At 46.8% G+C, this 57,671-nt stretch carries 47 protein-coding genes and 3 pseudogenes (1 of these 50 only partly in view); 17 read left to right on the plus strand and 33 right to left on the minus strand.

Annotation, left to right across the window (positions count from 1 at the left end; all coding sequences use genetic code 11):
• Positions 1-37: 37 nt before the first annotated feature.
• From pnp to JCM23214_RS22020, 20 genes and pseudogenes are all read right to left on the minus strand, one after another.
• On the minus strand, positions 38-2,158 hold the full coding sequence (gene pnp, locus JCM23214_RS03200) for a polyribonucleotide nucleotidyltransferase (RefSeq protein WP_025897505.1): 2,121 nt from the start codon (positions 2,156-2,158) through the stop codon (positions 38-40).
• Between the two features lie 207 nt (positions 2,159-2,365).
• Complete coding sequence (gene rpsO / locus JCM23214_RS03205; RefSeq protein ID WP_025897506.1) at positions 2,366-2,635, minus strand: 30S ribosomal protein S15; 270 nt, start codon at positions 2,633-2,635, stop codon at positions 2,366-2,368.
• Between the two features lie 16 nt (positions 2,636-2,651).
• Positions 2,652-3,548 (minus strand): tRNA pseudouridine(55) synthase TruB, encoded by an 897-nt coding sequence (gene truB, locus JCM23214_RS03210; protein WP_025897508.1) that lies wholly within the window; start codon positions 3,546-3,548, stop codon positions 2,652-2,654.
• 5 nt (positions 3,549-3,553) lie between these two features.
• Positions 3,554-3,970 (minus strand): 30S ribosome-binding factor RbfA, encoded by a 417-nt coding sequence (rbfA, locus tag JCM23214_RS03215; RefSeq protein WP_025897510.1) that lies wholly within the window; start codon positions 3,968-3,970, stop codon positions 3,554-3,556.
• Positions 3,971-4,048: 78 nt separating this feature from the next.
• Positions 4,049-6,720 (minus strand): annotated as a pseudogene (gene infB / locus JCM23214_RS26450) (translation initiation factor IF-2).
• Positions 6,721-6,740: 20 nt separating this feature from the next.
• On the minus strand, positions 6,741-7,361 hold the full coding sequence (locus JCM23214_RS03225) for an RNA-binding protein (RefSeq protein WP_025897511.1): 621 nt from the start codon (positions 7,359-7,361) through the stop codon (positions 6,741-6,743).
• Complete coding sequence (nusA, locus tag JCM23214_RS03230) at positions 7,342-8,889, minus strand: transcription termination factor NusA (RefSeq protein WP_025897514.1); 1,548 nt, start codon at positions 8,887-8,889, stop codon at positions 7,342-7,344. Before nusA ends, JCM23214_RS03225 begins: the two co-directional genes overlap by 20 nt.
• Before the next feature lie 27 nt (positions 8,890-8,916).
• A complete protein-coding gene (rimP, locus tag JCM23214_RS03235; protein ID WP_025897516.1) occupies positions 8,917-9,408 on the minus strand; it encodes a ribosome maturation factor RimP in 492 nt (163 codons plus the stop codon).
• Positions 9,409-9,598: 190 nt separating this feature from the next.
• The gene (gene trmB / locus JCM23214_RS03240) at positions 9,599-10,297 is read right to left on the minus strand and encodes a tRNA (guanine(46)-N(7))-methyltransferase TrmB (RefSeq protein WP_025897518.1); all 699 of its coding nucleotides are present in this window, start codon (positions 10,295-10,297) and stop codon (positions 9,599-9,601) included.
• Between the two features lie 11 nt (positions 10,298-10,308).
• Positions 10,309-11,477: pseudogene (gene metK / locus JCM23214_RS18865) on the minus strand (methionine adenosyltransferase).
• A gap of 108 nt (positions 11,478-11,585) precedes the next feature.
• Entirely contained in the window at positions 11,586-11,996 is a 411-nt protein-coding gene (locus JCM23214_RS03250) for a helix-turn-helix domain-containing protein (RefSeq protein WP_025897519.1), read from the minus strand.
• 120 nt (positions 11,997-12,116) lie between these two features.
• Positions 12,117-13,667 (minus strand): apolipoprotein N-acyltransferase, encoded by a 1,551-nt coding sequence (gene lnt / locus JCM23214_RS22015; RefSeq protein ID WP_025897521.1) that lies wholly within the window; start codon positions 13,665-13,667, stop codon positions 12,117-12,119.
• On the minus strand, positions 13,664-14,587 hold the full coding sequence (locus JCM23214_RS03260) for a hemolysin family protein (RefSeq protein WP_025897522.1): 924 nt from the start codon (positions 14,585-14,587) through the stop codon (positions 13,664-13,666). Before JCM23214_RS03260 ends, lnt begins: the two co-directional genes overlap by 4 nt.
• Positions 14,588-14,607: 20 nt before the next feature.
• Positions 14,608-15,177: an rRNA maturation RNase YbeY gene (gene ybeY / locus JCM23214_RS03265; protein ID WP_051548002.1), complete on the minus strand. Its 570-nt coding sequence runs from the start codon at positions 15,175-15,177 to the stop codon at positions 14,608-14,610.
• A gap of 44 nt (positions 15,178-15,221) precedes the next feature.
• Positions 15,222-16,298, minus strand: coding sequence for a PhoH family protein (locus JCM23214_RS03270; protein WP_439646373.1), 1,077 nt, complete (start codon positions 16,296-16,298; stop codon positions 15,222-15,224).
• Entirely contained in the window at positions 16,295-17,656 is a 1,362-nt protein-coding gene (gene miaB / locus JCM23214_RS03275; protein ID WP_025897526.1) for a tRNA (N6-isopentenyl adenosine(37)-C2)-methylthiotransferase MiaB, read from the minus strand. The genes JCM23214_RS03270 and miaB overlap by 4 nt, the downstream gene beginning before the upstream one ends.
• A gap of 114 nt (positions 17,657-17,770) precedes the next feature.
• A complete protein-coding gene (locus JCM23214_RS03280; RefSeq protein ID WP_025897527.1) occupies positions 17,771-18,568 on the minus strand; it encodes a lysophospholipid acyltransferase family protein in 798 nt (265 codons plus the stop codon).
• Between the two features lie 34 nt (positions 18,569-18,602).
• Positions 18,603-19,088, minus strand: a complete 486-nt coding sequence (locus tag JCM23214_RS03285) for a Fur family transcriptional regulator (RefSeq protein WP_025897529.1) — start codon at positions 19,086-19,088, stop codon at positions 18,603-18,605.
• 82 nt (positions 19,089-19,170) lie between these two features.
• Complete coding sequence (locus JCM23214_RS03290) at positions 19,171-19,587, minus strand: Ros/MucR family transcriptional regulator (protein WP_025897530.1); 417 nt, start codon at positions 19,585-19,587, stop codon at positions 19,171-19,173.
• A gap of 213 nt (positions 19,588-19,800) precedes the next feature.
• Positions 19,801-20,964: a bifunctional tRNA (adenosine(37)-N6)-threonylcarbamoyltransferase complex dimerization subunit type 1 TsaB/ribosomal protein alanine acetyltransferase RimI gene (locus JCM23214_RS22020; protein ID WP_051548003.1), complete on the minus strand. Its 1,164-nt coding sequence runs from the start codon at positions 20,962-20,964 to the stop codon at positions 19,801-19,803.
• Between the two features lie 99 nt (positions 20,965-21,063).
• On the opposite strand from JCM23214_RS22020, the gene ddpX reads away from it, so the two are divergent.
• From ddpX to JCM23214_RS03310, 3 genes are read left to right on the plus strand one after another with little or no spacing between them, the layout of a single operon-like run.
• A complete protein-coding gene (gene ddpX, locus JCM23214_RS03300) occupies positions 21,064-21,618 on the plus strand; it encodes a D-alanyl-D-alanine dipeptidase (RefSeq protein ID WP_025897532.1) in 555 nt (184 codons plus the stop codon).
• A gap of 44 nt (positions 21,619-21,662) precedes the next feature.
• The gene (locus JCM23214_RS03305; protein WP_025897533.1) at positions 21,663-22,697 is read left to right on the plus strand and encodes a polysaccharide deacetylase family protein; all 1,035 of its coding nucleotides are present in this window, start codon (positions 21,663-21,665) and stop codon (positions 22,695-22,697) included.
• A gap of 3 nt (positions 22,698-22,700) precedes the next feature.
• Positions 22,701-23,471 carry an HpcH/HpaI aldolase family protein gene (locus JCM23214_RS03310; protein ID WP_025897534.1) on the plus strand — a complete coding sequence of 257 codons (771 nt, stop codon included), beginning with the start codon at positions 22,701-22,703 and terminating at the stop codon, positions 23,469-23,471.
• On the opposite strand, the gene JCM23214_RS18880 is transcribed toward JCM23214_RS03310, so the two are convergent.
• From JCM23214_RS18880 to JCM23214_RS03340, 6 genes are all read right to left on the minus strand, one after another.
• Complete coding sequence (locus tag JCM23214_RS18880) at positions 23,444-24,487, minus strand: glucosaminidase domain-containing protein (RefSeq protein WP_025897535.1); 1,044 nt, start codon at positions 24,485-24,487, stop codon at positions 23,444-23,446. The genes JCM23214_RS03310 and JCM23214_RS18880 overlap by 28 nt on opposite strands.
• 276 nt (positions 24,488-24,763) lie before the next feature.
• Complete coding sequence (locus JCM23214_RS03320) at positions 24,764-25,252, minus strand: universal stress protein (protein WP_025897536.1); 489 nt, start codon at positions 25,250-25,252, stop codon at positions 24,764-24,766.
• A 51-nt stretch (positions 25,253-25,303) separates the two neighbouring features.
• Entirely contained in the window at positions 25,304-26,272 is a 969-nt protein-coding gene (locus tag JCM23214_RS03325) for a DUF2333 family protein (protein WP_199899261.1), read from the minus strand.
• Between the two features lie 88 nt (positions 26,273-26,360).
• Entirely contained in the window at positions 26,361-27,359 is a 999-nt protein-coding gene (gene trpS, locus JCM23214_RS03330) for a tryptophan--tRNA ligase (RefSeq protein WP_025897538.1), read from the minus strand.
• A gap of 120 nt (positions 27,360-27,479) precedes the next feature.
• A complete protein-coding gene (gene murJ, locus JCM23214_RS03335) occupies positions 27,480-29,039 on the minus strand; it encodes a murein biosynthesis integral membrane protein MurJ (protein WP_025897539.1) in 1,560 nt (519 codons plus the stop codon).
• Positions 29,040-29,066: 27 nt separating this feature from the next.
• Positions 29,067-32,045 (minus strand): [protein-PII] uridylyltransferase, encoded by a 2,979-nt coding sequence (locus JCM23214_RS03340; protein ID WP_267879369.1) that lies wholly within the window; start codon positions 32,043-32,045, stop codon positions 29,067-29,069.
• On the opposite strand from JCM23214_RS03340, the gene JCM23214_RS03345 reads away from it, so the two are divergent.
• On the plus strand, positions 31,977-32,603 hold the full coding sequence (locus tag JCM23214_RS03345) for a LysE/ArgO family amino acid transporter (protein WP_037492568.1): 627 nt from the start codon (positions 31,977-31,979) through the stop codon (positions 32,601-32,603). The genes JCM23214_RS03340 and JCM23214_RS03345 overlap by 69 nt on opposite strands.
• A gap of 70 nt (positions 32,604-32,673) precedes the next feature.
• On the opposite strand, the gene JCM23214_RS03350 is transcribed toward JCM23214_RS03345, so the two are convergent.
• Both JCM23214_RS03350 and mutS read right to left on the minus strand, forming a co-directional pair.
• Positions 32,674-33,444, minus strand: a complete 771-nt coding sequence (locus JCM23214_RS03350) for an SDR family NAD(P)-dependent oxidoreductase (RefSeq protein ID WP_025897543.1) — start codon at positions 33,442-33,444, stop codon at positions 32,674-32,676.
• A 69-nt stretch (positions 33,445-33,513) separates the two neighbouring features.
• A pseudogene (mutS, locus tag JCM23214_RS26905) lies at positions 33,514-36,178 on the minus strand (DNA mismatch repair protein MutS).
• A 103-nt stretch (positions 36,179-36,281) separates the two neighbouring features.
• Here mutS and JCM23214_RS26230 point away from each other — a divergent pair.
• Positions 36,282-38,546 carry an NADP-dependent malic enzyme gene (locus JCM23214_RS26230; RefSeq protein WP_025897544.1) on the plus strand — a complete coding sequence of 755 codons (2,265 nt, stop codon included), beginning with the start codon at positions 36,282-36,284 and terminating at the stop codon, positions 38,544-38,546.
• 139 nt (positions 38,547-38,685) lie between these two features.
• Positions 38,686-39,282, plus strand: a complete 597-nt coding sequence (locus JCM23214_RS03365) for a GNAT family N-acetyltransferase (protein WP_025897546.1) — start codon at positions 38,686-38,688, stop codon at positions 39,280-39,282.
• Here the strand turns inward: JCM23214_RS03365 and JCM23214_RS03370 are convergent, their stop codons facing one another.
• From JCM23214_RS03370 to JCM23214_RS03385, 4 genes are read right to left on the minus strand one after another with little or no spacing between them, the layout of a single operon-like run.
• A complete protein-coding gene (locus JCM23214_RS03370; protein WP_025897547.1) occupies positions 39,283-40,794 on the minus strand; it encodes an AMP-binding protein in 1,512 nt (503 codons plus the stop codon).
• A gap of 16 nt (positions 40,795-40,810) precedes the next feature.
• Positions 40,811-42,130, minus strand: coding sequence for an AmpG family muropeptide MFS transporter (locus JCM23214_RS03375; RefSeq protein WP_025897549.1), 1,320 nt, complete (start codon positions 42,128-42,130; stop codon positions 40,811-40,813).
• Between the two features lie 31 nt (positions 42,131-42,161).
• A complete protein-coding gene (locus tag JCM23214_RS03380) occupies positions 42,162-42,632 on the minus strand; it encodes a cyclic nucleotide-binding domain-containing protein (protein WP_025897551.1) in 471 nt (156 codons plus the stop codon).
• Positions 42,633-42,656: 24 nt separating this feature from the next.
• Entirely contained in the window at positions 42,657-45,308 is a 2,652-nt protein-coding gene (locus JCM23214_RS03385) for an ABC transporter transmembrane domain-containing protein (RefSeq protein WP_037492811.1), read from the minus strand.
• Positions 45,309-45,529: 221 nt separating this feature from the next.
• Between JCM23214_RS03385 and JCM23214_RS03390 the strand changes: the two genes are divergently transcribed.
• From JCM23214_RS03390 to JCM23214_RS03440, 11 genes are all read left to right on the plus strand, one after another.
• Positions 45,530-46,783, plus strand: coding sequence for a glycosyltransferase family 4 protein (locus tag JCM23214_RS03390; protein WP_025897553.1), 1,254 nt, complete (start codon positions 45,530-45,532; stop codon positions 46,781-46,783).
• Positions 46,780-47,907 carry a glycosyltransferase family 4 protein gene (locus tag JCM23214_RS03395; RefSeq protein ID WP_025897554.1) on the plus strand — a complete coding sequence of 376 codons (1,128 nt, stop codon included), beginning with the start codon at positions 46,780-46,782 and terminating at the stop codon, positions 47,905-47,907. Before JCM23214_RS03390 ends, JCM23214_RS03395 begins: the two co-directional genes overlap by 4 nt.
• Complete coding sequence (locus JCM23214_RS03400) at positions 47,904-48,488, plus strand: histidine phosphatase family protein (RefSeq protein ID WP_025897555.1); 585 nt, start codon at positions 47,904-47,906, stop codon at positions 48,486-48,488. Before JCM23214_RS03395 ends, JCM23214_RS03400 begins: the two co-directional genes overlap by 4 nt.
• Positions 48,485-49,639 carry a glycosyltransferase family protein gene (locus JCM23214_RS03405; RefSeq protein WP_025897556.1) on the plus strand — a complete coding sequence of 385 codons (1,155 nt, stop codon included), beginning with the start codon at positions 48,485-48,487 and terminating at the stop codon, positions 49,637-49,639. The genes JCM23214_RS03400 and JCM23214_RS03405 overlap by 4 nt, the downstream gene beginning before the upstream one ends.
• Entirely contained in the window at positions 49,639-50,427 is a 789-nt protein-coding gene (locus JCM23214_RS03410) for a polysaccharide deacetylase family protein (RefSeq protein ID WP_025897558.1), read from the plus strand. The genes JCM23214_RS03405 and JCM23214_RS03410 overlap by 1 nt, the downstream gene beginning before the upstream one ends.
• Positions 50,428-50,441: 14 nt before the next feature.
• Positions 50,442-50,771 (plus strand): hypothetical protein, encoded by a 330-nt coding sequence (locus JCM23214_RS03415; RefSeq protein ID WP_025897559.1) that lies wholly within the window; start codon positions 50,442-50,444, stop codon positions 50,769-50,771.
• A 194-nt stretch (positions 50,772-50,965) separates the two neighbouring features.
• Positions 50,966-52,858 carry an ABC transporter ATP-binding protein gene (locus JCM23214_RS03425; RefSeq protein ID WP_025897562.1) on the plus strand — a complete coding sequence of 631 codons (1,893 nt, stop codon included), beginning with the start codon at positions 50,966-50,968 and terminating at the stop codon, positions 52,856-52,858.
• Positions 52,855-53,832, plus strand: coding sequence for an ABC transporter substrate-binding protein (locus tag JCM23214_RS25810; protein ID WP_199899265.1), 978 nt, complete (start codon positions 52,855-52,857; stop codon positions 53,830-53,832). The genes JCM23214_RS03425 and JCM23214_RS25810 overlap by 4 nt, the downstream gene beginning before the upstream one ends.
• A complete protein-coding gene (locus JCM23214_RS25815) occupies positions 53,790-54,773 on the plus strand; it encodes an ABC transporter substrate-binding protein (RefSeq protein WP_199899266.1) in 984 nt (327 codons plus the stop codon). Before JCM23214_RS25810 ends, JCM23214_RS25815 begins: the two co-directional genes overlap by 43 nt.
• A 3-nt stretch (positions 54,774-54,776) precedes the next feature.
• Positions 54,777-55,805, plus strand: a complete 1,029-nt coding sequence (locus tag JCM23214_RS03435; protein WP_025897563.1) for an ABC transporter permease — start codon at positions 54,777-54,779, stop codon at positions 55,803-55,805.
• Positions 55,802-56,986 (plus strand): ABC transporter permease, encoded by a 1,185-nt coding sequence (locus JCM23214_RS03440; protein WP_025897564.1) that lies wholly within the window; start codon positions 55,802-55,804, stop codon positions 56,984-56,986. The genes JCM23214_RS03435 and JCM23214_RS03440 overlap by 4 nt, the downstream gene beginning before the upstream one ends.
• 8 nt (positions 56,987-56,994) lie before the next feature.
• Here the strand turns inward: JCM23214_RS03440 and JCM23214_RS03445 are convergent, their stop codons facing one another.
• Positions 56,995-57,671: the 3' end of an adenylate/guanylate cyclase domain-containing protein gene (locus JCM23214_RS03445; RefSeq protein ID WP_199899267.1), read on the minus strand. Its footprint extends 721 nt past the window's final position; 677 of the gene's 1,398 nt are visible here — the last part of the coding sequence; its start codon lies beyond the right edge, outside the window; the stop codon is at positions 56,995-56,997.

The following is a 57,671-nucleotide window of genomic DNA, read 5'->3' on the forward strand; positions in this document are numbered from 1 at the left end:
AAGTTTAACTGAACCGCCTTTACAGCTAACTATACACTTAGTCTTCGCTATTGTCTTCGGTTGTTGCATCATCCTCGGCTTCGTCAGCCAGAACTGCTTTTATAGACAACCGAACTTTACCGCGGCCATCAATTTCCAACACTTTTACGCGAACCTCGTCGCCTTCATTGACAACATCTGTAACTTTGGCGACCCGTTTTGGAGCAAGTTCAGAAATATGAACAAGTCCGTCCCGGTTGCCGAAGAAGTTTACAAATGCACCAAAATCAACAACTTTAACGACCTTACCTGTATATGTAACGCCAACTTCCGGATCATCAACAATTGATTTGATCCAATTTACGGCAGCGTCAGCAGATTCAGTTGATGTTGCCGCAACTTTGACGGTTCCATCATCCTCGATATCAATTTTGGCACCTGTTGTTTCGCAAATTTCACGAATAACCTTACCACCTGTACCGATAATATCGCGGATTTTGTCTTTGGCAACGTTCAGTTGGGTGATACGAGGCGCGCCATCGCGAACACCGTCACGGGCAGCATCAAGTGCTTTTGCCATCTCTTCCAGAATATGCAAGCGACCTTCGGTGGCCTGAGCCAGAGCCTGACGCATGATTTCCTCTGTGATACCTGCAATCTTGATATCCATTTGAAGAGAAGTAATTCCCTCGCCAGTGCCAGCAACCTTGAAGTCCATATCACCTAGATGATCTTCATCACCCAGAATATCGGACAGAACTGCAAACTGGCCGTCTTCTTCAAGGATCAGACCCATAGCGATACCAGCAACAGGTGCCTCTAGAGGAACACCAGCATCCATTAACGCCAATGAGGTTCCACAAACAGTCGCCATTGAGGAGGAACCGTTTGATTCAGTTACTTCTGATACAACACGTAAAGTATAGGGGAAACTCTCTTTACCCGGCAGTACAGGATGAATTGCACGCCATGCCAGTTTTCCATGTCCAACTTCGCGGCGGCCTGTAAAGCCAACACGCCCAGCTTCACCAACTGAGTAAGGTGGAAAGTTGTAATGAAGCATGAAGTTTTCGCGATATTCGCCTTCAAGGGCATCTACGATTTGTTCATCCTGCCCGGTCCCGAGCGTTGTAACAACCAGCGCCTGAGTTTCACCCCGAGTAAACAGAGCAGAACCATGTGCGCGTGGTAATGCGCCCACTTCAGCAACGATTGGACGAACGGTTTTCGTGTCACGTCCATCAATTCGCTTGCCAGTAGAAATAATATTTCCGCGAACGATTTTCTTTTCGATCTTTTTCAGAATGGCATTCGCTGCTTCAATCTGGTCTTCTTCAAGCGTTTCAAGGACAGCCTGTTTGGCGGCATTAACCTGTTCAACGCGGTCCTGTTTAACCTGTACCTTGTAGGCTTCAGTGAGCGCGTCTTCCGCTGCTGCTTTTACCTTTGCTTCGAGTTCAGCATCGACTTCGGCAGGTTGGTAATCCCACGGTTCTTTCGCACATTCTTCAGCAAGATCGATAATCGCATCGATTACTGGCTGGAATTCACGATGACCATACATCACAGCGCCCAGCATTTGTTCTTCAGATAGTTCAGATGCCTCTGACTCAATCATCAAAACAGCTTCGCTTGTACCTGCAATTACCAGATCAAGATCTGTATCGGCCATCTGCTCTGCGGTTGGGTTGAGGATATATTCACCATCAATCATACCAACACGGGCGGCACCTACTGGACCCATGAAAGGAATACCGGAAATGGTCAGTGCTGCTGAGGCACCGATCAACGAAATCACATCCGGATCATTTTCAAGATCATGCGCAAGAACGGTGCAGATAATCTGTGTTTCATTTTTAAAGCCGCTCACGAAAGAGGGGCGTAGCGGGCGATCGATCAAGCGGGAGACCAGTGTTTCCTTTTCGCTTGGACGTCCTTCACGTTTGAAAAAGCCACCCGGGATTTTACCCGCAGCATACGCTTTTTCCTGATAGTTTACAGTGAGTGGAAAAAAGTCCACTCCAGGCTTTTCAGCCTTCGCAGCAACAGCTGTACACAGAACCTGAGTTCCGCCATAGGTAATCATCACTGCACCATCAGCCTGACGGGCAACTTTACCTGTTTCCATTACGAGCGGACGTCCGCCCCACATCACTTCCTTGCGATGTACTTCAAACATTTTTTTTCCTTCCAAAGCGGTTCAGCCCCATGCGTTCCCGCATTCACCCAGTACCCTATGTACTGAAAATCTATTTCATACCTTCACTTACGGTTTCCGATAAAATACCGGAAATACAAAAACGCCGGTGCATCGGACAAAAACTGCCCAAAGCAGAACCGGCGCTTATAATTTCCGGAACTCTTACGAGATCCGGAAAACTGGTTGTTACTTACGAATTCCAAGACGTTTAATCAGATCCTGATAGCGTTCTTCACTGTTTTTTCTCAAATAGTCGAGCAAACGACGACGTTTGCTGACCAGGCTCAACAAGCCACGACGCGAATGCACGTCTTTTTTGTGGTCTTTGAAATGCTCAGTGAGGTTGGAAATACGTGTTGTAAGAATAGCGATTTGCACTTCTGGTGAACCAGTGTCACCTTCAGTTGTTGCAAATTCCTTGATCAATTCTGCTTTTTTTTCAGCACTAATCGACATCGGTAAACTCCAATAATTAAATATTAAAAACCCGGACCGGGTATAAAATGCCGTTTTCCACTCGAGAAATTGACAAAGGTTTATCCTGATCCATTGCACAGACAATTCCGTCTGCCAAATTTGGTACTGCCACGTCATTGCCGTGCCTCACGCGAATAGCCTGAGTTTCCGAAATGGCCACCGCCGGGATGTCGTCCAGCGCGGTCGTCAGTGGAAGCAAGTCCTCAAATTCCGCCGGACACTGCCACAGCTTTTCCAACTTATCCAGTGAAATCGCATCTTTTTCTAAAAAAGGACCTACTTTTGTGCGGCGAAGTTGCGACAAGTGCGCAACGGTTCCTAAATAGACCGCCAAATCGCGGGCAAGTGCCCTGATATAGGTTCCTTTTGAACAGGTAACCGAAAATTGCGCATGATCAGAATCGATGATGTTGGTGAGATTCAACTCATAAATCTCAACCTGGCGTTCAGGCATTTGGACATCCGAACCGCTTCGGGCCAGCTTGTATGCACGTTCGCCATTAATTTTGATTGCTGAATATGCTGGAGGAATTTGGGTAATCGAGCCTGTAAATGCTTGTAAGGCTTCCAATATCTCGGATTCCGAAGGGCATTTTTCGGCAGTTTCTTCAATCTCGCCTTCGATATCGTCGGTATTGGTTTTGGCTCCCCAGCGCGCTGTAAAGGAGTACTGTTTTCGATCATCCACTATAAAGGGAACCGTTTTGGTTGCTTCACCAAGTGCAATTGGCAGAACGCCGGTTGCGAATGGATCAAGTGTTCCTGCATGCCCCGCTTTTTGGGCCTTTGTTATCCATTTGACTTTATTGACTACAGCCGCCGACGTCATGCCGGCGGGCTTGTCAATATTGAGCCAGCCGTGAATGGGTATTCCTTTTTTGCGACGTGCCATAATCTTTAGGAGTCAGAGTCAGTTTCTGACTCTTGATCTTGGTTCCGTTCGGAGCTGGTTTTTCGAATGAGACTGTCTATATGATCCCCATATTCGAAAGAAGCGTCTATTTTGAAAGCCAATCTTGGAGTAAATTTCATAGATAGCTGTCGACCCATTTCCGACTGAATAAATCCGGCGGACCGATTTAGGCCTTTAATAACAGCTTCTTCATTCATGCCCCCAAGAGGGACAACATAAACCGTTGCATTGCGCATGTCCGGACTGGGCTGAACTTCGGTTACGGTCACGGGGGTGGAGCTCACATCCGGATCGTGAATATTTCCCTCAGCCAGTACTTCGGAAATTATGTGCCGAAGCTGTTCACCAACACGCAGTTGGCGCTTGCTCGCTGTTTTGGCGGATCGTTTCTGGTTAGTCATAGAGGATGCCTCTCAAATCAAAAAAGGCAGGAGCAATTCTGCCCCTGCGCTTTTGAAAAACGTGTCGCTGCGAATTGATTAAAGTTCGCGAGCAACTTCCACAACTTCAAAGCATTCGATAAAATCTCCAACCTGAATATCGTGGTAATTTTCAAATGCCATGCCGCATTCCATACCGGACTTGACTTCCTTGACTTCATCCTTGAAGCGTTTGAGTGTCGCCAGTGTTCCTTCATGGATGACAACGTCATCCCGCAGTAGACGAACCTTGGCGCCGCGTTTGACAGTGCCTTCTGTGACCATGCAACCGCCAATTTTACCAACCTTGGATATGTTGAACACCTCGCGAATTTCCGCATACCCCAGGAAATCCTCGCGCAATGTTGGCGCCAACATACCAGACAGCATAGCCTTGATGTCGTCGATTACATTGTAGATGACGGAGTAATACTGAATATCAATGCCTTTTGCTGATGCAGCCTCACGTGCCTGTTTATTGGCTCGAGTGTTAAAAGCAATGATCATAGCGTTGGAGGCGGCCGCCAGATTGACGTCAGATTCAGTTATACCGCCAACCGCTGACAGAAGAACATTTACCTTCACTTCATCGGTCGCAAGCTTCTCAAGAGAAGCGGAGATGGCTTCCGCAGAGCCTTGAACGTCGGCTTTGATCACAACAGGAAGTTCATCTGCAGTCCCTTCCTGAATTGCAGTAAACATTTGTTCAATTGATCCGCGAGCGGTTGCTGTAACTTTCTTCTCTTTCGCGACCTGCTGACGATATTCAGCAATTTCTTTTGCTTTGGCTTCGTTTTCGGTAACAACAAATTCGTCACCTGCCTCTGGGGTTCCCTGAATACCAAGGACCTCAACCGGGATGGATGGACCAGCTTCTTCAACCTGATTTCCGCGATAATCCAGAAGTGCTCGAACTTTACCGTAAGCTGGACCAGCAACAAAGTTATCGCCGATACGTAAAGTGCCACGTTTCACCAATATTGTTGCCACCATACCGCGGCCTGTCTCAATTTTGGCTTCAACTACAGACCCTTGTGCGCTGCGATCTGGGTTCGCTTTCAGCTCAAGAATCTCTGCCTGAAGCATAATCGCTTCTTGCAATTTATCAAGACCCGTACCCTGAAGCGCAGACACCTCTACCGAGAGGACGTCACCACCCATTTCCTCAACAAATATTTCATGCTGCAGAAGTTCCTGTCTAACCTTGTCAGGGTTTGCGCCCGGCTTGTCGCATTTGTTGATCGCAACAATAATGGGTACTTCCGCTGCTTTGGCGTGTTTGATTGCTTCAATAGTCTGCGGCATCACGCTGTCATCTGCAGCAACCACCAGAATTACAACATCGGTGACCTGAGCACCGCGCATACGCATTGCTGTAAAGCTTCATGGCCCGGAGTGTCAAGAAATGTGATTGTATCACCCGATTTCAGTTTTACCTGATAGGCACCGATATGCTGGGTAATACCACCTGCTTCGCCGGCGGCCACGTCAGTTTTGCGCATAGCGTCAAGCAAGGAGGTTTTACCATGGTCCACATGTCCCATTATCGCAACAACAGGGGCGCGTGGAACCATATTTTCGTCTGTGTCTTCCTCGTCATCACCACCAAGGCCAATTTCCACGTCTGAGGCGGCGACACGTTTTGGAGTATGACCCAAGTCAGTCACAATAAGTTCCGCAGTGTCAGCATCGATTGTTTGCGGAGGAGTGGCCATGATACCAAGTTTCATCAATGCCTTGACCACATCGACGACGCGTTCGCTCATACGGTTTGCAAGTTCCTGAACGGAAATGACTTCGGGAATTGTAACTTCGCGATACACTTTCTGAGGTAAGTCCTCTGGCTGCATTTGCTGTTTCTTGCGTGCGCGCTTGATCGAGGCCAATGAACGTTGTTTCGGGCCCCGGTCATTTAATGCATCGCCAATTGTCAGACGACCTGAGCGTCTGCGCTGATCGTCTGCTCCGCGACGTGCACCAGATGGACGTTCTTCATTCCCACGGCTCGGCTTGGCAACTTTTTTACGAACACCGGTACGATCGCGGCCTGTATCTTCGACTTCGCCGCCCGTATTCCCTGAATCAGGGCGCGCTGAGGTCTTGGCAACTCTCGGTGCTGTCGTGCGTTTGGGCTCTTCCGCTTGTGGTTTAGCTTTCGCTTTTTCACGATGCTTGGCAGCCTGCGCTTCTTTGGCAGCAGCAGCTTCTTCAAGCAGTCTTTTTGCTTCCTCTTCCTCGGCACGTCTGCGTTCTTCGGGAGATCGGCGTTTTGCCGCACGTTCTTTTTCTTTTTTCTCTTTTTCTTCGATGCGTTTGCGGGCAGCTTCTTCTTCGGCCCTTTTCGCTTCTTCTTCTGCTTTTAACGCATCAAGTTTTTGCTGTTCTTCCTGTTGCTTCTTCGCAAGCAGAAGTGCAGCGGCGCGTGCGCTTTTCTCATCCTGAGTTAGTAGATTTGGATCTGACGCGGTTTCTTTCGAGCTGGCAGTCGCTGTGTTCTTTTTAACACTCAGCGTTTTTTTGGCGGCACTCGGTTTGGCTGATACAGTGGTTTTGGTCGCGCCAGCCGCTGGCGAGGCTCCGCGTTTTTTCCGCACTTCTACTTGCACGGTCTTTGAGCGACCATGGCTGATGTTCTGGCGAACCTGACCGCTGTCACCGGCGTTCTTTTTCATTTCCAGCGGTTTGTTCAGGCTAAGCGATTTACGCCCACCCTTGTCGTTTGTATCAGTCATTCCTACTCCGACCCGGTTCCTTAACTTACATTGTCGACATCCCGAAATTCTTGCAGTCTCGAGACTTCAATCAAAAACTTATCCGTCAGTCCATCTGGGGTTATCGCAATATGGACTGCATTTTCAAGCCCCACAGCCTGACTTAACTCTTCACCACTGAATAATTCCACCAGCTTCAGGCTATGTGCCAGACGACTTAACTTCTGTCGCCCATCTACTGCGCCGTCGCTTGCCGCAATTAATACAGCAGCTTTGTTTGATTTTAAAGCTGCTTCTACCTTTGCAAACCCGGTTTTCAACAAACCACGTTTTCTGCAAAGGCCAAGCAAATTCAAACATTTTTCCAAAAGAGCTTTGTCTATTGCTTCCAAGATGCTCTCTGGAATTACTATTTTCTGTTTTGCTGATCGGGAAAACAGACCTTTCCTAATCGCAAGTTCTATATACTTTTTTGGACGCCTGATCCAGATTCCTCTTCCCGGCAATGATTTCTGGTGATCAAAAACCAGCATCCCATCCGGGGAAACCACAAATCTGAACAGATCATCCTTGGGAAGAACCTCACCGGTTACGATACATTTTCGCAAGGCCGTCTTGTGCTCTTCCCTCGATTTTGCAGGTTTATTCAGTTTCCTGTTCACCTGCTGTTTCATCCTCTTCGAACCAATGGGCACGAGCAGCCATTACGATCTCATTGGCTTGGTCAAGGCTTAGGTTTGACCCTTTCAAAATACCATCTTCGGAATTGACCAACTCGTCACCTGAAAGGTCTGCCAGATCATCCAGTGTTTTGATACCAGCTTCGCCCAAGGCAACTGCCATCGCAGGGGTTAGCCCTTCAATGTTGATAACGTCATCACTAACGTCCAGCGTCTCAAGCTTCTCAGCCATCTGTTGGTTGAAGGTTTCGATATATTCCTGGGCGCGACGGATCAATTCCTCGGCAACGTCTTCGTCAAACCCTTCAATTTCAGCAATTTCCGACACATCAGTGAAGGTGAGATCCTCAATTGAGGTAAAGCCTTCTGTTGTCAATAATTGGGCAATGGTCTCATCAACATCAAGGGCTTCCATGAAGTTTTTGGTTCGTTCGGCAAATTCGGCCTGGCGACGATTTGATTCTTCCTCTTCAGTCAGGATATCAATATCCCAGCCGGAAAGTTGCGTGGCCAGTCTTACATTTTGCCCGCGGCGGCCAATGGCCAATGATAGCTGGTCATCTGGAACCACCACTTCAATTTTGTTGGCCTCTTCATCCAGAACAACTTTGGCAACCTCGGCAGGTGCCAATGCGTTCACAATGAAACTTGCCTGATCAGGTGACCAGGGAATAATGTCAATTTTTTCGCCCTGAAGCTCGTTGACTACTGCCTGAACACGAGCACCACGCATACCGACACACGCACCGACCGGATCAATGCTGGGATCGTTGGAAGTAACCGCAAATTTTGCACGGCTCCCTGGATCGCGGGCAACAGCCTTGATTTCAATGACACCATCGTAAATTTCTGGAACTTCCTGAGTAAACAGTTTGGCCATAAATTGAGGATGACTGCGGGAGAGGAAAATTTGAGGACCCCGCTGCTCGCGGCGGACATCAAAGATGTATGCACGAATTCTGTCACCTTGACGGAATGTTTCCCTAGGCAGCAGCTCGTCCCGTCGTACAACAGCGTCAGCTTTACCCAAATCAACAGTTACATTGCCATACTCTACGCGCTTGACAATACCATTGATAATATCGCCAACTCGGTCTTTATACTCTTCATACTGCCGTTCACGTTCGGCTTCACGGACCTTTTGGACAATGACCTGTTTTGCTGTCTGAGCAGCAATTCGACCAAAATCAATTGGTGGAAGCGGGTCAGTCAACAAATCACCGATTTCACTACCAGGGACTTCCGACTGGGCCTGCTCAAGCGTGACCTGAGTTGCTTCATTCTCAACTTCTTCAACGACTTCGCGAACGCGGGCCAGACGAATTTCACCTGTGCTTCGATTAATGTTCGCGCGAATATCGTTTTCGTGACCGTACTTGGCTCGTGCGGCCTTCTGAATAGCCTCTTCCATGGCTTCCAGAACGATATCCCGGTCTATTAATTTCTCTCTGGCTACTGCATCTGCAACTTGCAGCAGTTCCAACCGATTTAAGCTTGCAGCCGATTCCATGACTTCAATTCCGTCCTATAGCTTTGATCAGGACTTGTTGCTGCTTTGACTTGCAGCAATCAACTCATCCGTTAACACCAGCTTTGCCTTTCGTAAATCTGAAAAAGGCAATTCCCATTTTTCTCCAGCACTATCAAGCACGAGAATATTTTCATCCTCAACGCCCAACAATTTTCCACGGTAACGGCGCTGGCCATTGACCGCTTCATCCAATTCAACTTTCGCCTCAAAACCGGCCCATTTTTCGAAGTCTTTCAGACGTGTCAAAGGGCGGTCGATGCCTGGAGAGGAGACTTCCAGATTATAGGCATCAGAAATTGGATCTTCCACATCAAGTATTGCTGAAACTGCATGGCTGACTTCCTCGCAACCGTCAATGGTCATCGTTCCATCTGCTTTTTCAGCCATCACCTGTAACACGGGGTTTTCGCCGCCGGTGAAGGTTACCCGCACCAGTTCGTAACCCAAATCCTGTAGTGTAGGTTCAATCAGATCAGCAATTTTTGTAGTCGGATCCACTGAATATCTCTCACTTCTCATCGACCCAAGGAGCAACAAAATGCTTTAAAAGGGCCCATAAACAAAAACAGCGGACCAGAGGCCCACCGTTCAAACAGCTTATCCTTACGGTAAGCGAACAGTACTAATTTAGCGCTATAATAGCCAAAGCGAAGGTAATGCCAAGTTTTTTCTTGTCTTCCCTACACTATTAATGACGCGATTTGCGTTTGAAACGGTAATAAACAGACCTTCGGTCTTCGCGAAGTGCTTTAGCTTCATACCGGGTTTGCGGCCAGTCTTCGCCGCGAACAAGCCAGTCATTGGGTTGTTCAGCAAGCCACTCGAAGTCCTCTGACGCTAAAAAATGGTGAAGAATCCAAGCGCCATAGTCCAAATGGTCGGTACCCACTCGCAGGATGCAATTATCGTCCAAGACCCTTGCAAGGGCTCGAATGTTTGTTTCTGAAACGAATCGCCGTTTATGGTGAGAGGATTTTGGCCAGGGATCCGCGAATAACAAAAACGCTTTTTTGATTGAAGCGTCTGGTAGCTTTGCTAATAAATGCTCTGCCGCTTCATTATGGATACGAACATTGTCTAGGTTTTTTGCTTCAATTTTTGCAAGCAAGGATGCGACGCCATTGAGAAAAGGTTCGCACCCGATAATGCCTGCGTCTGGATTATGTTCAGCTTGCCAAGCTAGATGTTCACCAGCACCAAATCCAATTTCCAGCCAGTATTCGGACTGGTTCTTTGAAAAAAGATCGCTTGGCGTCAGGCGTTCACCGTCCATCGGAACGGTGAGTTTTGGCAGCATTCCGTCAACCAGTTTCTGTTGGCTTTGCCGAAGAGATTTACCTCTTCGGCGACCATACAGTATACGTTTTCTCTGGGAGCCAGTTTGCATTGGTCTGAAAATCAGGCGAAGGCAGATTTCAGCTCGTCAACCAGATCCAGTTTCTCCCAAGAGAAACCGCCATCATCTTGAGCATGCCGGCCAAAATGACCATATGCTGCTGTTCGTGCATAAATGGGCCGGTTAAGTTTCAGGTGCTCTCTAATACCGCGCGGGCTCAAATCCATGACCTGCATCAGTACTTCAGAAAGCCTGTTTTCATCTACTTGCCCTGTCCCGTAAAGGTCCACATACAGCGAGAGTGGTTTTGAAACACCGATAGCATAGGATACCTGTATGCAGCATTTTTCAGCGAGTCCGGCTGCCACAACATTTTTCGCCAGATAACGCGATGCGTAAGCTGCTGAGCGGTCAACTTTGGTAGGGTCCTTGCCAGAAAAGGCACCGCCACCATGTGGGGCAGCGCCGCCATAAGTGTCCACGATGATTTTGCGGCCGGTCAAACCTGCGTCACCATCTGGCCCTCCAATAACGAACTTACCTGTTGGGTTTACATAAAACTCATCTTCTGGGCACATCCAGCCATCGGGTAGTGCTTCCGTTACATATTTGCGCACTACTTCACGGACTTCCTCAGTCTCAACACCATCTGCATGCTGCGTGGATACAACGACAGAGGTTGCTCGGACCGGTTTCCCATTTTCGTAAGCAAGTGTTACTTGGCTTTTTGAATCGGGCCCTAGGATGCTTTCCGCACCAGAGTGTCGAGCTCCGGCCAGAAGTTTGAGAATATTGTGGGAGTAGTATATGGGAGCCGGCATCAGTACGTCTGTTTCATTCACAGCAAAGCCGAACATTATCCCCTGATCACCCGCGCTTCATCTTTATTGCCAGCAGCATCAACACCCTGGGCAATATCCACAGATTGTTCGTGAAGAAAAATATCCACGGCAGCATTTTTCCAATGAAAGCCGTCCTGCTCATAACCGATTTCGCGTACTGCTTCGCGAGCTGTTTCCTCGATAAGGTCTTTGGTAATTTCTGCAGGGCCCCGCACTTCGCCGCCCAAAACAATCCTGTTTGTGGTTGTTAAGGTTTCGCAAGCTACTCGGGAGTAGGGATCTTTTGAAAGATACAGATCAACGATTGCATCAGAAATGCGATCGCATACTTTATCAGGATGTCCTTCGGACACTGATTCACTTGTAAATAGATAATTGGAATTTTGCACTGTCAGTCTCGACTTTCATATCAGTGATTGCTGCAAACCAATGGTTTCGCAAATTGATTGTAAGATCGAGCAATGTAACTTTCTTGCCCGAGGGGTCAAGAAGAATATTTATTCGTCATCCGAGTCCAGTTGCTGATCACTGATCGCTTTTATGAGTTCCAGCACTCTCCTGCGCGTATCTTCGTCTGATATGCTATAATATGCTCGGGTCAGTTGTTGTGTTTCTCGTTTATCAAATGGATGGGCAACAAACGATTCACCGTTTTCGGCAACGGCACCGTTTGAATGTTGGATGCTTTCGGGCATATCTTCAAAGAAATAGGCAGTTGGAACTTTCAGAAGGCGGCTGATTTCATAAAGCCGACTTGCTCCAACTCGATTGGCCCCTTTTTCGTATTTTTGAATTTGTTGGAATGTCAACCCCAGATCCTTGCCGAGTTTTTCCTGACTAATGCGCAAGAAATTGCGGCGTTCTCTCAATCGACTTCCAACATGAACATCTACCGGATGATGTGACATTGCATGTACCCCTCTTTTGTCAACGGAACATATTCTAGTTGATTTAAAGAACCCTTAACAACTACCGGCATGGCAAATTAAGGTGATTTTTGTGAAATTTTTGACTGAAAATCTGGTAAATTAGTGAAACCTTCTAATCGTGAGACCGATAGTTAAAAAAATCACACATGTTACCAAAGGTAGAATCTCGCCGATTCTGCCATAAAGAGTTCTATTCTCCAAGGCCTTAGGAATACTTGTATCGATGATTCCGGCTTTTGTCGGGGGGATCTCATCTAATATGCGGCCGTACCCATCCACTACAGCAGATATTCCCTTGTTTGCAGATCTGATCAATGAAACTCCTTGTTCTATGGCCCGAGTTCGAGAGATTACGAAATGTTGATAGGGGCCAGACGTGTGCCCAAACCAGGCATCATTTGTTACGTTGAGGATCCAGTCGAACTCGTCGTCAGATTTAACTTCCCACGGGAATGTGACCTCGTAGCAAATCAATGTGCGAAAAGGTGGCAATCCAGCAAGTTTCATCACATCATTAGCTCCTGGAGGAGGAAATGAAAAATCAGACATGTTATCCAATGCCGGAATAAGACTTGAAACCCCTGAACTTTCGAGGAAGGATCGCAGAGGTAAGTATTCGCCATATGGCAATAGGTGCCTTTTGTCATAAACACCGATTATCTCTCCAGTGCTCGACAAGGCCTGAACGCTGTTCCAGTATTTGCGCTCAACTGGATCCCGTCTAGGGGCACCGGTGATAAGCGCTCCTTCTTTTGGAGCAAGTCGTTGCAAATACCCTGAAATCCGCTCATCCGTGGTTATAAAGAAAGGAACTGCTGTCTCTGGCCAGATCAGATATCTAAACTCACCGGCCTCGGAACGGCTTAACTTCTCAAGATTTTGAACATGCGAAAATCGTGTTTCGGTTTTCCACTTGGTTTCCTGATCATTGTTTGGCTGGACTATTCGGATTTCACTGTTTTCTATATTTTCTAAGGGGGGAGAATTAAGGCGCAAGGTTCCTATGGTTACGAGGGCCAAAATCAACAGGCTGTCAGCCAGCATGAAGTAGTTTTTTTTCCGAACAGATAGTGATGTTTCGGTTAAAAGTGCGGGCACGGAACAGACGAAAACAGTTACCAGTGTAAGCCCGTATATCCCAACATAGGCGGTCCATTGCAACATGGGAAGGATGTCCCCCCAAGCATACCCAATCAGGTTCCATGGAAATCCAGTGAATAATATTCCGCGAATATATTCGAGCATTGTCCACGAGGCAGCAAAGATAAAAATCCGGGCAATGCCTTTTGCTTGCAAGACATATAAAATAAAAGTTGAAAGCCCGGTAAATATGGCCAGACATGCGGGTAGAACTAAAGTTGGAATTGGAATTAGGGCAGCATGGGCTCCCGCGTCAATCGTAAAGGCAACGCCTATCCAGTAAAGACCAGCTGTGAAATATCCAAATCCAAACCACCAACCGATGAAGAAGGATTGCTTTTTGTTTCGGGTTTCTGCTGTCAGGATAAGTAACAGAGAAAGGCAGACAGGTAGTAGAAAGATAATATGAAGTGGCGCCAATGTCGCCGCCAGTAATATACCTGCAAACAGCGATAATGCTGATTTTTTCCAGAATGTGAGCTCTGACAGACGGATAAGCTTTAAATTCATTCTATGTCTGCTAATAACTCTGGGCTTCTTCGAATGCGCACGCGTTTGACTTTGCGAGGATCTGCATCCGTTATTTCAAAATCCAGTCCGCTGTCATGATGGATGATTTCACCTCGAACAGGGATATGTCCAGCCAACTGGAATACAAGACCGCCAACGGTATCAACCTCTTCATCTTCGTCTTCGGGCAGGAGGTCGACTTCCAAAAGTTCTTCAAGATCCGTAATTTGGGCGCGTGCGTCGGCTTCAATCGTCCCATTACCCGCTACAAAAATTAACGGTCCTTCCTGTTCGTCATGCTCGTCTTCAATGTCTCCGACAATTTCTTCAACCAGATCTTCGATGGTTACAAGGCCATCAATGCCCCCATATTCATCGACAACAGTAGCCATATGGATATGGGTTGCCCGCATTTTAAGTAACAAGTCCTGTACAGACATTGAAGGAGGCACGAATAGGACCTCGCGAGTGAAATTTTGCCAGTTGGAAGCGTCTTTCTTTCCCCAGAAATTTATAAGGTCCTTGATATGGAACATTCCGATGACGTTATCAAGGCTATCTTCATAGACGGGAAGTCTGGAATGGCTTGTTTCGGCGAAGCGGGCAACGACCTGGTCCAGTTGAAGGCTAGCGTCAATGGCTTCAATATCAGCACGTGGAACCATGACATCACTAATATTCATATCGCCAATACCAAGAATATTGGTCAGCATGGCCCGTTCCGAGGGATTTATTTCCTGTTCGGGGTCATCGTGTTCTTCAATAAGCTCTTCCAGAGTTGATCGAACGGTGCTGTCATTTTGACCACCAATACCAATCGTTTTTAACAGACGCTGAAATACCCCTCCTGAACTATCCACGTCAGTTCTACTGACTTGATCAATTGGTTCGATGTTATTTTTAGTTAATTCGTCACTCATGGCGGCTTACTGAAAGGTCCTCAAAGATCCGTGATGTAGGGGTTCTGTATATTAAAGGTATCCAAAATGGCGATTTCAAGTGTTTCCATTTCATTCGCTTGGGCGTCATCTACATGATCATAACCCAATAAATGTAAAATTCCGTGAATAACAAGGTGGGTAAAATGGTCCATTTCTGATTTACTCTGCTCACGGGCTTCATTCCGGATGACTCCATCAGCCAAGGCAATATCACCTAGGCACAGGTTTTCCTCAAATTCATTTGCCAGAAGTAAGTTTTGGGCTGTGAGCTCTGTATCAGGAAAAGAGAGGACATTTGTTGGCTTGTCTTTGCCCCGAAATTCAGAATTCAGGTCCTGAATTTCAGCATCGGAAGTAAGTAGAAAACTCACTTCTATAAACGTGGAAGCTGCTTGGGTTTTTAGACTGTCATCCAAGGGTACCTGATCGAGTACGGATTGCAGTAGTGAGTTGAGAAGCTTTTCGAAATCCTGTTTCCAATCGTTCCAGTCATCGGATGCGATCCGAACGGATGCCAAACAACGTAAGTTCACTTCCTCAGAAGCGCCTGCATTCAAATGTGTGTTCAATTTCGGTTTATTACCTCAAAATAATTTGATGGGGTAGCTGCCATTTAACCTGTTTCAAGCCCTTCCTTGGCTTTTTTCTTAATTTCAAGGTTCAGCTTTTTTTCTCGGTCATGTTCTCCATAGGCCCGGACAATGCGGGTGACAAGAGGATGTCGAACGACGTCAGCTTCTCCAAAATCAATAATATCAACACCTTTGACCCCGCGTAGGATCTTGACCGCTTCTTTAAGGCCAGATGGGACGCCAAGGGGTAGATCAATCTGTGACAGGTCACCAGTTACCGCCATTGATGAATTCTCCCCCATTCGGGTGAGTAGCATTTTCATCTGAACGGGGGTCGTGTTTTGTGCTTCATCCAGAATAATTGCAGCATTGGATAGGGTTCGCCCCCTCATAAAGGCAAGCGCTGCAACTTCAATCTCACCATTTTCCAGCCTGCTCACAACCTCTTCAGCAGGCAACATATCATAGAGAGCATCATATAGCGGTCTCAGATATGGATCAATCTTGTCGCGCATGTCTCCGGGCAGAAAGCCTAGCTTTTCACCGGCCTCTACCGCCGGTCTTGCCAATATGATTCTATCGACCTTGTTCTCTATCAGCATGGACACTGCGTTTGCGACTGCCAGATAGGTTTTACCTGTACCCGCAGGCCCAAGGCCAAATACCAGTTCGTGATCACGTAATGATTTTACGTAATAGGATTGATTGGTGGATCGCGGAGTAATATGTCTCCGCTTGGTGACAATCATGGCGCCCTTTTCAGATACCGAACCCCGTTTTCCCTCAATGGGCGGAGAGTCATTTGCCATTCGGATGGCAGCATCCACTTCACCTTCTGTCACTTCCAGACCGCTTTGAAGGCGGGAATACAGATCTTCCAAAACCTGCTTAGCTAAAAGGCGCGCATGTGATGGGCCATCAATCGCCATTTTATTGCCGCGGGGTGTGACGGAAACTTTCAGTCCTTGTTCTATGCGTGCCAAATATCGATCATGTTCTCCTACAAGCTGAGCCAGCAAATGGTTGTCTTCAAACTCCACCAAAATAGACTTGTTTTTGGGCTTTTTCGGCGTGTTGGGATCGATTATCGGATTGGACACATTCTCTCCTTGGTTCAGGCCACGTCCTGAGCGCTGCCAGTATCTATACGGCCACGCAAGGAATTGGCATTTCCTTCTTCAACTATGATATTTGCAATTCTGCCGATCCGGTGAGCGGGAGATTGCACAAAAACCGATTGCATATATGGACTGCGTCCAACGAGTTGGCCTTCCCTTTTGCCTTCTCTCTCAAGAAGAACCGGAATTGTTTTACCTTCGAACGTGCGGTTAAATTCAAGCTGCTGCTCATTTAGCAAAGCCTGTAAACGCGCTAGACGTTCTGATTTCACTTCTTCGGGGATCATTTGGTCTGCTAATCCTGCAGCAGGTGTTCCCGGGCGTGGGCTGTACTTAAAGCTATAGGCTTGAGCATATTTGACGTCCCGAACAAGTTGAAGTGTGTCTTCAAAATCTGCGTCTGTTTCGCCAGGAAATCCGACAATAAAATCGCCGGATAAAGCAAGATCTGGTCGATATTTGCGTAATTTTTCGATAATGCGTCTATATTCGTCGCCTGTATGACGACGATTCATGGCTTCCAGGATTTTGTCTGATCCAGCCTGCACAGGCAAATGTAAATATGGCATCAGAATATCCACATCGCGATGAGCCTGACAGAGTTCCTCGGTCATTTCCAATGGGTGTGACGTGGTGTATCTCAATCTCTGCAAGCCATCCAATTCGGATAGCATGTAAATCAACTCGGCCAGTGACGCAGATTTTCCATCATCTTTCAGGCCATGATAGGCATTTACATTTTGGCCAAGCAAAGTGATTTCTCGTGTTCCGCCATCAATCATTCGTTTTGCTTCCGAAATAATATCGGCGGTCGTTCTTGAGAATTCTGCACCTCTTGTATAAGGGACTACGCAGAATGCACAAAACTTGTCACATCCTTCCTGAACAGTCAGAAAAGCGCTTAGGTTAGTGTCGATAGCCTCGTCTGGAAGATGGTCAAATTTTGGCTCTACAGGAAAGTCAGTATCCAGAACCTGACCAGCACCACGCGTTGCTTCGGCCAGCATTTCAGGGAGTTTATGGTAGGATTGCGGACCAAAGACCATATTCACATATGGCGCACGCTTCATAATCTCATCACCTTCGGCCTGGGCAACACAGCCGGCAACTGCAATTAGCATGTCGCCTTTTCCTTTTTCTTCTTTTGCCTTGCGCAGGTTTCGCAGGCGCCCAAGTTCTGAAAAAGTTTTTTCTGATGCTTTTTCGCGAATATGACACGTGTTCAGGATTGCCATATCTGCATTGGCAGGTTCCTGTGTCAGGCTATATCCGAGTGGAGAAAGAATATCGGCCATACGGGCAGAATCGTATACATTCATCTGGCAGCCGTACGTAGAAATATAAAGCTTCTTGGTCACTTGTCCTCACTGACCACATACATGGCGTCGCGGTATAATACAATTAATATATGGGTACTAAACCGCGTCTTTTAACAGGAAACTCTTCAAGAATGAAGAAATTGATGGAAAATGTCAAAATTCACTGAAATTTGGCTCTGCTCTATGTGTCATTGCCCTTGAAAGACCCTCTGCTACCCTTTTTTGGCAATCAACTGCCATTGATTTACGAGAATCATAGGATGTAATTGTGACGGGGCGATGAAACCGCAGTTCGGCTGTTACGCGCCCTTCTTTCAAAAAATTCCAAACATGACCTAACAGTTCTTCGTCACCGATCCATGCAATCTTTTTCATCAGATCACGTCCAACATATAGACGATCCATTTTACTATAGGCGAGGGATACAGGTTGTACTGTCAGCGGTTTTTCCCCTTGGTATTGTTCGGCAAGTGCAAAATATGCACTTTTGAAATTTTGGACGACAAACCCGTTGGAGGAGGTGCCTTCGGGAAAAAGAAAAATATTATCGCCTTTTTCCAAGTGCTCTTTCATACCATCTTTATGGATTTTCACAGACGGTCGGGTTCTGGCGATGAAGATAGTTTCCTGCAAGGAAGCTGCAAAACCCACAAGGGGGTATCCGGCAACCTCTTCCTTTGCGACAAAGCTACCCTTAAGAGCACTGCCAACCACAGGTATATCAAGCCATGAAATGTGGTTCAAAACAAAGAGTGTAGGGCTATCATTTGACGGAATGCCAGAGACAACAACTTTAAGCCCTAAGAGTTTGCAAAGCCCGCTATGAAATAGCTTTGGGATCGTATAGCGAGAAGATGGGCTAATGGTTTTTAATACCAGATGCACCGGAATAAGTAGCCCGATCCACAGGAATACTGCCAGGATAACCAACACAGCGCGTATTTGTCTCATGCGAAAACTGCTTTACTAACTGATACGAGTCGCGTCAAAGGTCTTTACGCTGCAATGCCGTGTGTTTGATATTGACTACAGATTCTTCAGGTTTGACCGCTTTCTGGCTTAAGCCTTTCTTCGGTCGGCCGTAAAGCTCCAAGCGATGATCAACAAGGTCAAATCCAAGCTCCTCTGCAACTGCGTGCTGCAAAGCTTCAATTTTATCACTCGTAAACTCGATAACCTGACCGGTTTCAATGTTGATCAGATGATCATGATGTTCGTCAGAAACTTCTTCGTAGCGTGCACGACCATCCCCAAAATCGTGCCGTTCCAAGATTCCATTTTCTTCAAACATCCTGACCGTACGGTATACAGTTGAAATGCTAATAGTGTCGTCGACCAGAACAGCCCGTTTATAGACCATTTCCGCATCGGGATGATCTTCTGATTCTGATAGAACACGCGCAATTACGCGGCGTTGTTCGGTCATACGAAGTCCTTTGTCGATACATAGCTGTTCAACTCTTGAAGACATTCGGGCCTCTATCCTTACTTGTAAATTGAGTATCCGACCGATAGTTTATACACAAATTTGGGACGGTTCCAGAAAAGAAAAACTAACTGGCTGCGCTTTTCTTGCGGCGAGTGCCCAATCCGATTTTTTTTGCAAGGTTTCGGCGCTGGTTGGCATAATTTGGAGCGACCATTGGATAGTCTGATGGCAGGCCCCAGCGTTGACGATACTCTTCCGGAGTCATGTTGTAAGCTGTCTTCAGGTGACGTTTAAGCATTTTCAGCTTTTTGCCGTCTTCCAGACAAATAATATAGTCCGGCTGCACGGACTTTCGAATGGAGATAGCCGGCTGAGGCCGGTCAGTTACCGGCTCTGTGGTGCCTACAGTTGCTAAAGTGGAGTATATTTCACGGATCAACCCCGGAATTTCGCTTGCCTCTACCGCGTTACGCGATAAATGTGAGGTAATGATATCCGTTGTAAGAGCCAGTAGCTCCATTTTTTCAACTTTATCAGACACTTTTAGAGGTCCTCCTTTAAATAGCTGCAGACTTATAGTGTATGATGCTTATATGTGCAATAGATCTGCAATAAAAAAAGAGCTTGGACCAAAAAAAAATGCAATAAAAATCAGCTTTCAACTAGTGCTGTACTTATTGGTGCTGGATATACATATTTGAAATTCGAACGAATGTTGCTATCGGGAGTTTTGTCACTTTACAAAAATTTGTTATTAAAGAACATGTTCAAGGATTAAGGCATCAAAGTTTTCGCCGCCGATCTGATAATAACCGGCTCGTTTACCAATTTCACGAAAACCAGCCTTTTGGTATAGTCGTTGAGCAGATAAGTTGTCGGTTGAAACCTCAAGTAATACTTTTGCGACACCCTGCTCTTTAAGGTGCTCCAGTCCTGCCCGAAGCAAGTGACTTCCAAAATTCTGATTACGCTGCAGAGGGAGTATTCCAAGGGTGAGAATTTCTGCTTCGTCCAACGTTTTTTGATATAGGGCAAAGCCTACGGGTTGGTCATTTGACAGAGTAACCTGAGCAATTGTGCCATTTAACAGCAGCAGTTTTTCAAAAGCCGTTTCACTCCAAGGCTCGGAAAAGCAGCTTTTGTGAAGTTCCGCCAGAAGCTTCGCGATTTCTGGCGTGGAAATAAACTGATGACTAAGTGACATCTTTGCCTTTCGGATCCAGACCGCCGGGCAGCTTGGCATCAGGTGCCCTAAGATACAGGGGAGAGGGTGGTGATACGTAAGTACCTCATCTAATTTTCTGAGGGCGAGTCTGGCGACAATACGCGAATCCGGATCGGGAGATTTTTCCAGCTCGGTCCAATTGGATTTGGTGTCAGTTGCGTGTTCAATCAAAGAAACACCGTTTCCAAGGACGATTGCTTTGTCATTTTTTAGCTGGCTTGCAATACCCTTGATTGAGCTCGCCATCGGCTCGGATATTGCTCGAAGCATTTCGCTATCTTGAGAATAGCAAAATGATTGATGGTAAACCTCGTTTCGTCGCGCATCGATAATTGGAACGATATCCGCTCCATTGGCTTCCACGCAACTTACACTGGCCGCCAGGCATTCGAGAGTTGAAACTCCAATACAGGGCAGCTGGGCCGCCAGTGAAATGGCGCGGGCAGCAGAAAGCCCAATTCTGAGTCCGGTAAATGTTCCTGGGCCTATGGTAACACCAATTGCATCAAGTTCTTCGAAAGCCAAGTCATTTTGCTGCATTAACTCACGAATAACAGGTAGCAATTTTTCAGCATGCCCGCGGGATCTCGTCTCATGCGAATATGCGATTTCCCGTTCACCATCCATTAACGCGACAGAACATGCATTGAGTGCAGTATCAATTGCCAGTATCTTCATTGCCTTGAGGTTCATCTGATTGTAGGCTCCAATGTTTGACAGCTAGTATCATATCTTTAAGGGCGAAGTCTGGCTAAAAATCGAAATTTGTAGCAACGGAAAGTAAAAGCGTAAATGGAACTCGTTGAAATAACCGAAGATAAGTATGACGTGTTGCTTGATATCCGTTACGCCAGCACCAATAATTTTACCGGCGCACAAATATATGGGCGGGCCGCCTGCTATTTGAACCCCGAAGCCGAAGGCTTGCTTTGTAAAGCGATCGAACTTGCAGCCAAGGCAGGTTATCGCTTCAGAATATTCGATGCGTTTCGTCCAACAGAAGCCGTTCAGAAGCTTTGGGACCATACACCGAACCCTCAGTATTTGGCTCCGCCTTCCAGTGGTTCACCCCATGCCAGAGGGGCGGCTGTCGATCTGACACTAGTCGATGATGAGGGCGAAGACTTAGAAATGGGAATAAATTTTGATGCGATGACACCCCTTTCACATCACGGTGCACTCCAGATTAGTGAAGATGCGCAGCGTAATAGGGCTATTCTTCTGGGAATTATGACGGCCGCGGGGTGGGATTTTTATAGAAATGAATGGTGGCACTATCAATTGTTTAAACCACGACGATACCCAACCTTGTCGGATGCCGCTGCGAAGACAAATATGATGGGGTAGAATTTGATAATTTTCACGAGTGTGGAGAGTACAGGAAATACAGGATGAATATTTTTTCGAGATACCTGTTAAGTTGTTTGGCGCTTTTCTGTTTTTTGAGCACCATCAGCATTTCATATGCAGCGGATTGGGCAAGCGTGATCATGTATCATCGCTTTGGAGAGGATAAATATCCGTCTACGAATATTTCCATGGACAAATTTCAGGCTCATCTTGATGAGTTGTCATCTTCCAAATATTCGGTACTTCCGCTTGGTGAAATTGTACAGCGGCTTGAAAAGGGAGAGGAACTTCCTGATCGCACTGTCGCGATTACAATCGATGACGCATATTTGTCCGTATATGAAAAGGCATGGCCTGCATTAAAAGAGGTAGGATTACCCTTTACCGTGTTTGCCTCCACCGATCATTTGAATATGGGCAGCGGTGATTTCATGAACTGGCAGCAACTTCAGGAAATGTTGGAGGGCGGCGGCGTTTATGTCGGGCATCATAGTGCGGCCCATGCACATTTGCCAGAACTGAGCAATGAGGAAGTCCGGGATCAGATCCGTATCGCCAATGCCCAATTTAAGGAGCATCTGGGATTCGTTCCCGCTCTTTTTGCCTATCCTTATGGAGAGTACGGAACCGAAATCAAAAATATTATTGCTGAATTTGGATTTGCAGCAGCCTTTGGGCAGCAGTCTGGCGTCATGTATGCGGGACAGGACCGTTTTGCCTATCCCCGTTTTCCCATGAGCGATAACTATGGCACGATCGGGAGGTTGCGTCTGGCAGCAAATGCGATGCCACTGAGAGCTAAAAATGTTTTACCCAGTGATAATATTCTGAAGCGCAATCCGCCTGCTTTTGGTTTTACACTTGCAGAAACGTATCAAAATATCAGGCAACTGAGTTGTTACGCGTCCAATCAGTCAGGTGGTGCCGTTCCCATCGAACGCGTTGGTGACGACCGCATTGAAATTCGCTTATCCAAACCCTATCAGCCGGGACGAGGCAGAATAAATTGCACTCTTCCCGGTCCCGATGGTCGGTTTCGCTGGTTTGGCACGCTTTTCTATATTCCAAGAAAGTAAAAAATGAATTATTTGGGCAGGTTGAAACGTAAATTGCAAGAAGGTCAAAAAACGACTGGTGCTTGGCTGTTTACCCCTTCTACAGATATGGCCGAAGTCATTGGTGGCTGTAACTTTGACGCTATTATGATTGATCAGGAGCACGGTCCGGGAGTGCCGGGTGAAGCGGTTGCCCAGCACCGGGCTATTCGATTTGCAGGAGACAGCAGCACTTTAATTCGAATTCCCTGGAATGATCCGGTTATGGTCAAAAAAGCGCTGGATGCCGGTATGGAAGGGATAATGTTTCCCTGCGTCAATACGGCTGAGGAGGCCCGCAAAGCTGTAGATGCCTGTTATTTCCCGCCGCGTGGAAGCAGGGGCGCAGGTTTGAGTGCAACTCATGCGACCAGATATGGGCGGATGAACGAGGAATATTTGCAGAAATTTGAAGATAACCTGCTGATCATCTGCCAAATTGAAACTGCTCAGGCAGTTGAGAATATTGAGGAAATCGCAGCAGTTGACGGTGTCGATATGCTCTTTATCGGACCATATGATTTATCTGGTAGCATTGGTAAGCTGGGCCAGTTTGAAGATCCTGAAGTTAAAGCCCTTTACGATAGGGCAGTGCAAAAAATCAAGGCAAGCGGCAAGTGGCTAGGAACGATTAGCAGCGGTGTTGAGCAGTCAAAACGCTATTTTGCGCAAGGTCATGATTTTCTGCTATGCGCATCTGAAACAAGCTTGGTTTCAACCGCAGCGGATCAGTTGCTTTCTGAGCTGACAACCTGAGCAAAGCGTTCAGGCGATAGCTCGACTGTGTCGAAATCTGTGAGATTGTTCGCGTCTATCAGTGATTTGAGTGTCTGGACATATTCCTCACCTCGTTCAGAATACGATAGCAATGTGTCTGCCAGATCATATCCAGTGGGGCTTGCTCCAGTGCTTTTCAGGTAAGCGCGGCGCAGACGAAAATCTTCATATGCAGTGTGTCTGTTGAGGTTGGTGGCATAAGAGAGGATAGATTGTTCCAAGTGATCGAAGGCTTGAACTTCATAAGTTGCACCTTCTTCTCGCTCTTGAGGAATTATACCTTTCCCGGTAGCCCAGACGCGCTGCCCGAACAGGGCATTACCATTACGAGCAAATCGAGACGTACCCCAGCCAGATTCTTCAATACTCTGTGCAAGTGCAAGAGACACTGGAATTGTATCTACTTTAAGCAATAGATCAAACAGATTGCTAGTTGTACTTTGATATCTTTTTGCAAGACGTTGAAGCCATTTCTGGTCAGTTTCAGGAACTTGTTTACCTGATTTTACAAGTGTCACGATATTAAGTAAGCGGTCTCTTTCCGCTTCGATCTTCTCGTTTACTTTCAGGATCAAAGGAAGCGTTACAGACAGAAAAATCTTTTTCTTTTTCTGCACCTGTTCGATATCCAGAATATCCACAGGCATGGTGTCTACAAAAATCCTGGGAACCGGGTTTCCACTGCGAATATCCGCTAGATTGAACGATAGGGAATTCAAGCTGTTTGATAGGGAAACAACCGTTAACTGATAAGGTTGCTCGACTGTGGGCAGATTTGAGGGTCGAGACAACGGCTTAGGGACTGCATCTAAAGATAGCTTGTCTTCACCGATCAGCTTTTCATGAGTGCTGGCGAGTTGAGAAGCAGGAAGTTTTGCCTCGGCCATATGGGAGGGGTGGTTTCCATATTCGGTGATGGCATATCCTGCCAGCAGCGAAAGCGCGAGTAATGAAGCAATTCTGCTTGATTTTAAAGCTGTCGTTAATTGTCGCATGTCTTTCCAGTGTTGCACGACCTCTGGCTTTGAATATTAGATTATACCACTATATTTGGTATGTGCAACGATTAGTACTCACTATATACAGTCAATTCATCGAAAATCGAAATGAATTTAAGCCAAATCGGCGCGCAATATGTCTTAATAAAAAGTTAATTGCAACCCTTTCAGCATAGTGCTGAAATCTCCTTTAGGAGTCAGAGGTTTATATCTAGTGAGAAAATTGCGATTTCAAGGGAAATAGGTAAAATTTTACGAATCACCGGATTAGGGCTATGTGACAGCATCCAGTTGGCTGTTACTCATATGCCCGGGGACGACAGTTATGGGAATGGCAAATGTGCCTGACATTTCCCCAACCAGACTTTTGACAAGTGGGCCTGGCCCACCAGAGTCCGGTGATGCTGCGAGCACCAGAATGCGTATGTCGGGATCGTCTTCGATTAGCGATAGAAGTTCATCCTTGATATATCCATCCCTAATGACAAACTCTGGGATAATATTGGTATCTCTTCGGATTTCTTCGGCCAATTCCTGCAAAAGTTCTTCTGCCGCTTCACGGGCTTCTTCGCGCATGACCTGTTCGACACCCATCCAGTGTTGAAAATCAGGCGGTTCAATGACTTTAAGAAGAATGACACCTCCGCCAACATGCCAAGCTCGACGACAGGCAAACCGGATTGCCGATTTGCATTCTGGTGTGTCATCCACAACCACAAGAAATTTGTTTCGCCGCGGCGGCGAAGGGGCTTCATCTGTCATGAAGTCTCCAGACTTGGTTTCCTCGATCCCATCCTGCCATCAAGATTAGCTCTATTTCAAGAGAATGTTGCTGATCTCGCGAAGTTGCGTTCGCGCCCGAAGGATATAAAAGCCCTGTACAGCAAGGTGGTTCGGGAAAAGTTGACCATCGTTTTTGGCGTTGGATATCACAAAGGGGTCAAGTTCAACAACCGAGCGAAAACTACCCAGCATTTGACCCCAGGCGTTACCCAGCTCTCGCTCGCGAATGAGAGTTTCGTAGTCTTTGGCGAGTGCGTCGAGGATCATATAATAAGCGTAGGCCTGACCTTTAAAGCCATAAAAAAGATCATCTGCCTCAAAATCAATGTAAGCGCCTGAATGTTCCGCGATGTGTTTGTCTATGACAGCAGTGGAGGATCCTATATCAAGTGCAATTCGGTCGATGGTTGCCAGTAGATTGTCCCCGCGTTTTTCAAAAACTGCGCGGCCTTCAGCCAATCGTTGATTATACGAAATCAAAGATTTGCGAGCTTTTTCATATTGTTTTTCAGAAGAGGCTGTTGGCAGAAGTGAAACTGTCGGATCCCAGCTCCAGACGTCGCCTGCATATTGAAGTAAGCCCGCCGCATTTTGAAGATCCACATCTGTCTGGCTGGATCCTCTTGTTCGGCCTATCTGATCTGTAAGTTCAAAACTGAACCGGGCAAGCGCCGAGATAATGCCCTGTTGGTAGTTGGGCATGTTATCCAGCAGGGCAGCTGGCATGAAAAACGGATCATTTGAAGTCCAGCTATTTATGTTGATTTCTCTGTCGATGAGACCCGCGGCCACTTCAACCGCCCTACTGCCACCGGCTGTCTGATTATGTTCAGCAGGCGTAAATTTCAGATCATCATCGACTTTATGGATCCAGATCATTCCAATGGCATAATAGAGAAAGATGGCCCCAAATATGCCAATAAAGAATTTTCCAACATGACCCTGGAGCGAAATTCTACGGCTAATTGGTGTGCTATCCCCGGTTCCAATTTCACTCATGGCCATTTTCCCTGTTTTGCTTTCAGCATGATAACCAAAATGTAAGAGGTGGAGCAGCCTATACAAGACCTGCTCCACCAATTGCATATCAGTCGGTCAGAAAACCAACAACTTCCTTAACCTCACGAATGATGGGAGCTGCAATGGCTCGAGCCCGCTCAGCGCCATCTTTTAAAACGCTGTCAACGTAGGATGGGTCGTCCATCAGCCGCTTCATTTCACTGCCAATTGGACCGAATTTTTCAACGGCGAGTTCTGTTAATGCGGGTTTAAAAGTTGAAAACTGTGAACCGGCGAACTCTTGCAGGATTTCTGAACGTGTTTTATCCGCAAGAGCTGCATAAATACCCACAAGATTTGCAGCCTCTGGCCGACCTTCAAGGTCTTCCAGTTTCTCTGGAAGAGGTTCGGGATCAGTTCTTGCCTTTCGAAGTTTTTTGGAAATTTCGTCCGGCCCATCCATCAATGTAATACGTGAATAATCACTAGGATCAGATTTCGACATCTTTTTAGAACCATCCCGCAGTGACATTACGCGCGTTGCTTCACCAAAGATGAGAGGCTCCACCAATGGAAATAATTCAATCTCGTAATCATTGTTAAATTTTTGCGCAATATCACGAGTGAGCTCCAGATGCTGTTTTTGATCTTCACCCACGGGGACATGTGTGGCTTTGTAAACTAGAATGTCCGCAGCCATCAAATTTGGATAGGCATAAAGGCCAACTGAAGCGTTTTCCCGATTTTTTCCAGCTTTCTCTTTAAACTGGGTCATTCTGTTCAACCAGCCGAGGCGTGCGACGCAATTGAAAATCCAGGCTAGTTCCGCGTGAGCTGCAACAGCGCTTTGCGCAAAAACAATGGACTTTTTGGGATCTACACCAGATGCCAGATAGGCTGCGGCCACCTCGCGAATGTTACTGCGAAGCTCTTTGGGATCTTTCCAGACAGTAATGGCATGCATGTCGACTGCACAGTAGATGCATTCATAATCATCTTGCAGACGAACAAAGTTGCGGATTGCACCCAGATAATTACCCAAATGCAAATTACCAGTTGGCTGAACACCAGAAAAAATACGAGACATAAAAAACGCTCCTCACGCTTTGGACACGGCCCGGTTGTTCAATGCTCCTCTTGAGACATTGGCCGAGCTGGAGTTAAGGGGAAGGGATTTATTGCAGGCGCCTTGATATACGTCAACTGTTTATGATTGTGGTGTTCGCCTTAGCATTGTCTTTAGTTCCGAAATTCGCGCGGCACCGAACAAAAGGCTTGTGATTGCATATATTGATCCTCCACCAAGGATGAGTAATGCAAGGCTGGCAACTTTCGTCAACAGGTCATTCGCGAGTAACTGATCTTTTAGAAAATCTGCTGTGAAGTTTAAAAATACGACCATCAGAGCAGAAGCCAAAAGCGCACCAGAAACTCGTTTAAGCAGCCGAATATCCATGCGGTGGTGACCCCTTATCAACAATAACAAGAGCAAGGTCCCAGCGTTCAGCCAGGCTGCCAGCGAGGTTGCAATCGCTATTCCTACATGTGCGAATGTGTCAATGAGGATCAGACTTAAAACGATATTCAAAATCATTGCCACCACACCAACTATTACAGGTGTTGTGGTGTCTTCGCGTGCAAAGAAACCGGGTGCGTAGACTTTCGTTAATACATATGCGGGAAGTCCACTTGCGAATGCGACGAGCGCTTCTGCGGTGGTTTGCGTGGCTAGCGAGTCAAATTTTCCATGTTCAAACAAAACGGATATGATCGGGACATCGATTGTCATGAGCGCAGCCGTGGCTGGTAAGGTCAATAACATGGAAAGCTCTACAGCTCTGTTCATGCTGGCATTAGCTTGTGCTTCAACTCCACTACGTAGCTGCCGGGTTAGCATGGGAAGTAAGGCTGTTCCAATAGCAATGCCAATAACACCAAGCGGTAGCTGATATACTCGATCAGCGTAATATAGGTACGATATGGAACCTGTCGCCAATAACGAAGCAATAATGGTTCCAACAAGGATGTTGATCTGAAGGACGCCCGCACCAAGCAGACCGGGTAGCATCAACTTGAAAAGTCTGCGAACTTTTTCGGTAAAACGCGGCCAGATAATGGGAGGAAGAACGCCTTCGCGTTTACAGGCAATAACCAGATAGGCGACTTGAGCGACACCTGCGATTGTAACTCCAATTGACAGGGCGAGTCCCGGATCTGAGTCTAGCCAGACCAATTGCACGATCAATACAGAGATAAGAATAATATTTAGCAGAATTGGTGCGGCCGACATCGCTGCAAACTTATAGTAGGCATTTAATACGCCCCCCAAAAGTGCCACAATGGACATTGCCATGAGGTATGGGAAAGTGATGCGAGTATATAGGACCGCACGCTCAAATCGATCACCCCCGACTTCAAAACCCGGTGCCAGATACTGCATCAGGAAGGGCATGAAAATCATGAACAAGCAGGAGAATAAGGTGAGAAACCCAGTTAAAAACCCAAGAGCATGAGAGGCAAAATTTAAACCGGTTTCTTTTGATTCCTCTTCAATCTGCCGAGCAAAAAGAGGGACGAATGCTGCAGAAAAAGCTCCTTCAGCGACAAGCCTGCGAAACATGTTTGGAATTCTAAAGGCTACAAAAAAGGCGTCTGAAATTGGCCCAGCACCCAACACTACAGCGATCAGGATATCCCGGATAAAGCCCAGAATACGACTGATCATGGTGAACCCACCTACAGTAACGACTGATTTAACGAGACTCAAAGCCCGCCTCCCCCAACATTTAGCACTTTAACTGGCGGCTCTTTGCGCTGCTTTAGCGTTCTGGTTTTGTGTTGCTCCATCTGAAGAGCCACTCAAAGCCGACATTAGTTTCTCTTCGATGGATGCTATCTTCACATTGTTGGTGATTTTAAGGCCAAACATGTCTTTGACGTAAAAAACGTCCACAACACGCTCGCCAAATGTGGAAATATGGGCAGAAGAGACTGAGAGTGATAATTCAAACAGTGCACGTGTAAGATCTGCTAGTAGCCCATTTCTGTCTCGGCCACGGACTTCGATAACTGTATGGATGTTTGAGGCTGCGTTGTTTACCAGAACCGAAGGTGTCGCTTTAAATACGCGTGTGCGGCTAGGTAGTGAATTTTTTGTCCTTTGACTTAACTCTTTACGCGCGTGGATTTCTCCTTTCAGTGTGTCTTCAATTGTTTTTTTCAGTTTCGCAATTCTGTCGCCGCGGTCAAATGCGTTCCCTTCGTCGTCCTGAATAAAGAATGTGTCCAGCGCCATTCCATCGGTTGTCGTGTGAATTTTAGCATCCACAATATTGGCGGCTGAAATAGACATGGCAGCGGCTATTCTTGCAAACAGTCCAGGGTGATCAGGTGTATAGACGGTTACTTCTGTAACTGCGCGGAAGGGATCGCTTTTGGCATCGATTGTAAGAACAGTGTTTTGCTTGATGGCTTTGCGAATTAATTCGGCATGTGCCTGTTGCGTCTCAAGGCTGTTGGCTAACCAGTAAGACTCATAGAATCTTTCCATATGTGCGGAAATTTCATCATCATTCCAACCATTTAGCGTTTCCTTCAGAATTTCCTGCATGTGGCGGGCTCGTTCTGCACGTCCTTCTGAAGTGTGTCCACCGGTCAAGGCTGTTTCGCTTGCGTAATAAAGCTCACGAAGCAGCTGCCCTTTCCAGCCATTCCAGACATTTGGTCCAACTGCGCGGATATCAACAACAGTTAGAATCAAAAGTAACTTCAAATGTTCGGGGCTTTGAACAACCTGTACGAAATCCTCAATGGTTTTTGGGTCGGCCAAGTCCCGTTTGAACGCTGTGTTGCTCATTAATAGATGATACCGCACAAGCCAGGAAACAGTCTCGGTCTCTGACTCGCTCAGACCAAGTCTGGGACATAGTTTGTCCGCAACTTCTGCACCTAAGACAGAATGATCACCGCCGCGCCCCTTGGCAATATCATGTAGCAGGACGGCCACGTAGAGTACGGGCCGAGACAAAATTTTAGGCATGATTTTGTGGCTCAAAGGATGCTCTTCCGCGAGTAGTCCATCTTCGATTTGAGCAAGTATGCCAATAGCACGAATAGTATGCTCATCCACTGTGTAAACGTGATACATATCGTGTTGCATCTGCGCTACGACACGGCCAAAATCAGGGATAAAACGGCCGAGCACACCAGCTTCACTCAAGCGGCGTAAAGTGGTTTCCGGGTCTTTTCGCGAAGTCAGCATCTCCAGAAACATCTTGTTAGCTTCCGGCTCGCTGCGCAGTTTCTTGTTGATGAGTTTAAGATTTTGCCGAATTAGCCTGAGGGCGTTGGGATGCACATCAAGGTCTTTTTGTTGAGCCAGATGGAACAACCCCAGAATTTTCAATGGGTCTTCCTTAAAGTCCTCATCGGTTTGAACATTTAGTCGGCCCCCATCGACAAGAAACCCATCCAGTTTTCGGCGGAGCAGACCAAAGCGGGGAATTGGCAAGCGGCTCTTTTTTTGTTGTTCCGCTTCAAGGTTGGCACAGAAGATACGGGTTAGGTTACCTACATCTTTGGCGACAAGGAAATAATGTTTCATAAAACGCTCTACGCCTAATGTGCCTGCGTGATCGGTGTACCCCAACCTTTTCGCAAGTTCACTCTGGACATCGAACGTCAGTCGTTCTTCGGGGCGATTGGTCAGATAGTGCAGGTGGCATCGCACTGTTCTTAAAAAATTGGAGGCTTTGGTAAATTTCTTCCGCTCTGTCTCCGTAAAAACCCCGTTTGCCTGTAATTCGGAAACATCATTGGTGCTATAGACAAACTTGGCGAGCCAAAAGAGAGTTTGCAGGTCGCGAAGGCCTCCTTTGCCCTCTTTAATATTGGGCTCTACAACATATCTTGAGTTACCGAATTTTTTGTGGCGTTCATCACGTTCGTTGAGTTTGGCGTCGATGAAAGCTCGGCTGTTACCCGGAATGATTTCCTTCTTAAATTTACTCCTGACTTCATTGGCCAGATCCTGATCGCCCCAGATATAACGCATCTCCAGAAGTGCCGTCTGAATGGTGATATCGTTTTTGGCCAACCGGATGCATTCATCAGGGTTGCGGGTGGCATGACCCACTTTCAATCCGAGATCCCAAAGCAGGTAAAGGCAATATTCGATTATCTGCTCAGACCACGGAGTCTGCTTGTATGGAAACAGAAACAGCAAATCCACATCCGAGTGTGGAGCAAGCTCCCCGCGACCATAGCCACCGACAGCGACAAGAGAGAGTTTCTCTTCTGAAGTTGGATTATTAAGAGGGTAAACATACTGCGTGGCAGAATCGTAAATTGTTCGAATGACCTGGTCTACCAGAAAGGCGTAGGCATACATGGAGGGTCTGCCTTTATTGCTTTTCATAAACCGGTCTTTAACCACCTGTTGACCAGACGTGAGCGCAGACTTTAATGTTTTTAACAACGCAGCCCTGAAATCCGTACTATCTGGTGCATATCGCTGAGCCATCTCAGCGATTTCTGCGACCACCTGTTTGCGGTCAATGATCTCTCGGCGGTTCGGGATTTTTCTCATTTTGGAGTTCCGATTTTGGCGCTTTAAGGCCGGTTGTAATGAATTACCTGCTTCTGTATAACATAAGTTAGTAAATGCTTCCCAATTCCTCCATAGATATTTTAATCTGCAAATTTCATGTATTTGTCTGCTTTGATAAACGGATCGCTTCTTGGCGGTGCCCTGATTATTGCGATTGGCGCCCAAAACATGTTTGTTATCAAGCAGGGTCTGGCGCGTGATCGGGTACTCGTAGTTGTACTGATCAGCTCAATTGTAGATGCTACTCTTATTGCCTTGGGGGCATTGGGGTTAGGAAGTTTGATCGCAGCCTTTCCACTTGCGATAACAATTGCCACGATAGGCGGATCAGCTTTTTTGCTCGTATATGGGACGATGTCTCTCTATCGGGCGGCGAAACCGCAGCAAAGCCAGTCCTTTAGCGACGTGAAATCTACGTCCAGTCTGAAGCGGGCGGCTCTGATGACATTGGCATTTAGTCTTTTAAATCCCCATGTTTATCTGGACACGGTTATATTATTGGGAGGCATTGCGTCCAGCTATCCGTTTGATGAGCGTCTGTATTTTCTGTCAGGAGCAATTGCGACATCGTTCGTTTGGTTTTTTACCATTGGATTTGGGGCAACTGCCTTGGCGCCCTTTATGAAGCATCCGGCGGGGGCAAGAGTGCTGGATTTATTGGTCGCAATTATGATGTTTATTGTTGCTGCCGGATTAATCAGCGATTTTCTATCGCAAAGCTGATTGTGTTTTCTGGACTTAATATCCTGATTTAAAAAGGGGAGGATAAACCTCCCCCAAACCGTCTGAGATATTAAGTAATCGTCTGGCCACCATCAATGGTGATGGTTTGGCCCGTCATAAACGTGCCTGCGTCTGATGCCATATAAATGGCCATTCCCGCAATTTCTTCGGGCAATCCAATTCTTTGCAAAGGTGCCCGTGACGTGGCTTTCTTGAGAATTTCTGGATTTTCCCATAAAGCCCGCGCAAAATCGGTCTTAATGAGGCCCGGAGCAATTGCATTTACCCGGATGTTATCTGCGCCATGTTCAACCGCTAGATTTCGAACCAGTTGCATGTCAGCGGCTTTTGAAATGCTGTAGGCACCCAGAACAGGTGAGCCTCTCAAACCGCCGATGGATGAAACAACGATTATAGAGCCGTCTTTGCGTTTTTTCATCTCTGGCAGAACCATATTGCACAGCCAGTGATTGGATTTGATGTTTGCGGACATGATCTTGTCAAACGCATCGTCTGGAATATCCATTGAAGAGCCAAAAAACGGGTTGAGTGCCGCGTTACAAACAAGCACATCAATCTGTCCGAGCTTTTCATGGGTTTGATCGACAAGGTTTTGAAGGCTTTCCTTGGAGTTGATATTACATGGAATTACAACCGCCCCGCCGCTTGAACCTTCAGGAAGACTTTCGTTTATTTCTTTTGCAACTTCGTTGCAAACGTCTTCCTTGCGGCTTGAAATGGTGACTTTAGCACCCTGTAATGCCATTTGGTGTGCAATTGCTTTGCCAATGCCCTTACTGGATCCTGTAATGAGAACGTTTTTGCCTGAAAGGTCGAACATGCTTTTTTCCTATATTTTCTTTTTATTGTGGTGGCAGATTAACGCCAGCGGACCAATCTGTCACCTGTGTTATGCGCCGATCAAGTCTTTTAGTTGATAAAGCAGAGCATGCGCTTCACGGGGTGTCATGTCGTCTATGTTGTATTCTTTCAGTTTTTCTTCAATCTCGGACGATTTCTCTGATACTTGGCTTTCTTCGCTATTTTCCACTACTGAGGCAAATAAGGGCAGGTCATCAACAAGCTTGCTGGTCCCTGATTTTTGATCTTTCTCCTGCAGATGGGTTAGCACTGACTCAGCACGTGTGATAACCGCTTTGGGAAGTCCCGCGAGTTTTGCGACCTGAATTCCGTAAGAGCGGTCGGCTGATCCAGCTCCTACTTCATGCAGGAAGATAACATCTCCCTGCCATTCTCGAACCTTCATGCTGTGATTTGAAAGAGCGGTCAGCTTCTCTGAAAGAGCTGTTAATTCGTGATAATGAGTTGCAAACAGTCCTCTGCACTTATTTATGTCATGCAAATGCTCGACCGTTGCCCACGCTATGGATAAACCGTCAAATGTAGCCGTGCCGCGCCCAATCTCATCCAGAATGACGAGCGCCCTTTCACTTGACTGATTGAGAATTGACGCAGTTTCTACCATTTCAACCATAAATGTTGATCGGCCTCGAGCGAGATCATCGGCGGCTCCAACCCGACTGAACAGGCGATCAATTATACCTATATGCGCGCTATTAGCCGGGACGTAAGCTCCTATCTGTGCAAGAATAGCAATGACGGCGTTCTGCCTGAGAAAGGTACTTTTACCTGCCATGTTGGGGCCGGTCAGGAGCCAAAGCCGGTTATCAATATCCAGGTTGCAGTCATTGGCAATGAAACTTCCTTCATTTGTAGCATTAAGCGCTGCCTCGACCACAGGATGCCGGCCACCTTTAATGTTAAACGCCAGACTGTTATCAACAATTGGTCTGGTGAAATTTTGACTGACGGCAAGTTCAGCATGGCTTGCGGCCACATCGAGTTTTGCCATGGCTTCGGCGGCGGCCAATATTTGCGGTCCGTTTTGCGTTATTTTTTTCAGAAGCTGGTCAAATAATTCAAGCTCAAGTGCGACAGCCCGATCGGCAGCTCTTGAAATTTTATCCTCCAGCTCCCCCAGTTCAACGGTGTATATCGAATGGCATTTGCATGGTTTGACGGTGAATGTATCCATTCGTCATATTGTCTGCAAATCGAGGCGTGATTTCGATAAAATAACCCAATACATTATTATGCTTGATCTTAAGCGATGGGATTTTTGTATCTTCAGAATAGCGGGCTTGCAGGTTTGCAATATGCCTGCGGCTTTCATCCCGCAATGTCTTGAGCTCATCCAGATCCAGACGATACCCCTTCGCAATAAAACCCCCATCCCTTGCAAGCAGAGGCAGTTCCGCCGAAAGTGCTTTTTTTAACTCATCAACCAGCTCGGCATGAAAGCCCAGTTGTTCGGACGCTGTTTTGATCCCCTCGACGGGTCCCGTAAGGTCATCAAACACTAAATAGGAACGTAAATTTGCCGTTTCGGCGAGCGCATCTCTAATCGCAGCCATGTCCCGCGGTCCGCCGCGACCGAGTGAAAGACGCGAAAGCGCACGTTCAATGTCCGGACATTTCTTGAGGGTTTCTCTCACTTTTTCCCGCCGACTGTTATCCGCCTGAAAATAGGCAACCATATCCAGTCGTTCCTGGATCTGCGCTACATTTGTAAGAGGGCTTGAAATATCAGCAGCGAGTTTTCGGGCACCAGCCCCTGTAATTGTCCGGTCAATTGTAGAGAGCAGACTCCCTTTCCTTTCACCTGACATGGTTCGGACAAGTTCAAGGTTTCGCCTTGTGGCTCCATCAATTGCCATTATGTCATTGCTGGGCTGTTGGATGGGGGGTTTAATTAAAGGGAATTTACCTTTTTGGGTCAGCTCCACATAATCAACCAAAGATCCACAAGCCGCTAGCTCCGCGCGACCAAAATGTCCAAACGCATCAAGTGCGCTTACTTCAAAAAGATCCTTCAGCCTCCGTTCACCATTTTGGCTATCGAACCGTGCAGATGGTAATGGTGTTAGCTGGCTGTCCCAGTCAGATAATGCGGGTTGCATGGAGGGTTCATCAAGCCATAAATCGGAGATAAGAATTTCTCCGGGATTTAGCCTTGAAAGCTGCGTTGAAATTTCTTCCAATGCCACTGCAGCTGTCTGGAAATCACCTGTAGACATATCGAGCCAAGCCAAAGCGTAGTCTTTTGCCGCTCGTGCAATTGCCACCAAATAGTTATGAGATCTGGAGTCCAGAAGACTGTCTTCCGTAATGGTGCCAGGTGTAACCAGTCTGACAACTTCTCGAGCGACTACAGCCTTGTGCCCTCTTTTTTTTGCCTCAGCCGGGCTTTCGGTTTGTTCAGCTACGGCGACACGGTGCCCTTGACGGATTAGGCGTTGCAAATACCCATCGGCAGAATGAACAGGTACACCGCACATAGGAATATCGTCGCCATTATGCTTGCCCCGCTTGGTTAGGGCAATATCCAGTGCCTTCGCAGCGATAACGGCATCTTCAAAAAACAGTTCATAGAAATCCCCCATTCTGTAGAATAGGAGACTGTCAGAGTGTGCTTCCTTGATAGCCATATATTGGGCCATCATTGGGGTTACTGACTTATTCTGTTGCGACTTTGATTTGACTATTGTAGGCATGATGGAAAACTATCACAGACGCCGGTTTTGCCAACAGCTTTGTCAAAAAAAATGTGTTGGGGATTAAATCGAAAAATATGCTGTATGCTGAGGGAAAAGTGAAATGAGCGACAAGCGGGATTCCAGCCAATATGATGAAGCGTTGCGCTATCACGCGCAAGGTAAGCCCGGAAAACTTGAAATTGTTGCAACGAAGGCAGTTGCAACCCAGCAAGATCTGTCACTGGCTTATTCACCGGGGGTTGCAGCTCCTTGCCTTGCAATCACTGAAGACCCTGACACGGTTTATGACTATACAACAAAAGGCAACCGGGTTGCCGTAATTTCAAACGGAACCGCTGTTCTTGGCCTTGGAAATTTGGGCGCGCTTGGATCAAAACCTGTAATGGAAGGTAAAGCGGTTCTGTTTAAACGCTTCGCTGATCTGGATTGCTTTGATCTTGAGCTTGATACTGAGGATGTTGATGAGTTTGTAAACTCAGTGCGTCTGATGGGTCCAAGTTTTGGCGGCATAAATCTGGAAGATATTAAAGCACCTGAATGCTTTATCATTGAGCAGCGGTTGCGTGAAGCGATGGATATACCCGTTTTTCACGATGATCAACACGGGACCGCCATTATTTGTGCAGCAGGGGTTATTAATGCGCTCGATCTGACAGGACGGACAATCAAGGATGTCAAGGTTGTGGTCAATGGTGCGGGCGCTGCGGCTATCGCATGTCTTGAACTGATCAAGGCCATGGGTCTGCCACATAATAATGCTATTCTCTGTGACACTAAAGGCGTCATTTACAAGGGACGTGAAAATGGTATGAACCAGTGGAAATCAGCGCATGCAGTGGAAACTGAAGCGCGGACACTGGAAGAGGCGATGGTTGGTGCTGACATCTTCCTGGGCTTGTCAGTTAAAGATGCAGTGACAAAGCAAATGGTCAAGGATATGGCGGCAAAGCCAATAATTTTCGCCATGGCAAATCCTGATCCGGAAATTCGGCCCGAGGAGATTGCTGAAGTTCGCGGTGATGCAATTGTGGCAACTGGTCGTTCGGACTATCCAAATCAGGTGAATAATGTATTGGGTTTCCCATACATTTTCCGCGGTGCACTGGATGTGCGTGCAACTACCATCAACGAGGAAATGAAGATTGCTGCTGCAGAAGCGTTGGCGGAACTCGCTCGCGAAGATGTTCCTGATGAGGTGGCGGCAGCTTATAAAGGTAATCGTCCTGTTTATGGCCCCAATTACATAATCCCGGTTCCTTTTGACCCTCGTTTGATCAGCCATGTCCCAACAGCGGTTGCCAAGGCGGCCATGGATAGTGGTGTGGCTCGAAAACCAATTGTCGATGAGACAGCTTACCGCAACGAACTGCGCGCACGGCTTGATCCAACCGCTGGGTCATTGCAATTGATTATGGACGAAGTTCGCGCGGCTCCGCGCCGGGTCATTTTCGCTGAAGGTGAGGAAGAAAAAGTCATTCGCGCCGCGCTTGAGTTTAAAAAAGCGGGATATGGGGAGCCGGTCCTTATTGGCCGTGAGGAAGTTGTCCGTGATACGATGTCCCAGTTGGGCATTGAAATTGACGAAGCGCTTGAAATTTATAACGCTTACGAAATGGAAGATCGGGAACGTTATTATGATTTTCTGTATTCACGTTTGCAACGTAAGGGATATCTGTATCGGGACTGCGTTCGATTGGTAAATCGCGATCGGAATATCTTTGCAGCCTGTATGGTGGCAAATGGGGATGCAGATGCCATGGTTACAGGTACCACGCGGCGTTTTTCTGTATCTTTCAAGGAAATCAACAAGGTTATTGATCCAAAAGAAGGTGAAAAACCGATTGGTGTTTCCATTGCCGTTGGGCGCGAACGCACGGTGTTTTTGGCCGATACTGCGGTTACTACGCTTCCAAATGCCCAAGAGCTTGTTCAAATTACCAAACAAAGTGCAGAAGTTGCGCGGCGTCTTGGACATGAGCCACGCGTTGCACTGCTATCTTATTCAAACTTTGGCAACCCTGCCCATGAAACGGCTGAGCAGGTTCGTGAAGCCGTTCGTTTGCTGGACCAGCAAGAGCTTGATTTTGAGTATGATGGAGAAATGTCTGCCGATGTTGCGCTTAATCCAGACATTATGGCGCTCTATCCGTTTTGCCGTCTGTCCGGCCCTGCAAATGTGTTGGTAATGCCGGGACTGCATTCTGCTCATATTACTTCGAAACTCATGCCTGTGCTTGGTGAAACAGAAGTGATTGGTCCGCTTTTGGTCGGGCTTGCTAAACCGGTGCAGATTGTCCCCATAGGCGCGACTGTATCTGATTTGGTTAATATGGCGGCGCTTGCAGCGCATGAGGCAGGCCACTAAACTTTAATTTCAGACATTTGTAAAAAAGCCACGCTAGTTACGCGTGGCTTTTTTGGTTCTGCGCAAGCGATTTGGATTGGTACTTTTAAGTATCTGCTTTGCATCATACTGATGGGGCCAGTTAAAAAGAGGTGCGTAAATGACTTGGCTATCCCCAGTAACTTTGAAAATGAAAGATGTTGAGTTATTGCCGCTTGAGACAGCGCATGAAGCCGAATTATGTGACGCAGTGGCTGATGGGGAATTGTGGAACCTTTGGTATACTTTTATTCCAAGGCCAAATGACATGGCATTGGAAATTGACCGTCGATTGTCCCTTCAGGCTGCTGGTACCATGCTGCCCTATACAGCCGTAGATACCGGGCAGGGGCGCGTTGTGGGGATGACGACATTTATGAATGCCGACGCGCAGAACAGACGCGTAGAAATTGGAAGTACATGGTTCAGAAAATCCAGCCAAAGAACCGGAATTAACAGAAAATGCAAACTGTTAATGCTGACACATGCTTTTGAAAAATTGGGCTGTAATGCTGTAGAGTTTAGAACTCACTTTTTTAACAGTCAAAGCCGTGCGGCCATAGAAGGATTGGGCGCAAAACTTGATGGTATTCTCCGCAATCATATGGTGATGCCTGATGGCAGTCTGCGTGATACATGTGTTTACAGCATCTTAAATACAGAATGGCCAGCGACCAAAAGGCACCTTGAGTATTTGGTCAATCGCACTTGCACGTGATCAGAGTTCTTTGCGCAATTCAGTTTTCAGAATTTTTCCATAGTTGTTTTTGGGAAGTTCATCTTTGAAAACATATTCCTTGGGGCGCTTGAAGCGTGCCATCTTCTGCAGGCAAAACTCATCCAGATCTTCCGCTGTTGCGGTGGCATCTGGTTTGAAGCTGATAAAGGCAACCACTTCTTCTCCCCATTCTTCGTGAGCCCGTCCCACCACAGAAACTTCATCAATTGCTGGGTGAGTTAATAGAACTTCTTCAATTTCCCTTGGGTAGATGTTGGTCCCACCTGAAATGATCAGGTCTTTTGACCTATCTTTAAGGGTGATAAAACCATCTTCATCCCGACTACCCATATCACCTGTATAGAGCCAGCCGTTACGGATCGTTTCACGTGTAGCTTTGGGGTTTTTCCAATAACCAAGCATGACAACGTCGCCGCGCACAGTGATTTCACCAACTTCCCCGTCGCTGACTTCGTGACCATTTTTATCGACAATGCGCACTTCGACGTCCGTTCGCTCCGCTCCGACGGATGCGAGGCGTTCTGAGCGTTTCGGATGAGAAGTATTATGCGCCAATTCCCACTGACTGAGTGCGGTTATGGTCATCGGTGCTTCACCTTGCCCATAAATCTGGCAGAATTTTGGCCCGATTGCATCAAGGGCTTTGCGAATTTCTGCTTCGTACATTGGACCGCCGCCATACACAATCAGCTTTAAGTTTTGAAGGTTTGCTGATTCTAGCGCGGGTGAGTTGATCAAACGATGTATCATTGTGGGGGCAAAGAAAAAGCAGGACCCGGGATAATGTTGTATAAGATCGAATGTTTCTGCAGGTTCGAAGCCACCGCTTAAAGGTGTGACCTGTATGCCGCCTTTCGCAACTAGAGGAAGTCCGTATAGACCGGAGCCGTGGGTTTGAGGGGCAGAATGGATGACCGCATCACCGGGATTAATAGATGCAACATCAGAAAAATAACTTGTGACGGCACATAAAAGATTTCGATGGCTTAGCATTGCCCCTTTTGGTTTGCCTGTGGTGCCGGATGTGTAAAATAACCAGGCTAGATCATCCGGTGCACGTGGAACCATTTCCATCGGATCATGTGAAAAAAGCGAGCCATATTCCGGATCCGAAATATTTATGACTATCAACTTCTGTTCAAGCGTTTGTAACTGCTTTGCATGCTTGTCAGTTGCGATACACACGTGGCTATCTGAGTTTTCCAAAATATATTGAAACTCACTAATGTGCAGTTTCGCATTCACCGGCACAGCTACGAGGCCGGCGTGCCAAACGGCAAAGAGCGATATCCAGTATTCGGGGTGGTTGCTCATGATGAGAGCAACTCTATCTCCTTCGTTAAGGTGATAGTGCGTGCGAAGGGCCCTTGCCAAGGAAGATACTTTTGCCTGAAATTCTTCGTATGTCGCCGTGATGTTGGTTCCATGGGCTAGTGCTGGAAAATCCTTGAAAGTTAGCGCGCTGCGTCTTAGCAAATTGGCAATATTCATCAGAATCTCCCTGTCCTTATAAGGCTTCTTTTTTATCGATTGTACGTGTCCGTTGCCCTGGTCTGGTGAGTAACCACAATAGTATCAAGCCGGGAACCGCGGCAATTGTGGTTATCAAAAAGAATTGAACCCAACCCATCTGTTCTGCAAGCCATCCGCCCGGGGATGAGAACCAGATACGTGCTGTTGCCATAAAAGATGACAGCAAAGCATATTGTGTTGCAGTGAAAGAGATATTGCACAGGCTGGATAGATAGGCGACGAATGCTGCAGTGCCCATACCACCAGCCAGATTTTCGATCCCCACAGTGAGTGCCAATACAGTAATATCATTTCCGGCCAGTGCCTGAATTGCGAACATCAGGTTTGACCCCAGTTGAAGGAAGCCACAGATCCACAGCGTTTTATACAGTCCGCTGGCAGCCATAAGCCATCCACCAAGGGCAAGGCCGATAAAAGTTGCTGCTGTTCCATAGACCTTACTTACATTTGCGATGTCAATTTTTGTAAAACCCAAATCATAAAAGAATGGTGTGCTCATCACACCAGCGAGACTGTCCCCGAATTTATACAGTGCGACAAACAGGAGAATGGGCAGCCATCCGGGGCGTTGTAGAAATTCAGCAAATGGATCGATCACAGCTTCCTTAAGCCAGTTTAGATATGCATTTAATCGAGTAGTTTTCTGTTGAACGACGCTCTGTTGTGGCTCTATGTGAATGTTTGGCTCGCCTGCAATTAGGATTGTAAGCGTTCCGATTAGCATTAAGGCTGCCATAATGTTGAAAGTCATTTGCCAATCGAGTGCGGTTGCCAGATATAACGCTCCAGCGCCAGAAACCAACATTCCAATTCTATAGCCAAATACGATTGCTGCGGCTCCGGCAGCCATATTTTTCTCATCGGATATCTCAACCCGATAAGCATCAATAACGATATCCTGACTCGCCGAGGAAAAGGCGATCAAAAAAGCAAAAATGGCAGTGAGGCCTATGTTCGTGGCAGGGTCAGTACTTCCAAGCCCGATGATTGAAAGCATCAGACAAATCTGGGTCAGGATCATCCATCCGCGTCTTCGTCCGAACATTCGTCCCAGCAAAGGGATTGGCAGTTTGTCAATTAAGGGTGCCCATAGAAATTTGAGGGCATAAGGGGTTGCGACATTGGCAAAAAGTCCAATCGATGTGAGGGTTAAACCCTCCTCTCGAAGCCAAAGGGCAAGTGTTGTCCCGGTTAGTGCAAGCGGTAGACCTGAAGAGAAACCCAGAAACAGGATCGCAATGACGCGGGGGTCTTTATAAATGGATATGGCTGTAAACCAGCGCTTTAGAAGCACGAAATCAAACTTTCACATTATATCGTCGGAATTATTCTTCGCCGGTTTCCTTACGAAGGGACTCTTTGGCTTTCTGGAGTTCCTCAGTCGTTCTGACCAGCCGCTCTGCAAGTACTCTCATCATCTCAACAGACATTTCCGGAAACTCGGAGATGGTTCGAAGAAAAAGATCTTTTGTGATGCGCAGTGTGGTTAATTCGGATGCAGCTTTAATCGTTGCGGTGCGCGGAATATTGATCAGAATGGCGATTTCCCCAACAACGTCATTTTTTTGCATTGTTGCAACGGTGAGCGGGCCGGTTGGCGAATCCACAACAACATCTGCTTTTCCGTTGATAATAACATAGGCAGCATCCCCCATTTCTCCTTGCTTGCACAGAATATCACCGGCCTGAAATGTCAGACGCTCTGAGGTAAAAGCAAGCAGCTTGATTTTGGATGGATCTACTTTGGCAAACAGGGGAATTTGCCTGAGTGTTTCAACCTCTTCTCTTAAGCTCACTTTAGTTACTCCTCTTGCTGAAGGTTAATTGATCAGCATCTTGAACTGTTCGCTGCGCTTTTGCAGATCTTCGAACGTCCCGGTGTCCGCGATTACACCGCCATTAATCAGTAAAATCTGGTCAAATAGATAGGATAGTTCAGGTTTTTCGAGCGACCAGATAACGCCTCTTCCCTCAAATTCATTGAGAATATTCTCAAGAATGCGTTGCTGTGACCGTGCATCCAGGGAGGCCGTTGCCTGATTAATCACCAAAAAGTCAGGTTTTTTGAGGATTGATCTGGCAATGCATAACTTCTGGCGCTGGTTTTCACTAAGACGTGAGCCACCAGAGCCAACGGGGAAGTTGAGGCCTACTTTGATAATAGCGCGTTTTAGCTCCATTTCAGAGACGACATCTGAAAGAAGTGCACCGATTTTTTCACTTGCTTGCGCATAGCCATAGGCAATTTTACCAAAAAGGATGTTGTCCTGAATGTTTGCCGCGGCGTTATATTCGTCGGGGTTAAAGAAGGCGATGCTGCCTTTGAGCTCGTCAGGCAAGTGATCTACAAACTGTTTGCGCGCTTTGACAATTTTTTCCTGTATTTCCTCTGTGATTACACCCAGACGATGCCTTGAAGGAATGACTTTGAATGGCAAAGACATGAACCGCAGTTTGTCTTCTTCTCTCATTTGATCGAGTTTTTCGGGGTTTACGCGCGTTAAAATGGCTTGATATTCGGGCAGGTCATCGGAGCTGATAAAACCATATTGTTGGAAAAATTCATGATCTGGTGGCAAATCGGCAAATAGCTCAACCATCAGCGAGGCCACTTGATAGCCCATTTTGAGAAACTCTGTCTTCAGATTAGCTTCATCGATTACCTTCTGAACATATGTATTTTCAGCCAGACGTTCCAGATCAAAGCTTTCATCCACCGGGGTTCCGAATAGTAAGTTTTCACCCAGTGTGGCGTTTGTATTGTATTTATCCGGCTCAAATGCCTCCACAAGGTTCTTCAGCCCGCCCCCATTTTCGATTTTTTCAAAAAAGCGCTTACGAGCCGAGAGTATCAATGCCGCTGTTTCAGGGTCTTCCTCCGGATCTAGTGTACTGCGCAGGCCAAATTGATAAACATCATCACCCAGTTCTACCATTTGCAGAACATCAATGGCGCGTCCATCCAGTTCTTCAAGGCTGTTCACACCCGCGCTTTCATAATCAATCCAGTCGTGGCGCACGTTGAAGGGGCTGTTATCAGTTAATTCAATCTCAGACTGATCACGCAGCAGGAAAGTCTTCTCATCTTCGTCCTCTATGTCTAATTCGCGTAACGGGCGATGCTTTAATCCGAAGAACAGGTTATCCCCAATTGTCGAATTAAAGACATAGCCAGATTGCCCAATATAAGAAATCCGCCGACCGGTAACTGATTGGGGGGCATCAAGCAGATTGACCTCACCCGCGGCCAGGTTTCCTTTATCGGGGTCTATTAGCCGCGCGAGAATTCGTGTAAGCGCGTCTCGACCTGAACCGGCATTTCCTACGATAGCCACTTTGCTGTCGAGAGGGACTTTAATATTCAGGCCTTCTAGTTGAGCAGACCCTGTATCATCCGAAAGTATCAGGTTGCTACCCACCAACTCACCAGACAGTTTGGGAAACGGATCGGGTTCATCCTGTTGATAGGAATCATCACGAAGGCCCGCAGGTTCAAATTGCTCAACGACCTGCTCATATTTGATACGCGCGTCTTCGCGGCGCTGATAATAGGCGAGCAGCTCTTTCCAGGGCGCCGCCATTTCCTTGTGGGCGTTAATCGCAGCGACGAGTGTACCAATTTCAAGGTTTCCTGCGATCACCATGGTTCCGCCAATGGCATAAAAGAAGAAGGGGCCCAACTGCTGAATAAAGTTATTGAGAAACTTGATCACAAATTTCAGCAGATAAATACGGTACCTTACAAAATAAATACGGCCCAGTTGGTTGGTAAAGTCGGCCCGCATCAAATTTGAGGCATCATGGACATGAATTTCCTGAATGCCCGCAACAGTCTCCCCAATTTTATCAGAAAGGATGCGGACCCTTTGAACCCGTTCCTTGCCGAGCAGGTTTACCTTTCGCTGCATTTTCGGAATGAAATAGGCCTGAAGCGGATATAAGGCAATTGCGGCCAGTGCCATATAAACATTCTGCACAAGCAGGAAGCCCATAATGACAAGCAGGTATCCGCCCTGAAATGCAGGGAGTACAAACGCTTCTCCAATAAACCCGCCGAGTGGTTCTACTTCCGCCGTGATCATGGGGATAATTTCACCAGAGCTTTTTTTCCGAAATGTTGGAAGGGGGAAGCGCATGATGCGGCTGTAGAGCTCATAGCGCAGCCTGCGCAGCATACGCTCTCCCGTGATACCCTGATAAACGTTGATTGCGTATTTGAAGCCCTGATTAATCAGCACCAGAATAAGAAAAGCCGCTACCGAAACATATAGAAACTCCTCCTGATCGATTGAGATATCCATGAATTCGACAGGAAAAACGATATCTTTGGCCTGTATGGCCTGATCAATTATGATTTTTGGAAGTTCCAGATAATAATACAAAAATGGAAAAGACGCGCAGGAAAGCAACAGAAGGATGATCTGCTGTTTTTTACTGTGACGCAGTATGTACTTGTAAATACTATGTTCCATACAGCCCTGTTTGTTTTGTCCATTAAGCGTTTTGTCCTGCATGCTCGCAGGTTAGGATTAGTTTTTCATATTTTTTATAAATTCCGCAAGGAGCAAATTGACAATTACATGTCTTAGTCCATAGGAATGTGATTATCGTGACGAAGAATTGGATTGAACGCTTGAATTTGCGACATACAGTCCTTACTACAATTATTTCAGTTCTTTCCGATTGTTGCCGCATGCTTTATCAACCAGAGTCAAAAAGTGTTATCACCGTCGTCCTCAAAGGCTATCCTCGTCTTTCTGAAACGTTTATTGCTCAGGAACTGAGAGCGCTTGAAAAACTGGGACATCGCCTGCATTTGATTTCCTTGCGCCATCCAACGGATAAGAAGCGGCATCCCATCCATTCTGAAATTGAAGCCCCGGTTACATATTTACCGGAATACTTGTACCAAGAGCCGTTACGTGTATTGAAAAGTTGGTGGAAGGTTCGAAAACTACCAACCTATCGTCAGGTTTTTTCTCAATGGCTAAAAGATTTGAAACGGGATTTCTCATCCAACAGAGTGCGGCGGTTCGGTCAGGCGCTTGTACTGGCAGCAGAGCTTCCTAAAAATAGCTCTCATATTTACGCTCATTTTCTACATACGCCTGCGAGTGTAGCCAGATATGCTGCCAAGTTTTGTGATCTCCCCTGGAGTTGTTCTGCACATGCAAAAGATATTTATACCTCCCAAGAGTGGGAGATAGGCGAAAAACTGGACGATTTGAAGTGGCTGGTGACATGCACTTCATTCAACGTATCCCATCTTCGAAAGCTGGCCACGGCTCCGGATAAGATTGAATTGCTGTATCATGGACTGGATTTATCTCGTTTTCCGAAGGTGAACGGCAAACGTCATATTTCAGACGGCCGATCTGCTGATGCAAAGGTCAGAATTTTGTCAGTAGGGAGAATGGTTGCCAAAAAAGGGTATGATGATTTGATTAACGCGCTTGCGTTACTTCCTGACAATCTTCACTGGGAGTTTGAGCATATTGGCGGTGGTTCAATTTTATCAGAGTTGCAAAAACAGGCAGAAAAACTGGGAATAGCGGGTCAAATTAATTGGCGTGGCGCGCAATCACAGCAGACAGTTTTACAGGCGATGCAGGAGGCAGATATTTTTGTTCTGGCCAGTAGAATTGCTGAGGACGGAGATCGGGACGGCCTGCCCAATGTGCTGATGGAGGCACAAAGCCAAAAGGCTGCGATCCTCTCAACGCGCGTATCAGCAATCCCCGAACTGATTGAACATGAGAAAACGGGGCTGCTTGTTGAGCAGCGAGATCCAGAAGGTATGGCGCAAGCGTTGGCGACCTTGATCACAACGCCAACGCTTCGTGAGAAATTGACTGAGGCGGGGGATAGCTTTTTACGCGATAACTTTGATGCCAATAAATGGATTGGCAAACTGTCCAGTAAATTTGCAAAAGAAAGTCAGCGATGAAGGTCGCGTTTTACGCCCCTATGAAGTCTCCCAATCATCCGACTCCGTCAGGTGACAGGCGCATGGCGCGTTTGTTAATGGAAGCGTTGACCCAGGCGGGTTATTCAGTGGATATCGCGAGTGAATTTAGAAGTTTCGAAGGGACAGGCGATGCCGCAGTACAGGAAGCCATAAGGCGAGAGGGAGAACAAAGAGCGCAGGAGTTGATAAATACCTACGCCGGTATGGTCAGAGATGAGCGTCCTGACGTTTGGTTCACCTATCACTTATATCATAAAGCGCCTGATTGGATTGGTCCTGCGGTGTGTAGGGCACTTGGAATACCTTATTTTGTTGCTGAAGCCAGCCATGCTCCCAAGCAAAAGTCGGGAAATTGGGCGACGGGTTTTACAGCAGCTGAAGCTGCTATAGGTATGGCATCACGCGTGTTTCATTTAACGACACTGGATGCCGAATGTCTTCGTTTGATCGTGAAGTCGCCGGAAAAGCTTGTGCACCTCCCTCCCTTTATCGAGCAAGTGAACGAACCCGCGGATCCAGAGCTGGGCCAGAAGTTGATCTTGGAGCACGGGGGTCGGGAAAATCGTGTTACTCTCTTATGTGTCGCTATGATGCGGGCTGGAGATAAATTCCAGTCTTATCAACAGCTTGCTGACGTTGTGGGGCGCCTCACAGAAGAGAGCTGGCAACTCGTTATCGTAGGTGACGGAGATTATTGTCAAAAAGTTCGCGCATTATTTTCCCGATTTGAAGAGCAAATTGTGTATCTGGGCCTTCAAGATGGTAAAACTTTGCAATCGGTTTATGCTGCTGCAGACTTGTATGTTTGGCCCGCATGTGGTGAGGCCTTTGGTATGGCTTTTTTGGAAGCGCAGCGTCAAGGGACACCAGTTGTTTCTGCTATGGTTCGCGGTGTTCCGGATGTCGTAGTGAATGGGCAGACGGGAATACTGGTACCCCCGAATGACACACAAGAGATGGCTCGGCAGGTATCCACGTTGATGGTGGATGAGAATAGGCGTCGGCAATACGGCCGGTCCGCTCAGGATTTTGTTTTTCGTGAAAGAAGCATGAAGATGGCGAGTGATATTTTGGGCAAAGCGATTAGAGAGGTTGTTGGATGATCCCGCTGTTGCTGATAAGGCACGGAAAAACTGAGTGGAATTTACAAAAGAAGCTTCAGGGCCGACAGGATATCAGTTTATGTGAAGTGGGCATTACTGAATTGAAGCAAATGTCGTTGCCAACGGAATTTAATCATTTTGAATGGTGTGTTAGTCCTTTGAAGCGGGCGCAAGAGACGGCGAAATTACTGGGCGCTGAAAATTTCGCGACAGACGACAGGCTGATCGAAATGGATTTTGGAGAGTGGGAAGGTTGCACGATTAAAGCCTTGAGAGAACGCTATGGCCAATCCATGCTGGATAATGAAGCTAAGGGAATATATATGACGCCGCCACAGGGGGAGAGCCCATATGACGTGCAGCAGCGTCTGCGTTCTTTTCTAAGAGGCTTAAGGAACCCAACTATTGCCGTGACGCACAAAGGAGTGATTAGAGCTATCAAATCACTCGCATATGATTGGGATATGAAAGATAAATTCCCGATGGAGTTTAAATGGAATGCAGCACATCTATTCGAAGTGACGAGTGAAGGCATTCCTGTAGGAAAGAAATTGAACATTAAGCTGGACGCTGCCAAATGACTGAAAATACGCCTGTGAAAATTCTGTTTTATGTGCAGCATTTGCTTGGAATTGGACATTTGCGTAGAACGGCGACGCTTTCACGTGCGATGGTTGGGGCTGGTTTTGACGTAACTGTCGTTTCAGGCGGCCATAAAATCGACGTGGATTTAGGCGGCGCACGGCTTGTACAGTTGCCAGCCACGCGGGCTACCGATTTGTTCTTTAAGCAACTTGTCGATGAAGATGGAAATCACATAGACGATACTTGGCGTCAAAAGAGGGCCAGCAGGTTGCTTGATTTATATCATGAGATTAGGCCTGATATTCTGATTACTGAGCTGTTTCCATTTGGCCGAAGGCAAATGCGCTTTGAGTTGCTGCCTTTGCTGGATGCGGCCAAAGCTGCTGAAAACCCTCCGCTTATCATATCCTCTGTTCGGGATATTCTCGTCGCACAAACCAAGCCCGGGCGAAATGATGAAATGCTGGATCTTGTGAAGCGGTATTTTGACACGGTTCTGGTGCATGGTGATCCAGATCTGATCTCGCTGGATCAGACTTTTCCACACACAACAGCAATATCAAATCTTATTTTTTATACAGGATATGTTGTCGATAGATCCGGTCAAAAAGGGGGTGAAGAGGCCCCCGGCTATGACGAGGTTATTGTTTCAAGTGGCGGAGGTGCAGTAGGGACACAATTGTTGAAAACAGCAATTGAAGCGAAACAGCTGAGCAAGCTGAATGATAAGGTCTGGCGTCTATTAGTGGGGGCCACTGTAGAGGAAGAGGTTTTTGAAGAGCTGAGGGCCTTGTCTGGCGATGGCGTCATCGTCGAACGCGCCCGAAAAGATTTTCCGACACTTCTCATGAATTGTGCGCTTTCGATCAGCCAGGGGGGATACAATACAGTCATGGAGATACTGTATGCGAAGTGTAAAGCCGTTATTGTCCCTTATGCAGGTGGCGTAGAGACTGAACAGACATTGCGTGCGCAGTTGCTTGCGGACAAGGGTGTTTTACAAATCGCCGATGAAGAAGGGCTGGATGCGGTGAAATTGGCTGCAAAAGTGGATCTGGCCTATGACGGACCACCTGCGCAAGCTGAAATTAATGTAAATGGCGCGCAAAAGACCGTGGAGCTTCTTAAGAGCTGGGTGGCAAAGTAATGTTTGGGTCTTGGGACGCGTTATCTGCGGAGCTTGATATTTGGTCTAAAGGCCGGAAGAAGGCTACGTTTTGGTGGCGGGATGATGACCTGAATGAACCTTCTTTGGCGTTGGAGCGTTTACTGTCGCTACGTCAGCGTTTGGATCTCCCGCTCACGCTTGCAACTATACCTGACAATGTAGACCCGGTTTTATCTGACTATATTGATGGTTGCGAACTGGTGCAGCACGGCGTGACACATGTATCTCACGCAGAAAAAGGGGAAAAGAAATCTGAATTTCCCGCTTCCAGAGATTTAAATGAAGCTAAAGTGCAATTATTGGCAGGTAAAGCCAGACTGGAAGAGTTGTTTCCAAATGATTTTTTTGCGTTCTTCGTTCCACCTTGGAACAGAATTTCGGCTGAGACGCTAAATCTACTTCCGGGGTTAGGGTTTATTGGAGTATCCCGATTTAAATCACGGCAAAGCGCTTGCCCCTTTCCAGCGTTTGCTGAAGTTAATACGCATATCGACCCGGTTAACTGGCGCTTGGATCGAAGTGCCTATCCTGAACATGTAATTCTGTCCGATATTATTCAGGCCTTGAAAAACAGAAGGCTTGGAAAAGCTGATATTTTGGAGCCCATAGGCATCCTCACTCATCATTTGATGTTTGACGAGCCTTTGTGGGAAATAACCTATAAGCTTCTTACTTTTTTGGAAAACCACGAAGCTGTAAGATTTCTGACATTGAGAGGCGCTATTTCCCTCATCGATGAAATGCCGGATTTACCAGAGTATAACTAGTTACAGTTGAAGAGATGCCGAAAACCTACAGCTACCCCGGAAATGAAATTCGAAAAGAATATTACAGATCCGGTGCGGGAATGCTGTTATCGGGCGTTCCCCTCTTGTTGTTCGGGCCATCATCTGTCATTGTTTCCCTATTGGGATGTTTTTTCTGCCTGTTTTCTCTCTATGGGATCAGGGCTTTCCGTCGCAGTCGCTTAAAGATCGTCCTTGGCAAGGATACGATCAAAGTTACGGGGTTAAGAGAGAAAACAATTTTGTGGGAGGAACTTGAGGGCGTCAAATTATCCTATTACTCAACCGCCGGGATGGGGAAAAGGGGTGGATGCAACTCAAGCTGAAAGCAAGGGGAGTCAGATTGAGGGTAGAGTCGACCATCACTGATTTTTGGGATTTGGTAGATACTTGCGCGTTGATTGCAAATGACAGGGGGCTGTTACTGGATTCAACTACGATCCGGAACATGCGTACACTGGGAATTGAAACTCACGCTTCAGGATATCAGCAGATCCAGAATTGGGGAAAAGAGTAGCTGATGTCCAACGTTTTACTTGTACGTGACCTAAAAGTTGAGTTTAGGGTTGCAGAAGGTGTTGTGAAAGCAGTGGACGGGGTCACTTTTCGGGTCCCCAAAGGGAAGACTGTTGCTTTGGTGGGCGAGTCGGGTTCTGGAAAGTCCGTCATTAGTCAGGCGATCATGTCTATCCTACCAAAAGCGGCCCATATCACAGATGGAGAAATTCTGTTTTTTGACCCTGAGAAACCCGGCAATTTTTATGATATTGCAAAATTGAAGCCTGAAAGCCGGGAAATGAGAGAAATTCGTGGGGGGCGGATAACGATCATTTTTCAGGAACCCATGACCTCTCTCTCTCCGCTTCATACGATTGGTAACCAGATTTCGGAAGCTCTTCATCTACACCACAAAAAAAGCAAGGAAGAAGGTTTGGAGCTTACAATCGACATGCTTCGATTGGTAGGATTTCCAAATCCTGAAGCAGCTGTAAACACATACCCGTTTGAGCTCTCTGGTGGTTTGCGACAAAGAGCAATGATTGCCATGGCGATGATTTGTCATCCGGCGCTTCTTATTGCCGATGAGCCGACAACAGCGCTTGATGTAACTATTCAGGCGCAAATTCTGGACCTGATGCAGAAATTGCAGCAAAAATTGAAAATGGCAATTCTGTTGATTACCCACGATCTGGGTGTGGTTGCCAGTATGGCTGATGAAGTTGTTGTCATGTATCATGGCAAGGTAATGGAACAGGGAACTCTTGAAGATATCTTTACGGACCCACGGCATCCTTACTTAAAAGCGCTGCTGAAAGCTGTTCCACGCTTCAATATGAAAGAAGGAGAGCGTTTAACTCCTATTCGGGAAATTACGCGTGATCAGGATAGCAAATTTTTGGCACAGGCTAATCCTCGGGAGGTACTCTCCGAGGACGATAAACCTATTTTGCAGGTTTCCAATCTGACCAAAGTCTTTTCAACTCGAAAAACCTCGCTTTTCGGGAGCAAACCTGCAGGAACTGTTAAGGCGGTGGATCAGGTTACTTTTTTTATAAAACCCGGGGAATGTTTGGGATTGGTCGGGGAATCCGGTTGCGGCAAGACAACACTTTCAAAAATGATATTGCGGGCAATTAGCGCAACTGAAGGCTCGGTTGTTTATAATGACCGCGGAAGTGATGTTGACGTACTGGCAATGAACAACAGCGAACTCTTTGATTATCGTAGCAAGGTCCAGTTTATTTTTCAGGACCCTTTTTCGTCGCTCAATCCTAGAATGACCGTGTTTGACATCATTTCTGAACCATTGGTAATTCACAATATTGGAACGCAAAAGGAACGTGAGGAAACTGTTAAAGAACTCATGAATTTGGTGGGATTGGATGTTCGTTTTTTACGGCGTTATCCTCATTCATTTTCAGGTGGCCAAAGGCAAAGGATCGGGATTGCACGTGCGCTGGCACTCAAACCGGATCTGTTGATATGCGATGAACCGGTCTCCGCGCTGGACGTATCCATTCAGGCGCAAATTCTGAACCTGCTAAAAGATTTGCAAAAAGAGCTGGGGCTGACCTATCTGTTTATTTCTCATAATCTTGCGGTTGTTGATTATATTGCTGATAGAATTGCGGTGATGTGTCAGGGGCGTCTGGTTGAGACGGCGCCAAAAGAGGTTCTGTTTAAAAACCCCATTCACCCATACACAAAAAGGCTGCTGGCTGCCGTTCCGGAACCAAATCCTGATCACAAGCTGGATTTCGATCATCTGGTTTCAGAAAAAGCGTCAGATCCGTCACAATGGGAGGCACCCTTTACGATTAATGATGACACGAAACCGCTCATGCTTGATCTGGGTGATGGTCATTTTGTCAGGGTGCATGAGGGGACAAGCGTAAAGGATCTGAAGTCATGATACAGTTGTCAAAGCGTGATTTCAGTATTGCAGTTGTTGCTCTCAGTCTTTTGCTTGCTTGGGTTACTTCAGTTTCAGCAAGGACGGAAGTTCCGTTTTTCGAGGCTGAAGTCAAATCCGGGGCACTTGAGCCAGTGGAGCACAGATTGCCTGAAAATCCAATGGTTGTTCCCTTGTTTGAGGGGCAGGAGCTTGGCAGGTACGGCGGCACGTTAAATAGCCTTATTGGGAATCCGTCTGATGTGAAACTTCTGTTTGTATATGGCTATGCACGGCTTTTGGGTTATACGCCGTCCTTGAAGCTGGTTCCTGATATACTTGCAAATTATGAAGTTGAAGAAAATCGGATATTCACGTTCACTTTGCGAAAAAATCATCGTTGGTCTGATGGCGCTCCATTTACAACCGAGGATTTCCGCTATTGGTGGGAGGATGTAGCGAATAATCCGAAATTGTCACCAACCGGACCTCCTGTAGCTATGCTTGTTGACGGAAAACCGCCGACCGTCACGATACTAAATGAATTGCGGGTTCGATATGAGTGGGATCAACCAAATCCGGATTTTCTACGGCATCTGGCAAGCGCTGCTCCATTGTTGATCTACCGACCGTCTCATTACTTGAAGCCGTTCCACGAAAAATATGTGGATATGTCCAAAATGAGCAAAATTCAGAAGATCAAGTTCAAATCATGGGCATCGAAACATAATCGACTGGATAACCTCTATAAATTTGACAATCCTGAACTTCCGACATTGCAACCATGGCGTAATATAACTGCTGCTCCGGCAACCCGATTTGTTGGGGTGAGAAATCCGTATTTCCATCGAGTAGATTTGGAAGGGCGACAGCTCCCCTATATTGATCGAGTGGTGTTGTCAGTATCTGAGCCGAAACTGATCTCTGCGAAGCTGCTTCAGGTGATGTCGATTTGCAGGTACGTGCTATCAAGTTACAGGATGCAACCTTTTTGAAAGCAAACGAGAAACGCTCTGCTTATCGGGTTCTGTTGTGGCCAACAGTCCAGGGTTCGCATTTCGCGCTTTTTCCAAATCTGAACGCCAATGATCCTAAATGGCGGAAACTGCTAAGAGATGTAAGATTTCGCCGCGCGCTATCCTTGGCAATTGACCGCGAAGAAATCAATGATGTGTTGTTCTTCGGATTGGCCAAAGAAGGCAACAATACCGTCCAGGAGCAAAGTGAACTTTTTGAAGACCATTTTCAAACAAACTGGGCGGAATTGGATTTTGAAAAAGCCAACCAATTACTGGACGAGTTGGGTCTTACCAAGCGCAATGATAATGGAATAAGGTTGATGGAAGATGGGGAGCCCCTGTCTATCATTGTCGAAACAGCAGGCGAGAGTACAGAGCAGACTGATGTCCTGGAGCTGATCCGCGATTCCTGGCGTGAAATTGGTGTCGCCCTTTTTACAAAACCGTCTCAACGCACAGTGTTTCGAAATCGGATATTTTCCGGAGAGACCATAATGTCCGTATGGTCAGGAATGGAAAATGGCGTGCCAACAGCAAATGAGAGCCCAGCAAGGTTGGCCACAACCAGTCAGCTTAGCTACCAATGGCCCAAATGGGGGCAGTATTACGAGACCAAGGGGCAATCTGGCGAGCCAGTTGATATGCCAGAGGTTGAGCGACTGAATGAGCTCTATCGGGCTTGGCATATAGCTGACAACGATCAGGAACGGACGCGGATCTGGAAAGAAATGCTCCAAATTCATGTTGAGCAGCAATTCACAATTGGTGTGGTAAGCGGAATTTTACAGCCGATCGTAGTTAAAAACCATTTGATGAATGTCCCGAAAAAAGCAATTTTTAATTGGGATCCGGGTGCTCATTTGGGCATGTATCATCCAGATTTATTCTGGTTCAATGAAGAGAGGGTGAAGGAGTAAGTCATGTTCAGCTACTTTATCCAGCGCCTTCTGGTCATGATTCCAACACTGCTGATTGTCAGTATCCTCACGTTTATCATTATCCAGTTGCCACCCGGGGATTATCTATCAAATCAGTTACAAGAGCTAAAAGCGCAAGGTGAAAGCGCGAGTGCGGCGGCAAAAATTACTTTTTTGAGAGAACAGTATTCACTCGATAAACCATTGATAGAGCAATATGCAATCTGGATGGGTTTTTGGCCCGGCCCAAATGGTTTTTCTGGTCTTTTGCAAGGGGATTGGGGACACAGTTTCGCATATGATCTTCCGGTAACTGAAGTGCTCGGCGATCGAATGCTGCTAACCTTTGTAATCAATTTTTCCACGATTTTATTTATTTATATAGTGGCGTTTCCAATCGGTGTTTATTCGGCAACCAGACAATACTCGATCGGAGATTATGGGTTTACCCTGATCGGTTATTTGGGGTTGGCGACTCCAAATTTCCTGTTGGCAATGGTTCTGCTCTATTATGCCAACTATTATTTTGGCCTATCCATTGGCGGGCTGATGGATGAAAAATACCTGGATCAACCTTGGAGTTGGGAAAAGGTCAAATCTGTACTCGATCATATGATCATTCCAGTGATCGTGATTGGCACCAGCGGCACGGCCGCCATGATCCGCAGGTTACGTGCCAATCTTCTTGATGAGCTGCAAAAACAATATGTCACGACCGCCCGCGCCAAAGGGGTTCCGCGTCTTAAGACGCTCGTCAAATATCCAATTCGAATGTCTCTAAATCCGTTTATTGCTGATATTGGCAACTTGTTGCCTGATGTTATTTCAGGCTCGGTTATTGTAAGTGCAGTGCTTAGTTTGCCAACAGCCGGGCCCATGTTGCTTGAAGCCTTGCGCAGTCAGGATCAGTATCTGGCAGGATCCTTCCTGATGTTCCTTGCCCTGCTCACCGTAATTGGTGTCTTTATTTCTGACCTGCTTTTGGCGGCACTTGATCCACGGATCAGACTGACAGGAGGGGCAACCAAATGAGTGATACCGCAAATAGCGGCCGCGAGACCCGCCTAGAACATTGGCATTCAAAAGAGCCGTTCGATCCGCAATCCGTAGAGAAATTGACACCGGAGCAGGAACAGTATTACATGGCCTCTCAGTGGCGAATGATGTGGTGGAAATTCTGCCGGCATCGTCTTGCCGTTGTAAGCGGTATTATTTTGCTCCTGTTTTATCTGTCGATACTGTTTTCGGAGTTTCTGGCTCCTTATGAATTACATAGTCGAAATACGAAATATATTTTTGCACCGCCTCAATCCATTCATATTTTCCATGAGGGGGAATTGCGAGCACCCTTTGTATATGGCTACCGACAGCGATTGAATCTGGAAACTCTGCAGAGGGAATACAGGGTCGATACAAACCGGATTTACACCTTGCGGTATTTTTGCCGAGGCGACAAATACAAGATGTGGGGGCTTTTTGAATCTGATTTGCATCTGGTTTGTCCGGATGACCAGCGTAGAGCCAGTTTTTTCTGGCTGGGAACGGACAGGCTTGGGCGGGATATTCTCTCGCGAATTATATATGGTACACGTATCTCTCTTACCATTGGTCTTATCGGTATTATCATAAGCTTTACCCTTGGTATCATTTTAGGGGGTATTTCGGGCTATTATGGCGGCTGGATTGATAATGTTATTCAAAGAACAATTGAGCTTCTTAAATCCTTGCCCCAGTTACCTTTGTGGTTGGCCTTGTCTGCAGCATTGCCGGTTACATGGTCGCCAATATGGGTCTTTTTTGGATTGACAATTATTTTGGGCCTGCTGGATTGGCCCGGTCTTGCGCGCGCTGTCAGATCCAAATTCTTATCACTGCGCGAAGAAGACTTTACGACCGCTGCGCAGCTTATGGGGGCAAGTCCTCCCCGGATTATCGGCAGACATCTTCTGCCCTCTTTCGCATCTCATCTGATCGCCAGCGCAAGCCTCGCGGTACCCAGTATGATACTGGGGGAAACCGCTCTATCTTTTCTGGGTTTGGGATTACGCCCTCCCATCACGTCCTGGGGCGTGTTGTTAAATGAGACAACCAACATTAATGCGGTGGCGACCACACCTTGGTTAATGTATCCGGTTGTGCCGGTCATAATTGTTGTGCTTGCGTTTAATTTTCTGGGAGATGGACTTCGTGACGCTGCAGATCCCTATAAATAGGGTAGCGGTTAGGCCGGGTCCCCAACAACAACAAGATCCACAAGGCCTGTAACTCCACCAACGTGACGAGCAGCGCGGATTTCATTTTGTTGTGCCGGTTTATAACCCTGTGCTAAGGCAGTTTCAAAACATTCCAATGTTACAACTGTTTGTGCTTTTTCGTCTTTGGCATGTTTGTCCAGCTTTGCAGCCAGATTGACAGGTTCCCCTATCACCGTATATTCCAGCCGGCTTTCATCGCCAACAGCACCAAAGAGAATTTGTCCCGATGCTGCTGTAAAGCGGATATATTGGGGTGATAGACCTTCAGAAATTCTTTCTTTTTCCCAGTTGCCGGCTTCCAGCATCATTTCGTCCAATGCCTGCATACAATCAGCAGCAAAGCTGTCCGAGTTTTCAACGGCACCAAATGTTGCTAATATTCCGTCTCCCAAAAATTTATCGATCGCGCCACCATGAGACTGAATAATGGGCACCATACGCGCCTGATATTCCGCGAGAAGTTCTATGACCTCATTCGCTGGCTTTTCCATGGATAATTTAGTAAATCCTTGCAAATCGCAGTGAAGGATCGCAGCGCTACGAATTTGTCCTGTTCCCGGCTTGATCCAGTTTTCTGAGTGGGTAATTTGATCAGCAATCTCTGGACTGAAAAAACGGGATAAATCTCGAGCGGCGGTGGCCT

Origin of the sequence: Sneathiella glossodoripedis JCM 23214 (assembly GCF_000616095.1) — a bacterium.
GTDB classification, from domain to species: Bacteria; Pseudomonadota; Alphaproteobacteria; order Sneathiellales; family Sneathiellaceae; genus Sneathiella; species Sneathiella glossodoripedis.

Bases quoted from the DNA above. Each gene is read 5' to 3' on its own strand.
- JCM23214_RS03260 (WP_025897522.1), bottom strand. From the start codon at position 14,587: ATGAGTGACGAATTAACTAAAAATAACATCGAACCAATTGATCAAGTC.
- pnp (WP_025897505.1), bottom strand. From the start codon at position 2,158: ATGTTTGAAGTACATCGCAAGGAAGTGATGTGGGGCGGACGTCCGCTC.
- JCM23214_RS03325 (WP_199899261.1), bottom strand. From the start codon at position 26,272: ATGAGTGAAATTGGAACCGGGGATAGCACACCAATTAGCCGTAGAATT.
- JCM23214_RS03440 (WP_025897564.1), top strand. From the start codon at position 55,802: ATGAGTGATACCGCAAATAGCGGCCGCGAGACCCGCCTAGAACATTGG.
- JCM23214_RS03390 (WP_025897553.1), top strand. From the start codon at position 45,530: ATGCTTTATCAACCAGAGTCAAAAAGTGTTATCACCGTCGTCCTCAAA.
- JCM23214_RS03350 (WP_025897543.1), bottom strand. From the start codon at position 33,444: ATGTTCGACCTTTCAGGCAAAAACGTTCTCATTACAGGATCCAGTAAG.
- JCM23214_RS03385 (WP_037492811.1), bottom strand. From the start codon at position 45,308: ATGGAACATAGTATTTACAAGTACATACTGCGTCACAGTAAAAAACAG.
- rpsO (WP_025897506.1), bottom strand. From the start codon at position 2,635: ATGTCGATTAGTGCTGAAAAAAAAGCAGAATTGATCAAGGAATTTGCA.
- JCM23214_RS03400 (WP_025897555.1), top strand. From the start codon at position 47,904: ATGATCCCGCTGTTGCTGATAAGGCACGGAAAAACTGAGTGGAATTTA.
- lnt (WP_025897521.1), bottom strand. From the start codon at position 13,667: ATGAATTTAAAGCTTATCCGTCTGTCAGAGCTCACATTCTGGAAAAAA.
- nusA (WP_025897514.1), bottom strand. From the start codon at position 8,889: ATGGAATCGGCTGCAAGCTTAAATCGGTTGGAACTGCTGCAAGTTGCA.
- JCM23214_RS03425 (WP_025897562.1), top strand. From the start codon at position 50,966: ATGTCCAACGTTTTACTTGTACGTGACCTAAAAGTTGAGTTTAGGGTT.
- JCM23214_RS03410 (WP_025897558.1), top strand. From the start codon at position 49,639: ATGTTTGGGTCTTGGGACGCGTTATCTGCGGAGCTTGATATTTGGTCT.
- JCM23214_RS03285 (WP_025897529.1), bottom strand. From the start codon at position 19,088: ATGTCTTCAAGAGTTGAACAGCTATGTATCGACAAAGGACTTCGTATG.
- JCM23214_RS25810 (WP_199899265.1), top strand. From the start codon at position 52,855: ATGATACAGTTGTCAAAGCGTGATTTCAGTATTGCAGTTGTTGCTCTC.
- truB (WP_025897508.1), bottom strand. From the start codon at position 3,548: ATGGCACGTCGCAAAAAAGGAATACCCATTCACGGCTGGCTCAATATT.
- JCM23214_RS18880 (WP_025897535.1), bottom strand. From the start codon at position 24,487: ATGCGACAATTAACGACAGCTTTAAAATCAAGCAGAATTGCTTCATTA.
- JCM23214_RS03395 (WP_025897554.1), top strand. From the start codon at position 46,780: ATGAAGGTCGCGTTTTACGCCCCTATGAAGTCTCCCAATCATCCGACT.
- JCM23214_RS22020 (WP_051548003.1), bottom strand. From the start codon at position 20,964: ATGAACCTCAAGGCAATGAAGATACTGGCAATTGATACTGCACTCAAT.
- rbfA (WP_025897510.1), bottom strand. From the start codon at position 3,970: ATGACTAACCAGAAACGATCCGCCAAAACAGCGAGCAAGCGCCAACTG.
- JCM23214_RS03305 (WP_025897533.1), top strand. From the start codon at position 21,663: ATGAATATTTTTTCGAGATACCTGTTAAGTTGTTTGGCGCTTTTCTGT.
- JCM23214_RS03345 (WP_037492568.1), top strand. From the start codon at position 31,977: ATGTATTTGTCTGCTTTGATAAACGGATCGCTTCTTGGCGGTGCCCTG.
- JCM23214_RS03405 (WP_025897556.1), top strand. From the start codon at position 48,485: ATGACTGAAAATACGCCTGTGAAAATTCTGTTTTATGTGCAGCATTTG.
- trpS (WP_025897538.1), bottom strand. From the start codon at position 27,359: ATGTCTCGTATTTTTTCTGGTGTTCAGCCAACTGGTAATTTGCATTTG.
- JCM23214_RS03310 (WP_025897534.1), top strand. From the start codon at position 22,701: ATGAATTATTTGGGCAGGTTGAAACGTAAATTGCAAGAAGGTCAAAAA.
- JCM23214_RS03320 (WP_025897536.1), bottom strand. From the start codon at position 25,252: ATGACAGATGAAGCCCCTTCGCCGCCGCGGCGAAACAAATTTCTTGTG.
- JCM23214_RS03370 (WP_025897547.1), bottom strand. From the start codon at position 40,794: ATGAATATTGCCAATTTGCTAAGACGCAGCGCGCTAACTTTCAAGGAT.
- ddpX (WP_025897532.1), top strand. From the start codon at position 21,064: ATGGAACTCGTTGAAATAACCGAAGATAAGTATGACGTGTTGCTTGAT.
- JCM23214_RS03415 (WP_025897559.1), top strand. From the start codon at position 50,442: ATGCCGAAAACCTACAGCTACCCCGGAAATGAAATTCGAAAAGAATAT.
- trmB (WP_025897518.1), bottom strand. From the start codon at position 10,297: ATGCAAACTGGCTCCCAGAGAAAACGTATACTGTATGGTCGCCGAAGA.
- JCM23214_RS03280 (WP_025897527.1), bottom strand. From the start codon at position 18,568: ATGAGACAAATACGCGCTGTGTTGGTTATCCTGGCAGTATTCCTGTGG.
- JCM23214_RS03250 (WP_025897519.1), bottom strand. From the start codon at position 11,996: ATGTCACATCATCCGGTAGATGTTCATGTTGGAAGTCGATTGAGAGAA.
- JCM23214_RS03365 (WP_025897546.1), top strand. From the start codon at position 38,686: ATGACTTGGCTATCCCCAGTAACTTTGAAAATGAAAGATGTTGAGTTA.
- JCM23214_RS26230 (WP_025897544.1), top strand. From the start codon at position 36,282: ATGAGCGACAAGCGGGATTCCAGCCAATATGATGAAGCGTTGCGCTAT.
- JCM23214_RS03435 (WP_025897563.1), top strand. From the start codon at position 54,777: ATGTTCAGCTACTTTATCCAGCGCCTTCTGGTCATGATTCCAACACTG.